The sequence below is a fragment of the Blautia pseudococcoides genome, from assembly GCF_001689125.2.
GTDB lineage: Bacteria > Bacillota > Clostridia > Lachnospirales > Lachnospiraceae > Blautia > Blautia pseudococcoides.
The window spans coordinates 3,660,172-3,717,842 of record NZ_CP015405.2 but is presented as its reverse complement, the minus strand read 5'-3'; the positions used below and the strand labels follow the sequence as shown (position 1 = coordinate 3,717,842).

The 57,671-nt window shown below is 43.4% G+C and carries 50 protein-coding genes, 3 pseudogenes and 1 CRISPR repeat array (1 of these 54 running past the window's edge); of the genes and pseudogenes, 46 read left to right on the top strand and 7 right to left on the bottom strand.

Annotated features, from left to right (window positions below):
• The first annotated feature begins 371 nt into the window (after positions 1 to 371).
• The 14 genes from A4V09_RS17565 to A4V09_RS17500 all read left to right on the top strand — a co-directional run bounded on the left by A4V09_RS17565 (position 372) and on the right by A4V09_RS17500 (position 15,820).
• On the top strand, positions 372 to 2,363 hold the full coding sequence (locus A4V09_RS17565) for a polysaccharide biosynthesis protein (RefSeq protein WP_369858259.1): 1,992 nt from the start codon (positions 372 to 374) through the stop codon (positions 2,361 to 2,363).
• A gap of 185 nt (positions 2,364 to 2,548) precedes the next feature.
• A complete protein-coding gene (locus A4V09_RS17560; RefSeq protein ID WP_065543476.1) occupies positions 2,549 to 3,862 on the top strand; it encodes a DegT/DnrJ/EryC1/StrS family aminotransferase in 1,314 nt (437 codons plus the stop codon).
• Between the two features lie 11 nt (positions 3,863 to 3,873).
• Positions 3,874 to 4,554, top strand: a complete 681-nt coding sequence (locus A4V09_RS17555) for a sugar transferase (protein WP_065543475.1) — start codon at positions 3,874 to 3,876, stop codon at positions 4,552 to 4,554.
• Positions 4,551 to 5,054, top strand: a complete 504-nt coding sequence (locus A4V09_RS17550; RefSeq protein WP_065543474.1) for a GNAT family N-acetyltransferase — start codon at positions 4,551 to 4,553, stop codon at positions 5,052 to 5,054. Before A4V09_RS17555 ends, A4V09_RS17550 begins: the two co-directional genes overlap by 4 nt.
• 18 nt (positions 5,055 to 5,072) lie before the next feature.
• On the top strand, positions 5,073 to 6,005 hold the full coding sequence (locus tag A4V09_RS17545; protein ID WP_065543473.1) for a 1-aminocyclopropane-1-carboxylate deaminase/D-cysteine desulfhydrase: 933 nt from the start codon (positions 5,073 to 5,075) through the stop codon (positions 6,003 to 6,005).
• 10 nt (positions 6,006 to 6,015) lie between these two features.
• On the top strand, positions 6,016 to 6,996 hold the full coding sequence (locus tag A4V09_RS17540) for an ATP-grasp domain-containing protein (RefSeq protein ID WP_065543472.1): 981 nt from the start codon (positions 6,016 to 6,018) through the stop codon (positions 6,994 to 6,996).
• A gap of 12 nt (positions 6,997 to 7,008) precedes the next feature.
• Positions 7,009 to 8,100, top strand: coding sequence for a sugar-transfer associated ATP-grasp domain-containing protein (locus A4V09_RS17535; RefSeq protein WP_065543471.1), 1,092 nt, complete (start codon positions 7,009 to 7,011; stop codon positions 8,098 to 8,100).
• Positions 8,087 to 9,202 carry an NAD/NADP octopine/nopaline dehydrogenase family protein gene (locus A4V09_RS17530; protein ID WP_198168552.1) on the top strand — a complete coding sequence of 372 codons (1,116 nt, stop codon included), beginning with the start codon at positions 8,087 to 8,089 and terminating at the stop codon, positions 9,200 to 9,202. The genes A4V09_RS17535 and A4V09_RS17530 overlap by 14 nt, the downstream gene beginning before the upstream one ends.
• 13 nt (positions 9,203 to 9,215) lie before the next feature.
• Positions 9,216 to 9,776 (top strand): acyltransferase, encoded by a 561-nt coding sequence (locus tag A4V09_RS17525; protein WP_198168551.1) that lies wholly within the window; start codon positions 9,216 to 9,218, stop codon positions 9,774 to 9,776.
• Positions 9,777 to 9,790: 14 nt separating this feature from the next.
• Positions 9,791 to 10,798: a sugar-transfer associated ATP-grasp domain-containing protein gene (locus tag A4V09_RS17520; RefSeq protein WP_065543470.1), complete on the top strand. Its 1,008-nt coding sequence runs from the start codon at positions 9,791 to 9,793 to the stop codon at positions 10,796 to 10,798.
• 38 nt (positions 10,799 to 10,836) lie between these two features.
• On the top strand, positions 10,837 to 11,877 hold the full coding sequence (locus tag A4V09_RS17515) for a threonine aldolase family protein (protein ID WP_065543469.1): 1,041 nt from the start codon (positions 10,837 to 10,839) through the stop codon (positions 11,875 to 11,877).
• Positions 11,870 to 13,153 (top strand): O-antigen ligase family protein, encoded by a 1,284-nt coding sequence (locus tag A4V09_RS17510; RefSeq protein ID WP_065543468.1) that lies wholly within the window; start codon positions 11,870 to 11,872, stop codon positions 13,151 to 13,153. Before A4V09_RS17515 ends, A4V09_RS17510 begins: the two co-directional genes overlap by 8 nt.
• A gap of 20 nt (positions 13,154 to 13,173) precedes the next feature.
• On the top strand, positions 13,174 to 14,604 hold the full coding sequence (locus A4V09_RS17505) for a lipopolysaccharide biosynthesis protein (protein ID WP_065543467.1): 1,431 nt from the start codon (positions 13,174 to 13,176) through the stop codon (positions 14,602 to 14,604).
• 1 nt (position 14,605) lies between these two features.
• Positions 14,606 to 15,820 (top strand): CapA family protein, encoded by a 1,215-nt coding sequence (locus tag A4V09_RS17500; protein ID WP_065543466.1) that lies wholly within the window; start codon positions 14,606 to 14,608, stop codon positions 15,818 to 15,820.
• A 296-nt stretch (positions 15,821 to 16,116) separates the two neighbouring features.
• On the opposite strand, the pseudogene A4V09_RS17495 reads toward A4V09_RS17500, so the two are convergent.
• Positions 16,117 to 16,509: pseudogene (locus A4V09_RS17495) on the bottom strand (recombinase family protein); the annotation flags it as partial.
• Between A4V09_RS17495 and A4V09_RS25525 the strand changes: the two are divergent.
• The 7 genes and pseudogenes from A4V09_RS25525 (at position 16,445) to A4V09_RS17465 (ending at position 20,475) form a co-directional block, all read left to right on the top strand.
• Positions 16,445 to 17,029, top strand: coding sequence for an IS3 family transposase (locus tag A4V09_RS25525; protein WP_162291118.1), 585 nt, complete (start codon positions 16,445 to 16,447; stop codon positions 17,027 to 17,029). The pseudogene A4V09_RS17495 and the gene A4V09_RS25525 sit on opposite strands and share 65 nt — an antisense overlap.
• Positions 17,030 to 17,352: 323 nt before the next feature.
• A complete protein-coding gene (locus A4V09_RS26885) occupies positions 17,353 to 17,547 on the top strand; it encodes a helix-turn-helix domain-containing protein (RefSeq protein WP_065543464.1) in 195 nt (64 codons plus the stop codon).
• 95 nt (positions 17,548 to 17,642) lie between these two features.
• Positions 17,643 to 18,116 (top strand): hypothetical protein, encoded by a 474-nt coding sequence (locus A4V09_RS17480; protein ID WP_084043649.1) that lies wholly within the window; start codon positions 17,643 to 17,645, stop codon positions 18,114 to 18,116.
• Entirely contained in the window at positions 18,101 to 19,045 is a 945-nt protein-coding gene (locus tag A4V09_RS17475) for a DNA-methyltransferase (RefSeq protein ID WP_065543463.1), read from the top strand. The genes A4V09_RS17480 and A4V09_RS17475 overlap by 16 nt, the downstream gene beginning before the upstream one ends.
• A 121-nt stretch (positions 19,046 to 19,166) precedes the next feature.
• Positions 19,167 to 19,607: a hypothetical protein gene (locus A4V09_RS24970; RefSeq protein ID WP_065543462.1), complete on the top strand. Its 441-nt coding sequence runs from the start codon at positions 19,167 to 19,169 to the stop codon at positions 19,605 to 19,607.
• A gap of 80 nt (positions 19,608 to 19,687) precedes the next feature.
• A pseudogene (locus tag A4V09_RS25520) lies at positions 19,688 to 19,870 on the top strand (IS256 family transposase); the annotation flags it as partial.
• Between the two features lie 77 nt (positions 19,871 to 19,947).
• Positions 19,948 to 20,475, top strand: coding sequence for a VanZ family protein (locus A4V09_RS17465; RefSeq protein WP_065543461.1), 528 nt, complete (start codon positions 19,948 to 19,950; stop codon positions 20,473 to 20,475).
• Between the two features lie 390 nt (positions 20,476 to 20,865).
• Here A4V09_RS17465 and A4V09_RS17460 read toward each other — a convergent pair whose 3' ends face one another.
• From A4V09_RS17460 to A4V09_RS17450, 3 genes are read right to left on the bottom strand one after another with little or no spacing between them, the layout of a single operon-like run.
• Positions 20,866 to 21,840 (bottom strand): extracellular solute-binding protein, encoded by a 975-nt coding sequence (locus tag A4V09_RS17460; protein WP_065543460.1) that lies wholly within the window; start codon positions 21,838 to 21,840, stop codon positions 20,866 to 20,868.
• A gap of 3 nt (positions 21,841 to 21,843) precedes the next feature.
• Positions 21,844 to 23,427, bottom strand: a complete 1,584-nt coding sequence (locus tag A4V09_RS17455) for an ABC transporter permease subunit (protein WP_065543459.1) — start codon at positions 23,425 to 23,427, stop codon at positions 21,844 to 21,846.
• A 12-nt stretch (positions 23,428 to 23,439) separates the two neighbouring features.
• Positions 23,440 to 24,201 (bottom strand): ABC transporter ATP-binding protein, encoded by a 762-nt coding sequence (locus A4V09_RS17450; RefSeq protein ID WP_065543458.1) that lies wholly within the window; start codon positions 24,199 to 24,201, stop codon positions 23,440 to 23,442.
• 716 nt (positions 24,202 to 24,917) lie between these two features.
• Here A4V09_RS17450 and A4V09_RS17445 point away from each other — a divergent pair.
• The 7 genes and pseudogenes from A4V09_RS17445 to cas2 all read left to right on the top strand — a co-directional run bounded on the left by A4V09_RS17445 (position 24,918) and on the right by cas2 (position 32,421).
• The gene (locus A4V09_RS17445; protein WP_065543457.1) at positions 24,918 to 27,056 is read left to right on the top strand and encodes a CRISPR-associated helicase/endonuclease Cas3; all 2,139 of its coding nucleotides are present in this window, start codon (positions 24,918 to 24,920) and stop codon (positions 27,054 to 27,056) included.
• Positions 27,057 to 27,099: 43 nt separating this feature from the next.
• Positions 27,100 to 27,759, top strand: coding sequence for a type I-C CRISPR-associated protein Cas5c (gene cas5c / locus A4V09_RS17440; protein WP_065543456.1), 660 nt, complete (start codon positions 27,100 to 27,102; stop codon positions 27,757 to 27,759).
• The gene (gene cas8c, locus A4V09_RS17435; RefSeq protein WP_065543455.1) at positions 27,756 to 29,552 is read left to right on the top strand and encodes a type I-C CRISPR-associated protein Cas8c/Csd1; all 1,797 of its coding nucleotides are present in this window, start codon (positions 27,756 to 27,758) and stop codon (positions 29,550 to 29,552) included. Before cas5c ends, cas8c begins: the two co-directional genes overlap by 4 nt.
• Entirely contained in the window at positions 29,536 to 30,426 is an 891-nt protein-coding gene (gene cas7c / locus A4V09_RS17430; RefSeq protein WP_065543454.1) for a type I-C CRISPR-associated protein Cas7/Csd2, read from the top strand. The genes cas8c and cas7c overlap by 17 nt, the downstream gene beginning before the upstream one ends.
• Positions 30,426 to 31,106 (top strand): CRISPR-associated protein Cas4, encoded by a 681-nt coding sequence (cas4, locus tag A4V09_RS17425; RefSeq protein WP_065543453.1) that lies wholly within the window; start codon positions 30,426 to 30,428, stop codon positions 31,104 to 31,106. Before cas7c ends, cas4 begins: the two co-directional genes overlap by 1 nt.
• Entirely contained in the window at positions 31,091 to 32,122 is a 1,032-nt protein-coding gene (cas1c, locus tag A4V09_RS17420) for a type I-C CRISPR-associated endonuclease Cas1c (protein ID WP_065543452.1), read from the top strand. Before cas4 ends, cas1c begins: the two co-directional genes overlap by 16 nt.
• Before the next feature lie 8 nt (positions 32,123 to 32,130).
• Positions 32,131 to 32,421, top strand: a pseudogene (gene cas2 / locus A4V09_RS26530) (CRISPR-associated endonuclease Cas2).
• A gap of 171 nt (positions 32,422 to 32,592) precedes the next feature.
• A CRISPR array of direct repeats spans positions 32,593 to 32,954; the repeat unit is 32 nt; unit sequence GTCACCACCTTCGCGGTGGTGTGGATTGAAAT.
• Between the two features lie 139 nt (positions 32,955 to 33,093).
• On the opposite strand, the gene A4V09_RS17410 reads toward cas2, so the two are convergent.
• Positions 33,094 to 34,455: an MATE family efflux transporter gene (locus A4V09_RS17410; RefSeq protein ID WP_065543451.1), complete on the bottom strand. Its 1,362-nt coding sequence runs from the start codon at positions 34,453 to 34,455 to the stop codon at positions 33,094 to 33,096.
• A 141-nt stretch (positions 34,456 to 34,596) separates the two neighbouring features.
• The gene (locus A4V09_RS17405) at positions 34,597 to 35,337 is read right to left on the bottom strand and encodes a lysophospholipid acyltransferase family protein (RefSeq protein ID WP_065543450.1); all 741 of its coding nucleotides are present in this window, start codon (positions 35,335 to 35,337) and stop codon (positions 34,597 to 34,599) included.
• A gap of 423 nt (positions 35,338 to 35,760) precedes the next feature.
• Between A4V09_RS17405 and A4V09_RS17400 the strand changes: the two genes are divergently transcribed.
• The 11 genes from A4V09_RS17400 to A4V09_RS17350 all read left to right on the top strand — a co-directional run bounded on the left by A4V09_RS17400 (position 35,761) and on the right by A4V09_RS17350 (position 47,607).
• On the top strand, positions 35,761 to 37,158 hold the full coding sequence (locus A4V09_RS17400; protein WP_084043648.1) for an MATE family efflux transporter: 1,398 nt from the start codon (positions 35,761 to 35,763) through the stop codon (positions 37,156 to 37,158).
• Between the two features lie 1,026 nt (positions 37,159 to 38,184).
• Positions 38,185 to 38,595 carry a protease complex subunit PrcB family protein gene (locus A4V09_RS17395; protein ID WP_065543449.1) on the top strand — a complete coding sequence of 137 codons (411 nt, stop codon included), beginning with the start codon at positions 38,185 to 38,187 and terminating at the stop codon, positions 38,593 to 38,595.
• A 15-nt stretch (positions 38,596 to 38,610) separates the two neighbouring features.
• Positions 38,611 to 40,170, top strand: coding sequence for a DUF3794 and LysM peptidoglycan-binding domain-containing protein (locus tag A4V09_RS17390; RefSeq protein WP_065543448.1), 1,560 nt, complete (start codon positions 38,611 to 38,613; stop codon positions 40,168 to 40,170).
• A 326-nt stretch (positions 40,171 to 40,496) separates the two neighbouring features.
• Positions 40,497 to 41,369 carry a 4-(cytidine 5'-diphospho)-2-C-methyl-D-erythritol kinase gene (gene ispE / locus A4V09_RS17380; protein ID WP_065543446.1) on the top strand — a complete coding sequence of 291 codons (873 nt, stop codon included), beginning with the start codon at positions 40,497 to 40,499 and terminating at the stop codon, positions 41,367 to 41,369.
• Entirely contained in the window at positions 41,366 to 42,040 is a 675-nt protein-coding gene (locus A4V09_RS17375) for a GntR family transcriptional regulator (RefSeq protein WP_065543445.1), read from the top strand. The genes ispE and A4V09_RS17375 overlap by 4 nt, the downstream gene beginning before the upstream one ends.
• Positions 42,041 to 42,284: 244 nt before the next feature.
• On the top strand, positions 42,285 to 43,793 hold the full coding sequence (locus A4V09_RS17370) for a spore germination protein (RefSeq protein ID WP_065543444.1): 1,509 nt from the start codon (positions 42,285 to 42,287) through the stop codon (positions 43,791 to 43,793).
• A complete protein-coding gene (locus tag A4V09_RS25515) occupies positions 43,783 to 44,853 on the top strand; it encodes a GerAB/ArcD/ProY family transporter (RefSeq protein ID WP_242963859.1) in 1,071 nt (356 codons plus the stop codon). Before A4V09_RS17370 ends, A4V09_RS25515 begins: the two co-directional genes overlap by 11 nt.
• Complete coding sequence (locus A4V09_RS25510) at positions 44,834 to 45,460, top strand: Ger(x)C family spore germination protein (RefSeq protein WP_242963858.1); 627 nt, start codon at positions 44,834 to 44,836, stop codon at positions 45,458 to 45,460. The genes A4V09_RS25515 and A4V09_RS25510 overlap by 20 nt, the downstream gene beginning before the upstream one ends.
• 122 nt (positions 45,461 to 45,582) lie before the next feature.
• A complete protein-coding gene (gene spoIIR, locus A4V09_RS17360) occupies positions 45,583 to 46,242 on the top strand; it encodes a stage II sporulation protein R (RefSeq protein ID WP_242963857.1) in 660 nt (219 codons plus the stop codon).
• A gap of 82 nt (positions 46,243 to 46,324) precedes the next feature.
• Positions 46,325 to 47,146 (top strand): glutamate racemase, encoded by an 822-nt coding sequence (gene murI, locus A4V09_RS17355; protein WP_065543442.1) that lies wholly within the window; start codon positions 46,325 to 46,327, stop codon positions 47,144 to 47,146.
• A 2-nt stretch (positions 47,147 to 47,148) separates the two neighbouring features.
• Positions 47,149 to 47,607 carry a YwiB family protein gene (locus tag A4V09_RS17350; RefSeq protein ID WP_065543441.1) on the top strand — a complete coding sequence of 153 codons (459 nt, stop codon included), beginning with the start codon at positions 47,149 to 47,151 and terminating at the stop codon, positions 47,605 to 47,607.
• Positions 47,608 to 47,670: 63 nt separating this feature from the next.
• Here A4V09_RS17350 and A4V09_RS17345 read toward each other — a convergent pair whose 3' ends face one another.
• Positions 47,671 to 48,162 carry a hypothetical protein gene (locus tag A4V09_RS17345; protein ID WP_065543440.1) on the bottom strand — a complete coding sequence of 164 codons (492 nt, stop codon included), beginning with the start codon at positions 48,160 to 48,162 and terminating at the stop codon, positions 47,671 to 47,673.
• Between the two features lie 165 nt (positions 48,163 to 48,327).
• Between A4V09_RS17345 and tig the strand changes: the two genes are divergently transcribed.
• The 7 genes from tig to A4V09_RS17310 form a co-directional block, all read left to right on the top strand.
• Positions 48,328 to 49,509, top strand: a complete 1,182-nt coding sequence (gene tig / locus A4V09_RS17340; protein ID WP_065543439.1) for a trigger factor — start codon at positions 48,328 to 48,330, stop codon at positions 49,507 to 49,509.
• Positions 49,510 to 49,618: 109 nt separating this feature from the next.
• Positions 49,619 to 51,679 (top strand): penicillin-binding transpeptidase domain-containing protein, encoded by a 2,061-nt coding sequence (locus A4V09_RS17335; RefSeq protein WP_065543438.1) that lies wholly within the window; start codon positions 49,619 to 49,621, stop codon positions 51,677 to 51,679.
• 6 nt (positions 51,680 to 51,685) lie between these two features.
• Positions 51,686 to 52,900, top strand: a complete 1,215-nt coding sequence (locus A4V09_RS17330; RefSeq protein ID WP_065543437.1) for a DUF6070 family protein — start codon at positions 51,686 to 51,688, stop codon at positions 52,898 to 52,900.
• 119 nt (positions 52,901 to 53,019) lie between these two features.
• Positions 53,020 to 53,406: a hypothetical protein gene (locus A4V09_RS17325; RefSeq protein WP_065543436.1), complete on the top strand. Its 387-nt coding sequence runs from the start codon at positions 53,020 to 53,022 to the stop codon at positions 53,404 to 53,406.
• A 217-nt stretch (positions 53,407 to 53,623) separates the two neighbouring features.
• Positions 53,624 to 54,856, top strand: a complete 1,233-nt coding sequence (locus A4V09_RS17320) for a class I SAM-dependent methyltransferase (protein WP_242963856.1) — start codon at positions 53,624 to 53,626, stop codon at positions 54,854 to 54,856.
• Positions 54,857 to 54,950: 94 nt separating this feature from the next.
• Positions 54,951 to 57,410, top strand: coding sequence for a hypothetical protein (locus tag A4V09_RS17315; protein WP_065543435.1), 2,460 nt, complete (start codon positions 54,951 to 54,953; stop codon positions 57,408 to 57,410).
• An 80-nt stretch (positions 57,411 to 57,490) separates the two neighbouring features.
• Positions 57,491 to 57,671, top strand: partial view of an aminopeptidase gene (locus A4V09_RS17310; RefSeq protein ID WP_330396456.1) — the 5' end (the start) only. It continues 1,004 nt past the right edge of the window; only the first 181 of its 1,185 coding nucleotides appear in the window; the start codon lies at positions 57,491 to 57,493; its stop codon lies off the right edge, out of view.

Here is a 57,671-nt window from a genome sequence, read left to right as displayed (position 1 = left end):
CGGTCGGCTCCTTAGCGGGGGCGGCGAAGAATTGCCTTTTGGGGCAGAGAATATTCAAAGTAATAATAAACAAAAAATTAAAGAGATAAAAATGATTTAGGAATACGAGGGGAGATATTATGTGGCAGATAATCATTGTGCTGCTGCTTCTGCTGGTGCTGTTCCTGTTTGTGATAGTGTTTGCTTTGGCGAAGATCAACGCCGGAGACAGGAAGAGAGAGGATAATGAGCAGGAGGCGTTTATTCGTGGTGGTATAGATGCTGGATATGACGAGAGCATGGAAAATGGCTCTGGTATGACCGGTGAGGAAGAGAGAAAATGGAAAGCGGCACAGACGAATGAGGAGAGGGACAGGGTTCAGGAAGAATTGATGCGCAAGGCGGGTAGGAAGAAAAAGGTAATGGAACATTGGCAGGCGATTGCGCTTTGGCTGATGCTTTACGATGTTGTGGCTGTGAACGCGGCGTTTATGCTGGCTTTGTGGGTTAGGTTTGACTGTCGGTATTCTTTGATTCCGGATATTTATCTCGGGTCGTTTTTGAAATTTGCGCCTTGGTATACGGTGTTTTGTATAGCGGTTTATTGGGTGTTGAGGCTGTATAAGAGTGTTTGGAGGTTTGCCAGTTTTAGTGAGTTGTTCCGGATTGGGGCGGCTAATGTTGTGACTGGGTTGTTTCAGATTATTGGTATTACTTTGTTTGTGAAGAGAATGCCAATTTCTTATTATTTGTTTGGGATTATGCTGCAGTTTGTGTTTACGGTTGCAGTTCGGTTTTCTTATCGGTTTATTTTGTTGGAGCGTAATCGGAATAAACAGAGTGAAGAGGATACGGTTCTTCATCGGGTTATGCTGATCGGGGCAGGGGCCGCGGGGCAGATTATAATCAGAGATTTGAATAGGGCCAGTGAGGTGAAGGCAAAGGTTTGCTGTATTATTGATGATAATCCGAATAAGATGGGACGTTACATAGAAGGGATTCCTATTGTTGGGAATAGGGATGATATTCTGCTGAGTGCAGAGAAATATAAGATTGACCAGATTTTGCTGGCGATCCCCAGTGCTTCGGCTGAGGTAAAGAGAGATATTCTTAATATCTGTAAAGAGACTGGGTGCGAAATGAAGATACTTCCAGGAATATATCAGCTGGTGAATGGGGAAGTCTCGATTAGTAAGATGAAGAGTGTGGCTGTGGAGGATTTGTTGGGGAGAGATCCGATCCAGGTCAATATGGAGGAAATCTTTAATGCGCTGCGGAATAAGACGATTCTTGTTACAGGTGGAGGGGGCTCTATTGGCAGCGAGTTGTGTCGGCAGATTGCGGCGCATGGTCCGAAACGGCTGATCATATTTGACATATATGAGAATAATGCTTATGAAATTGAGCAGGAGTTGAGACGGAAATATCCGAAGCTGGATTTGGTTGTTTTGATTGGATCGGTGAGGGATAGTAGAAGGGTTGACAGTGTGTTTGCAGAGTACAGACCGGATGTGGTTTATCATGCGGCTGCACATAAACATGTGCCTTTGATGGAGACGAGTCCTTGTGAGGCAATAAAGAATAATGTTTTGGGGACGTATAAGACTGCAAGCGCGGCACTGCAGAGTGGGTGCGAGAAATTTGTGCTGATCAGTACGGATAAGGCGGTTAATCCTACGAATATTATGGGGGCAAGTAAGAGGCTTTGTGAGATGGTGATTCAGACTATGGATAGGCTGAGTAAGCAGGGAAAGACAATGGATTTGCCGGACTTAAATGGGCATGAGAAAGATACAGTTTATGAAATGGTAGCGGCTACCAGAGAGTATAGGGTTGAAGAGGATGTTAAGGATAGAAAATATACAGATTTTGTTGCTGTTCGTTTCGGTAATGTTTTAGGAAGTAATGGATCTGTGATTCCTCTTTTTAAGAAGCAGATTGAAGCAGGTGGGCCAGTCACTGTTACGCATCCGGATATTATTCGATATTTTATGACAATACCTGAGGCGGTGAGTCTCGTGTTGCAGGCAGGGACGTATGCGAAGGGTGGCGAGATATTCATTTTGGATATGGGAGCACCTGTGAAAATTGATACATTGGCTCGTAATTTGATAAAACTTTCAGGGTATAAGCCGGATGTAGACATATCGGTTGTATATACTGGACTGAGACCAGGAGAAAAGCTTTATGAAGAGAAGCTGATGGCGGAGGAAGGGATGAAGACTACACCGAATAAGTTGATACATATTGGAAGTCCTATTCCGTTTGATGTAGAGAAGTTTTTGATCGATTTGGATAATTTAGCAGAATCTAGTTATTGCAATCAGGATGATATTAGGGAACTTGTAGGTAAAGTGGTTCCCACATATAGGTATAAAGTTTAACATTAAATTATCTTAATGAAGTAATGGGTAAGAAGTTGAACTAATTACGGAATTTATTCTTAGACTAATTTAAAGGTGGAGTAGTGGCGGAGTGTGTTGATGGAAATCTAACAATGTAAGTTCTGAACATATTATTAGGTATTTTAAAATCAGAAGGTAGAAAAGCGATTAAGGGAGTAAGATTAATGGACAGAGAGAAATACTTATTAGATCCGAGATTCAAGGGCATAGAGCCTTTCTCAAGTAAGGTATGGCTTTCTTCCCCCACAATGCACGGTGACGAGCAGAAGTGGGTGGATGAAGCTATTCGCACCAATTGGGTGTCAACAGTAGGACCTAATATCAATGAAGTAGAGCGTATGACGGCAGAGAAGGTGGGGCGTAAGCATGCTGTGGCATTATCCTCTGGAACCGCTGCACTTCACCTGGCAATAAAACTCTGTGGAGAAAAGCTCTATGGTCAGCCCAAAGTCAGTCATGGAACACTGGAAGGAAAGAAGGTGTTCTGCAGTGATATGACTTTTGCTGCCACTGTGAATCCGGTGGCATATGAGGGCGGCGAGGCCATTTTCATAGACACCGAATATGATACCTGGAATATGGACCCTGTGGCTCTTGAGAAGGCATTTGAAATATATCCGGATGTGAAGCTGATCGTGATTGTTCATCTCTATGGCACGCCAGCAAAGATGGATGAGATCAAAAGAATTGCAGATGATCACCATGCTTTAATTGTAGAGGATGCAGCAGAGTCTTTTTGTGCTACCTATAACGGTATCCAGACCGGGTGTTTTGGAGATGTCTCAATCCTGTCCGCAAACGGTAATAAGCTATGCACGGGAAGTTCCGGAGGACTACTTTTGACTGATGATTTGGAGTGGGCCAACAAGGTCCGCAAGTGGTCCACCCAGAGTCGGGAGGATGCTTCGTGGTATCAACATGAGGAAGTGGGGTATAACTATCGCATGAGTAATATCATTGCTGGTGTGCTGCGTGGTCAGCTTCCGTATGCAGAAGACCATAGAAGTCAAAAGAAAGCTATTTATGAAAGATATAAAAAGGGACTAAAAGATTTGCCTGTTAGTATGAATCCGGTGAGTTTGAGCGGTGTAGATATCGTACCAAACTACTGGTTGAGTTGCTTATTGATTAATAAAGAAGCAATGTGTAAACAGATGCGTGGTGAGCAGAAAGCACTTTATGTGTCTGAGCCTGGAAAGTCTTGTCCGACAGAGATATTGGAGGCGATTGCTGCCTTTAATGCAGAAGGACGACCAATCTGGAAGCCGATGCATATGCAACCAATTTACCGGATGCATGGTTTTGTAACTGCAAAGGGGAATGGACGTGGCAAAAGCAATGCTTATATGGATGAGGATATTGATTCTGATGTCGGTGCAGATATCTTCCACAGGGGATTGTGCCTAGCGAGTGATAATAAGATGAGTTATGAGCAAGTGGATAGAGTTGTTGATATTATTAGAAGGTGCTTCGAGTAAAGGGAAAGAACATGGATGAAAAAAAGAAACAAAGTAAAACTTGTAAAAAAAGTTTTTTTGAAAAATACATAAAACGGCCTATAGATGTAGTGCTTTCAGGTATTGCTTTGATTTTATTATCACCGGTGTTATTGGTTACGGCTATTCTAGTCCGTGTGAAATTGGGATCGCCTGTAATATTTAAACAAGTAAGACCTGGTCTAAAGGGGAAGAGCTTTTATCTTTATAAATTTAGATCCATGATTGATAAAAGAGATAAAGACGGGATTTTACTACCAGATGAAGTTAGACTTACTACTTTTGGGAGGAGATTACGATCTACAAGTCTTGATGAACTCCCGGAATTGTGGAATATCTTTCGGGGTGATATGAGTATTGTAGGCCCTAGACCACTTCTGGTTGAGTATCTCCCTTATTATACAGATGAAGAAATGCACCGACATGATGTTCGACCAGGATTGACTGGCTGGGCACAGGTAAATGGACGGAATGTTACGGCGTGGGATGAACGCTTACAACAGGATCTTTATTATGTGAAACATTGTACTTTTTTGATGGATGCTAGAATTATTGTTAAGACCTTTTTTAAAGTTATAAAAAAATCGGATATTTTGGTTGGAAACCAGATTCCTGCCGGAAGGCTTGATCATGCAAGAAGAGATTGGAACAGAAGAGAAATGGTGCATAAATGAAAATACAGTTGAGAAGATTTGTAAAAGAAGACATACCTAATAAAGTACGTTGGATTAATGACGAGAATAATAATCAATATTTGCACTACGATTTGCCACTGAATATCCCACAAACGGAAATCTGGTATGAGAATAATAAGTATAGAGCAGATAGGTATGATGCTGTTATTGAATGTGACGATGTGCCAGTGGGGCTGATCGGATTGCTGTCGATTTCGGGTGGTCGGGCGGAATATTACATCACACTTGGAGAGCAAGAGTTCAAGGGGAAAGGAATTGCTAAAGAAGCAACATACTTGCTGCTTCATTATGCTTTTTCTGAAATAGGCTTACAAGAAGTGTATCTCTATACAGAAATAGACAATACCAGTGCACAACGGCTATTTGAACGCTGTGGATTCATCAAGATGGGACTAGAACGCGATTCGGTTGTAAATAGGGGGAAAAGTGTAGACCGATATTATTATGTTGTCTCCTCAGATGATAAAAGCAAAGGATGATTAGAAGGTGATGTAGGAATGGTTGAAACATTGATACAAAATCTTGGAGAAATCTATAGTAACAATATATATATAAAGCGAGATGACTTGATTCCCATATCTTTTGGTGGAAATAAGGCAAGAAAAGCTATTAATTTTTTTCAAGAGATTGATGAGGGTGCTTATGACTGCGTTGTGACCTATGGAACCAGTAGTTCCAACCATTGTCGTATTGTTTCCAGTATGGCCGCCATGAGGAAAATATCTTGTTATATTATCGGTCCCAAAGAGGCATCTAAGCCTACTTTTAACAGTAAAATGATGAATTGGCTGGGTGCTGAGATAACAATCGTTCCAGTTGAGACAGTACATAACACGATAGAAAATAAGTTAGAACAATTAAGAGAACAGGGCAGAAATCCTTATTTCATTGCTGGTGGAGGTCATGGGAATTTGGGCACACAGGCATATGTGGACTGCTATGAGGAGATTAGAGTGTTTGAGAAACAAAACCGGATTCATTTTGATTATATCTTCTCTGCATCTGGTACAGGGACCACGCAGGCAGGGCTTGTTTGTGGTCAGTTAATACATGGAGATAACAGAAGAATTGTGGGAATCAGTATTGCCAGAAAAAATCCGAGAGGCAGGCAGGTGGTATTTAATAGCGTTAAGGAATATCTGATTGAGAAGAATTATACATATGATGATGAGAAAATAGAAAAGACCATTGTTTTTGATGATAAATACATTGGCAGGGGTTATGGACAGAACAATATAGAGATTGAGCAGACAATAAAGGACGTGTTGATTAATCATGGAATACCGCTGGATAGTACATATACTGGTAAAGCATACGCCGGTATGAGAGCCTATTTAAATAAACAGGGTATTAGAGGAAAGAATATTCTGTTTATTCATACAGGTGGTACTCCGCTATTTTTTGATGACTTGGAAAATATAAAGATTTGAGGAAACAGAAATGATGAATATATTGATTTTAAGTGCTGGTACAAGGAATAAGATCGTTCAGTATTTCAAAAAAGCACTGACAACTTCAAGTGGGGAACGGATTGGGCGTGTGATTGCAACAGATATGAGTAATATTGCTCCGTCAGTCTATGAGGCTGATAAGTTTTATCAGGTTCCTCAGATGGCTGCGGATGGGTATATTGAGGTGATTTTCGATATATGCAAGAAGGAAGAAATATCTGCAATTCTCAGTCTGATCGATCCAGAGCTGAGTCTTCTTGCAGTACATAGAGAAGAGTTTTCTGATCTTGGTGTGATGGTAATTGGTTCTGATTATAATCTGTGTGAGATGAGCCTTGATAAAATGAAAATGTATGAGTGGCTTACAGAGCATGGATATAAAACTCCAAAGAGTTATACTGATAAAGAATTATTCTATATAGATGTAGAAGCAGGTCTGATAAACTATCCGGTTTTTGTAAAGCCAGTTAGAGGCAGCGCTTCCGTCGCGATCAACAAGGTATATGATAAAGAGACGGTGGAGCTGCTTTTTGCACATGGTGATAATCTGATGGTTCAGGAATATATGGATGGACAGGAAATCGGTGCAGATGTTTACATTGACTTGGTCAGTGAGGAAATTGTCTCTATATTCACGAAGAAAAAGATTGCCATGAGAGCGGGGGAAACAGATAAATCAGTTTCGTTTAAGGATGAAAAACTATTTGCACTGATTGAAAAGTTAGTGGAGGAAACCGGATACAGAGGACAGATTGATATTGATATTTTTGAAATTGGCGGTGAATATTACGTGTCAGAAGTCAATCCCAGATTTGGGGGTGGCTATCCGCATGCTTATGAGTGTGGATGTGATCATATGAAACTCATTGTAGAGAATTTATATGGTAATGCTAATCAGAAGAATATAGGGGACTATGAAGAAGGTATTTTTATGATGAAGTATAACGAAATAATGATGAAAAAATTGTGAGGTATTAAGACAATGCGAAGCGGATTTAGAAAGAAATGGGATGATATTAATCTGAAAGCGGAATCCGTTTATCGGAAACTTGAATATCAGAAAAAGGCTAAACTACGTTTGAAACGTATGAACGGCGGGTTCAACTGTTCAAAAGAATACGAAGAAATAGTGGTTCCATTTTGGAAAAGATATGGTTTAAAACCATCAAAAATGTGGTATCAGATTTTTTCTGACAGGGAGAAAAAAGTAGATCCCAGATACATACCGGATGATTTATGGTATGGGGTGATAGTACCGTATTTTAGCAATACACAATTTAGGCGTTTTGGGGAAGATAAATGTATGCATGATATTTTCTTTAAAGAATTTACTAGACCGGAAACAATCATTAAGAATATTGCGGGTGTATTTTATGATTCAGATATGAATGTCATTTCAATGGAGCAAGCTGTGAAAAACTGTTTGGACTATCCGGAAGAATTTCTTATTAAGCCTTCGATAGACAGTGGTGAGGGTAGGCTGATTAGTTTTTTTGAAAAAGAAAAGAAAGATAAGGAATCAATTACAGCAGTCATGCATTCACTGAAGGCAAATTATATTGCACAGGAGGCAGTGAAACAACATCCCGTATTAAGTGAATTGAACCCTTCTTCACTTAATACAATACGCATTGTATCTTTCTTTTTTGAAGGGGAAGTACATATTTTGTCATCAATTCTCCGAATGGGAGCCAGCGGACATAAAGTGGATAATATAGGTGCAGGTGGTTTTGCCTGTCCGATACAGAAAGATGGACATTTGGCAGAAAGAGGTGTGAACCGAAAAGCTGAGTGGGTGTCAGAAAACCAGCATGGAATCCGCTTTGCTGATGTTCAAGTGCCATCTTATGAGAAGATAGTTGGGCTTGTAAAAAAACAGCATCGAAAGTTGGCACATTTCAAATTGATTGGCTGGGATTTTTCTGTGAGTGGAGAGGGAGAGCCGGTTTTTATAGAATATAATGTTTGTCCGGGATCAAATCAGATTACTTGTGGACCTACATTTGGAGATTTAACAGAACATGTTTTGGATGAAGTGTTTGTAAAGAAGACATTAAAATATGCTCAAAACTAATGAAAAAGAGGAAAATAAAATGAAAATTTCTATTTTAGGAGCTGGAAATGCAGGATGTGCTGTTGCGGCAGATTTAACTTTAAAAGGCCATGAGGTAACACTGATTAAGACTTCTCATGCCATGCATGATGATAATTTTGAGTTTCTTCAAAATAATAATGGAAAAATGACATTGAATGAATTTGGTGAAACTAAAACAGCGCAAATACATAAGGTGACTAGAGATGTTGCAGAAATAAGCAATGCAGAAATTATTGTGATTTATATTCAGACAAATTTTCATGAGCAATTGATTGAACGCATTGCTCCATATTTACAGGATAACCAGATTCTTCTTATAAATCCTGGATACTTATCTACGGCATATGTGCTAAAACACTGTGGAGAAAAGAATCTCATTATTGCGGAAGCAGAGAGTTCGTTTATAGATGGCAGAATCATGGAGCCTGGATGTTTTAGGGTTGGATTTCGCAATGTAAGAAACCCTATTGGAATATATCCGTCAGCAAGAAAAGATGAGGCAATCCAGAAACTGAATCAGATGAATGAACGGTTTGTGTATTTAGATTCCGTTGTTGAGGCGGCTATTCATAATCCTAATCTTGTAGTGCATACGGTTGGTTCTGTAATGAGTATACCGCGGATTGAAAAATCCCGTGGAGATTTCTGTATGTATCATGAGGCATATACAAGGGATAACCCTGCAACATGGAAGATTTTGGAGGCCCTTGATGCTGAGAAAATGAATGTATTAGAGAAATTGGGATTTAATAGGGTGAGCTATGTGGAAGCATGTAAATACCGTAATTCTCTTGATGATAATATGGATGCAAAAGAAGTGTTTCTGAATTATGCCGAAATGGATACCAGAGCAAAAGGACCAACTAAAGTAGATTCCAGATATATTTCGGAAGATGTTCCACAAGGGCTGGTTATGCTGGAGGCACTTGGAAAAGCATTGTCTGTTCCTACGCCAATTGTGACAGCATTAATTGAGATTGCAGGTGCGGCACTTGGTAGAAATCTTCGAGCAGAAGGCAGAACACTAGAAGGGCTTAGATTGGAAAATATAGAGAAGATTTTAGAGGATTGTAGAAAATAAGGAGGACGTGTCGGTGAATACGAGATATTTTTTAATGTTAAGAATGTTCTTTATGCGTTCCCCAATGAAACGAGCAGACTATATGAGGAAGAAAGGCGTCTTTCACAGTATGGGTGAAAAAGTCATGATAACTTCCCGTAAGATACCTTTGTATTCACGATTGATCAGTATTGGTAATAATGTATGGATGGCGTCTGGTGTGTCGTTTATTACGCATGACGTATGCCATTTTATGCTAAATGGCTGGAAGAAATGGGATGAAGCTAGATTTGAAGAGAAGATTGGATGTATAGAAATTGGAGATAACGTGTTTATTGGTTCTGATGTGCTGATTTTGTATGATGTGAAAGTTGGAAACAATGTTGTTATTGCTGCAGGATCACTGGTGAACCGGGACGTGCCCGATAATTCTATAGTGGGGGGAGTACCGGCAAGAGTTATTGGTAATTTCGAGGACTTTGCTGAAAAGCGTAGGATGTTTCACATTGAATACCCTGCTAATAATGCTAAACAATTTGTATCACAAGAATGTGAGGATTTAATGTGGGAACTATTCCATAGGGGAAGAATGTAAGGAGAGTTTAATTTATGAATGAAACTATGTTTCAAAAATGTAAACGCCTTTTTAAAGAGGTTGAGGTAAACATTGATCCGAAAGCATCTGTATTAAAAAAGATGATAATTTTAATGGATTTTGCTATTGAGTATCGGTTTCATGGAGTTTATTTGTTAGATTATATCCAATATGATTTTTATTCCAAAACAAGACGTGAGAGAAAAAAATATGTTGTTCATGGGAAATTATTAGAAATAATGCGAGTATGTAACAATCCCAAACATCGTTATATATTTGACCAAAAGCCGGAATTTGACAAGGCATTTTTCAATTATTTACACCGGGATTGGATGGATGTAAAGAATACATCATACGAAAAATTTGCCGAGTTTATTAAGACGAAAGACAGCTTTTTTGCAAAGCAGCCAGATGGAATGTTTGGTACTGGGGTTGAAAAGGTTTTTGTCAAGGATATTGAAGATTTACATAAATTGTATGAGGATTATCGAAGAAGAGAAATATTGTGCGAGGAGACATTGACGCAATGCAGTGAAATGATGGAATTTAATGATACATCTATAAATACACTGCGAGTGGTTTCGATTGTTCGAGCTGATGGAAAAGTGGAAATTATGGGTGGGCTTTTGCGTGTTGGGCGTAAAGGGCGTATAGCAGATAATTTTCATCATCAAGGAATTTGTGCATATATTGATCCAATTACAGGGATCGTATGTACATTGGGCGTTGATAAAAATAATGACCGTCACATTTTACATCCAGATTCAAAAAAGAAAATCGTTGGTTTTCAGATTCCAATCTGGAAGGAGGTTGTGGATACGGTAAAAAAGGCTGCGCTTGAATTCCCGGATATGAGGTATATTGGATGGGATATTGTAATAACAAATGATTATGAAATTGCCTTAGTAGAAGGTAATCCTGGTGCGGATCCAGATGCCGAACAAATAACCACCAAAGAAGGAAGATGGCCATATTATGAAAAATACCTTAGGGGGATTCGTAAGTTGAATAATTGCACATAAATAGCTTATCAGAGTGAGATTGTGTTGGAGGACAAGATATGATTAGTTTTGTAAATGATTACAGTGAAAACGCACATCCAGATATATTGAATGCCCTTATAGAAACTAATTTAGAAGGAAATGTTGCCTATTCTGGGGATGAGCATACAGAAAGGGCAGCTAAACTTATTCGTAAGAAGATAAAAAAGGAAGATGCAGAAATTCAGATTCTGATGGGTGGGACACAGACAAATTTAATTGCGGCTTGTGCTTTTTTAAGGCCGCACGAAGCGATTATTGCAGTTCCTACCGGACATATTTGTATTCATGAAACGGGTGCAGTTGAAAGCACAGGACATAAATGTATTGAGGTAAAAGGTTGCGCCGGGAAGGTTACACCACAAGATATAGAAGAGGCTTGTGGGCCGCAGCATTGGGATCATGCTGGGATTTTGTGTGTGAAGCCTCGTATGGTCTATATTAGTCAAACAACAGAGGTTGGCACAGTGTATACTGTGAATGAATTGCGTGAATTAAGACGGATATGTGATAAGTATAATCTTCTTTTATATTGTGATGGGGCCAGACTTGCAAGTGCATTGGATTGTTCCGATGTGACTCTTTTAGAAATGGCAGAATTATGTGATGCTTTTTATATCGGTGGAACAAAGAATGGTGCTTTATTTGGAGAGGCACTTGTTATAATAAATGATTCTCTTAAGAATGAGTTTAGATATATTGCAAAGCAACGCGGAGGAATGTTGGCAAAAGGCTGGCTTTTAGGGCTGCAGTTTGAAATACTTATGAGCAATAACCTTTACGAGCGAATAGGGAAACATCAAAATGAGATGGCTAAACATTTAAAAAAAGGACTAATAGAATTAGGGATTGATTTTACTGTAGATAGTCCGTCTAATCAATTGTTTCCAATACTAAAAAATAGCGTACTAGATAAGTTAAATGAAGAGTTTGCTTATGAGATAATCAGTATAATTGATGAGCAAAGGACTGGGATTCGATTGGTAACAAGCTGGGCCACTAAAAAGTGCGATGTAGAACTATTTTTAAAACGATTAAAAGAAGAGATTTATCATGAATAATAGAAAATTATTAAAAATTAGAGTTCGTAAATCTGATTATTATTCCAGACTGCTTTTATTGTATTTGTCTCAGCTATTCTTTCTGACTGTAGCGAGATTTACACTGAGCAGAATGGGGTTTGATACTGGCTTTTTTAGAAATTTTATATTATCGTGTATTGCATCAGTGCCGGTGATATTGTTTTTAATTAGAATGCCGAAGATTACAAGTCGAATATATATATCTTTTTTGCTTCTATATGCAGTAGTTGTTGCAACTTTTTTAATAACATTGATGTATCATCCAGAATATAAACAATATTTTACAAGAGTAGATTATGGTCTTATCCGAGTATTTAGACCTGACTGTGCAATATATGCATTTCTTTTTTTTAGTTTATTGGATAATCCGGAAGACATATTAAGAACATTGAAGAAGTTTGCATATATGGATTTTAGCTATTTAATGTTGGTGGAATTATTGCCAGCTATGTCCAGGGGATATTGGGAAGATGTGAATTCTTTGGGTCAGACGGTTCAACGTACCTATAGCCTCACATTTGGGTATGAGATGTTACTTCCGGCAATTCTTTTGTTATATTTTTATATAAGAGAAAAAAATTGGGTTACATTGATTCTGAGCATGATTGGATTTGTCACAATTTTAACAAATGGATCACGTGGTGCCTTGATAGTACCTATTATATTTGTTGCGCTGATGTTTATAAGTAATATTTTAGATAGCAAAGATGTATCTTGGAAAGCAGCTAAAATCGCAGGAATCGTTGTAATAGGAGTTGTTTTTGCCTTATTTGGAAATATGTTGTTATCTGTATTTGTTGAGGTTCTATCATCAATGGGATTGGAATCAAGAACATTACAAATGCTGTCAAGTGGAGAGATTTCAAATGATTCAGGGCGAACATTAATATGGGCAAGAGTAATTGCTGCAATACAGGATGGTGGACCATTTGGTTATGGGGTGTTTGGTGATAGACAATTTGTATATGGACTTCACTATGTTGGTTATTCTCATAATATAATTTTGGAGTTGGTCTGTAGTTTTGGAGTAGTTGGCATTGCATTATGTGTTTTTTTGATTATTCAGTCCATAAGGATGATAGGGTTTTGTAAAGATAAAGAATGGAGAGAATTATTTATTATATTTTTCTCCATATCCTGCCAATTGTTCTTATCATTGTCGGTATGGTATGTTATGGAATTCTGGGCAGCAGCTGCAATTGCCCATAAATATTTTCAATTAAAAAAATGTAGTAAGATGAATTATAGAAAATAGATGTAAGGGATGGAGATAGGATGGAAATGGAAAAGAAAGTTTCTGCAAATATAGTTGTGAAATCTGGCCTGTGGTATACAGTCAGTAATTTTGCATTCAGGTCAGTTGCCTTTATTACAACACCTATATTTGCACGTATTTTGACAAAGGCAGAGTATGGTGAATTTAATAATATAACCAGTTGGGTTTCCATCTTGTTTATTCTAACAGCATGTGATTTATATACATCAATTATTAGAGCAAAATTAGATTATGAAAATGATTTGGAGCGATATGCCTTTTCCATGCTAACATTAGAATCTATTATAACAATAGGTTTGTTTGCAGTTACAATGTTATTTCGAGATTTCTTATCTAATCTTATGGGGATTGATGGGAAATATTTTTTTATTTTGTTTATATATTTGTTTACTGCCCAAGGGTTTTATGTATTTATTACAATTGAAAGAGCACATTATAGATATAAGACATTCTCAATTTTGACAGGTATTGGTGTTGTCGGTTCATGTATACTATCGCTGTTTCTTGTGATTACAATGAGGAATAAGCTGGATGCCAGAGTCTATGGCCAGTATGTGCCGTATATTTTCATAGGAATAGTTTTGTATGTTTTGGTTGCCAAAAGAGGCAAAAAGGTTTATTTGCCATATTATAAGTATGGGTTGCTTTTAAGCCTTCCATTAGTCCCTCACCTGCTTTCTATGACGGTGCTTAGTTCGTCTGATCGAATTATGATTACAAAATTAGCTGGTGCAGAATACACTGCTATCTATAGTATTGCGCATATACTTGCTAGTATTGTTGCTATTTTGATTGATTCTATGAATAAGGCGTGGGCTCCTTGGTTTCTTGATTCTTTGAAAGCACAAAATAAAGAGGCAATAAAAAAGGCAGCAATACCATATTTCGGGCTTTTTATTACACTTATGATTGTAATCCTTTTAGCGGCACCAGAAATTGTATTGATTCTTGGTGGTAGACAATATCTGGATGGGATTTATGTGTTGCCTTCTCTGCTTGTTGGATGCGCTTTTCAGTTTGCATATACGATGTATGTGCAAGTGGAATTTTATGAAAAGAAAATGAAAATGGTGGCAATTGGAACGACGATTGCAGCAATTGTAAATATCGCATTGAATTATTTGACAATACCTGTGTTTGGATATGTTGCCGCTGGATACACAACCTTAGTTGGATATGTTGTATTATTTTTTATTCATTATCATACAATAAAAAAGTTGGGATATAAAACAATCTTTAGTCGGAAAATAATATTTGGGGGACTGGGGCTGGTCGTTTTGTGTATACCGCTTGCTTTATTGCTATACAGCTTACCAGTGCTCAGATATGGGATTTTGTTACTAATGATAATTACTTTCCTTATTACCATATACAGCAAACGTAATCTAATACAAAGATGCATGAATAGGCAGAAAAGGAAAGAGGGGTAAAATGGGTACAGAATGTATTAAAAAAATTACGTTTTTGGGTGATATAACATGTGATCGGCCTCTGTTGGAAAGTTCCCGATCAGCTGAAGGGAAATACAATTTTAAAGAAGTATTTTCAGAAGTAAAACCTTTTCTAGCTCAATCAGATTATGTGATTGCTAACCTTGAAACGGTTTGTGCCGGAAGCAGTAATGATTTTAAAAATGAATTTTTATTATATAATTCACCCGATCAGCTGATTGAGGCAATAAAAGATGGCGGCATTAATTGTGTGACAACTGCAAACAATCATTGTCTGGATCAAGGGATAACCGGTTTGAAAAGAACGTTGGCTGTTTTGGATGAAAATGGTATAGAGCATTCTGGAACTTATACCAGTCAAATTGATAGAGATAATATTAAAGTTATTTCTATGGGCAATCTAAAAATGGCAGTTCTATCATATACCTATGGAACTAACGAGGCTAATACAGGCGTTGTGTTAGACAATGATAATGATTATTTAGTTGGGATTTTAAGGCAGCAAATAGATAATACAAAGCATCAAAAAGGATTTAAGGGTTTTTTACTATCTCACCTTACAGCTAGACAAAAAAGAATAATAAACCGTTTAATCAACAGAACTAAGTTGCGTCTTGGTATTGCCTATTTTAAGCCATATATAGATAAAATACAGTATGGAGATATAGAGAACAATTATTTGGAAATGGTAAAAAGCGATATTACCAGGGCTAAAGAAAAAGCGGATGTAGTTGTAGTATGTCCACACATAGGAGGACAATTTAATGAGGTGCCAGGAGAGTATTCAGAGTTTATAGTCGATTTTTTAAGAAAAAATGGCGTTGATATAATTGTTGGAAACCATCCTCATGTAATACATAAGGCGCGTGTATTAGAAAAGTGTATTGCGGCGTATTCATTAGGAAGTTTTAATTTGTCTGTGAGTGCAGATTATATTGTTCATGATAGTTTACCAGAATATTCTATGGCATTACATGTATACATAGATGAACACAGTAAAAAAATAGTAAAGGTTACATTTTCTATTTTAAGAATTGCAGAAGACGATACTCATAAAGTTATTGTTTATCCGATTGAAAAATGGGCTAAGAACAATTATTCAATTAAACTGCAAAAAGAGATTGATAGGGTTTATAACCGGATTACAGGAATGCAGTTAGAGAACGTAGCAGTAATGCAAGAGTATCTCTTGTAAAGACAAGATTATTGTGAAGGATATGGGGTTATATTACGTTTTATTACATATTAGGAGTATTACTATGTATGAATTTGGGGTTTTGCCAATAATACTTAGATTGAACTTTAAGTGGCTATGTGGAGGGCATAGGATTGCAAGATGGGCGGTAATTTAGGGAGTGTAAAATAAAGTGTGTAAGTTGAATAGACAACTTATGCACTTTATTTCTATCAAGAGGATGTGTTAATATTTAGGAAAGTGCAGTTTACAAGGGACTACACAGGGTAACGGTCTGACGGGAGGTGTGCCGCCCGTCAGATTTTCCATGTAATGTTCAAGCTGTCGCTTGTGGCGGCTACGGTGGTAATCATCAAATCCACCACCCGCCGTTTATCGTCAAAGGATACGCTGTCCCATGTGTCGAGGTAGCCGGATATCTGATTGACCTGCTCCGGGCTGATGGCTTCCACCGTCAACTCCGCTATTTGCTTCACAAGTTCCTGCTTGTGCCAGTCCAATTCCGCTATCTTTACATGCACATAAGAGAGCAGGACATTGTTTGCGCCTGTCAGACTGTCCACTAGCTTTTTAATCTCGCTGTCCACATGGAGAAGCTCCACTTGCAGGGCGGCGATTTTCGGGTTGGCTTTTGCCGCTTTCTTTCTGCCCGTCAGCGTCTTGTGCTTTCCCAACTTCTTAACAAAACGGGCCTCCGCCCCGCAGCATACCGCGGAGAACCTGCTGGGCCGCCGCTTCCATGCGGACAAGCCAAACGAAAAATGGCTGACGGATGTCACCGAGTTCAAGTATTACGCTGGCCCGACGGTGCACAAAATTTACCTCAGCGCCATACTGGATTTGTGCGACAGAAGGGTGATTGCCTTTGTAATTCGGGATTCCAACGACAGCGCATTGGTATACGATACCTTCGATCAGGCGGTGGAGGCGAACCCGGAAGCACATCCCCTTTTTCACAGTGACCGGGGATTCCAATATACGACCCGTGTGTTCCACGACAAGCTGGCAGCGGCAGGCATGCCCCAGAGTATGTCGCGTATTGGCAAGTGCATCGACAACGGCCCCATGGAAGGTTTTTGGGGGATCCTCAAGCGTGAGCGTTACTATGGCAGACGTTTTACCAGCCGGGAGGAGCTGGCCCGGATGATTCAGGAGTACATCACCTATTACAATTCCATGCGCCTCCAGCACGGCCTGGGCATCATATGAGTTGTGCTTAGCGGCATAGTCTTGGCTTGCCAAAGCCAACCGATTGCCGTTGGAAACTAAATTATTTCATTGTCCACTTGACGGGTAGCAGTTCATTTGGTCCCGAAGTCCGGCCTTGCGGTGCTTCCCAGCCGGGGTATTCCTTTTCGGACGGTCATTCTGTTTTCAAGGTGCTGTCCATCGATGAACTACCCTAAGTCTACACGAAAAAAATGCAATCCCCGGAATTTTGCGAGAATTGCATTTTATGAAGTTTACACTTTGGAAGTTGCATTTTTGCAATCATTCTGTATAATGGATGTATGCGGAGGAGGTGCGTATCTATGGCTTTACCTGGAACACCCGGACAGCGGATTTCTGATTTATGCAACGGAAACCACATCACACAAAAGGAACTTGCGGAGAAGATAGGCGTTTCCGCTTCCCAGTTGAGCCGGATTGTCAGCGGCGAAACGAGAACAGTCAGTAGTGATATTCTCATAGGTGTGGCAAAGGAATTTAAGGTACCGGACCAATGATTGAAGCTTGGGCTGGCGAAGTGTTTTCAGGTATCAGAGATCATTAGGATAATGAATATTGTCTTATTAATGTTGAAGCACAGGAACGACTTGGTATGGCAGATATTATTTTGCAATTTAGAAAGTCCGGACGAGTTCTTACGGGTAATGTAGATGTAAAAGCAACTGCAGATGATATTCCGAATAGTGGGAAAGGTCCTAATATTACATCGTTTGCAAGAATTAGGACAGCGTTTGTAGTAGATCCGGATTTTATGTTTATTATCTTATCGATTAAACATCGAGTTTATTCTGAAAGAAATAGAACAAGTGGACTTGTTGATGGAATCATGGACATTGTAGATTATCATGCATATGATTTAAAATTTATAAGCGATACAGACATTAATTATAATCCTGCATTGGGAACGGGGCAAATTCAAATTAAGGATATTCATTATGTTACATACCAGTATCGTACCACTTGGGAAATGTGTCAACTTCTCGACCAAAAATATTTGCACAGTTCTCGGAGAAGTATTGATGATTTTTATAGAGAGGCTAAGAAGAATAAATGGATAAAAAATTAATTGCAATTTGCGGTGATGCAGTTGAGGAACTCCGAAAACTACCAGACAAAAGTATCAATCTAATTGTTACCGATCCACCGTATAACTTAAATAAAGACTATGGTACCAATCAAGATAATCTCGAATTTGATGAATATCTTGAATTTTCCAGGCAATGGCTAAAAGAGGCGCATAGGGTATTGAGTGACAACGGCTCTTTGTATGTCTTTATGGGAATGAGATACATTTCCTACATCTATTCAATTTTAGAGCACGAAATAGGTATGTATTTCAATTCTTGGATTACATGGTATTACACACAAGGCACAGGAAAGACAAAGGGGTTTTCCCCTCGGCACGATGATATTTTGTTGTTTACAAAACATCATACAAAATTTGTTTTTAATCTGGATGATATTCGTGTACCTCAAAAGTTTTATAGGTCAGTTAATAATATGCGAGGAGCAAATCCCGGAAATGTGTGGGAATTTTCTCATATGCATTACTGCAATAAAAACCGTCAAAAACACCCTACACAAAAGCCGGAAGCCCTATATGAGAGAATGATTTTAGCATCTTCTAATAAAGGAGATACTATTCTCGATCCCTTTGTAGGTAGTGGCACGCTTTTGAGAGTATGCCAGCAAACAGATAGACTTGGTATTGGAATAGATAATAATCCCGAATACATAAAGATGACAAATGAACGCTTAAATTCTCCCTTTACTGGATTTGACAGCATTGACGAGCGAATGAAAAGAGTTCCTAATGATTTAAACGATGCCCAAATTCGTATTGAATACATACAAAATCACATAAAGTGGTTCCTTGCATACCATCCTGATGCAATAAATGAATTTGTTGAAGAAGTTAAGCGAAAATACTGCAATAAGCTAATTGAGTCAGGGCAATATGCATTAGTAGATCAATTAAGTAAAGGAAGGAGTTAATATGATTTTTGAGGAACAATTAGATTCTCTTTTAGAACCAACAAAAAATATAAAATCGCCAATTAATGCTGCACCAATAGGTACTAATATTGCAGAATACAATAAGCCGAGTGAAATTTAGATGAATGATGTTCAAATTTTTTACGACAATTATTTGAAAGAACATGCATTGGGTAATAGAATAAAAACTCACTTGTTTCATCGTGGATTACATGCATATGATGAACTTATTGCTTGTTTAACAAGTATCAAAAATGATAAAAACTTTGTAGATAAAATGAATGGCATTGACAAAGTAGAAGTACCAAAATACCAAGCACGGCAATTACCGGAATATGATGTATTTATATCCCCCCAGCGGCAACGGCATTTTCACGGCAACGCCGACAGAGCGTATAACACACTACACTACGCAAGCAAAGTCGTGTGCCAAGGGGCAAGCCCCTTTGGAAACCCCGGACAACAAAACGGGCTGAACATCTGGCACTTTCCTGTGTTTGATGTTCAGCCCGTTTTGTTGTCAGCAGCCCCCGTTTCGTGGTCTGCGTGTAGTTCCTTGTAGACTGACATAAGGAAAATACTAAATGACAGTAAGGATGAACACATCAACTGTGGCTAGGAAAAAGAAAGATCTGAAATCCAATGGAAAACTGGCAGGAACCCATTTTGGGGCAGTACCAGCCTAAATCTGTAGAGGATATGCAGAGTACCCTAAAAGATATATTTGGACCTATGTTTGAAGCCATGCTTTAAGGAGAAATGATTGGCCATTTTGGCTATCAAAATAATGAGCGCGGATCAAAAGGATCAGAAAACAGGCGGAATTACTTGCCTGCATATAATTTAAGTGGTAACCTGATAATAAGAAATAATAAATCAATGAAAGAGAGCAAAATACCACATTGGACTTATATCAAATTTTCATCACCCACAACAGAGTATGGACAGTCCGTGAAGTTATCGGTTTTTCTATACTATATACCATCGCATTACTGACAGCACTATATTTACTGTACAACAAAAAAATAAAACTATCGCAGGCCATATCAGGCATGATCCTTCTTCTTTTCCTCGGCATCGTATTCGGTTCCACAGTATTCACCCGTATGCCAATGGAACGGAAATACAATCTGGAACTATTCTGGTCCTGGAAAGCAGTCTTCCTGAACCACAGTCTGGAACTGATGAAAGAAAACCTGCTAAACTGTATACTACTATTCCCCATGGGCCTATTGCTTCCGGTAACATTTAACCGCAGGCTAAGCTGGTGGAAGGGACTGCTGGCCGGCGTTCTTGTTTCAGGTATGATCGAAACTTTCCAATTAATATTCTGCAGGGGATTATTTGAATGGGATGATATAGTCCATAACAGTCTTGGCTGTATGGCTGGATGCATAATAATGAGTATGGTTCTAAAACGAAAAAAATAGACTGTCGGCTCAATTACTGCATTAAATTAAAATAGCAGCAAATGATTGAATTAAGGAGCTGCCAAACCAATAAGCCATCAAACCAATAAGCCATCAAACCAACAAGCTTCCAACCAATAAGCCATTAAACCAATAAGCTGCAAACCAATAATCCACTAAACCAATAACCCACCAAATCAATACAGTACACTATCATACAAGGAGATGTTATAAGGGCTGAAGGCACTAAAACATAGCCTATTGCTTGTAGCAGTGAATGTTGTAGGAAAGTATTGAATGGTTAAATAGTTATGGATTCTGCAAAAAGGGGTGAGAGGCACACGTGCTTTTACACCATTATGTACGCACGTGCAGGCCCCCCAAGGCAGCCCGGGCTGCACCCAATATCCCTTAATATTTCCATTTCCCAAGAAGTTCATCCCGAAGTTCAAGATCATCAATCCCCGTCATATCCGCATACTTAATATTCTCGGGATAATTCTTCATTCTGCTCTTTTGTCCTTCCAATATCCTCCCGGGATTATAATGGTCCTTATCATAAACAAGATAGTCATTCACCAGATAAGCGAACACATCTTTAACATCCTGCTTGTCATCCTTCCCCTTCACAATACTGACTCCATCTAACGAATATGGTGACCCCGATTCCGGATAGATCATCTTTAAGGGATTCCCATTATTGATCTCTGTAACTACCTGATATGTGAGGGCAGTACCCACAGCACACTCCCCCTGAATCAATAATTTCACCGGACCGGACCCCGACTCAGAGTATTGTTTTACATTCTCATTGAGTTTGTCAAAATAATCTAACGCTTTTTCCTCCCCCCACACATTCCTCAGATTCAGATAAAAATTATATCCTGTAGAACTAGATTTGGGATTCTGGATGGAGATTCTATTCTTAAACTCCGGTTTCAGCAAATCTTCATACGTCTTCGGCTCATCAATCCCATACTTATCTAGGATTTCCGTATTCACCGCAAAACCTCCGCCATAGCTTTCCCATATTAGATACTTCCCATGCTCCGGCAGCATACCGTCTATATAATCCAAACGCGAATATTCCACAACATCAGCCAAAGCATCCTTCATTTTTTCCATATATCCGGTCTCGATCCCCAGCACAATATCTGCATCAGAGCTTTCTTTTTCCGTCTGCACCTTAGCAGCCACCTTAGCTGTAGGCATGTACATGATCTGCACATTTAACCCCGGAAATTCATCTGCCAGATGAGCCTTCAGATCATCATTTCTATACTGTTCCAGTGCGGAATAGATCACCAGTGTATTACTGTCCTGTTTATTTATGACCAAATACAATGCGGCAATAACAACCAATAATCCTGCCAATATCTTCTTCATCTTCTAATTCTCCTTCCTTACAAAATACAATTTCAGGAAATAGATCACACCCTTTGCCGCAACATTGATCAGCAGGATCAAGATAGAAATAAATGCAATGGGTTCAATCATTGACTGAGAATCAAACTGGGGGATCAGAAGGGCCAGAGGCATATTCCTGAAATTTGCCAGGAAGGAAATAGCCGAGATCGTCACCATACAGTTCACAAATATATAGCTGAACATTTCTAAAACCGTCCCTCTCGTGCAGGGCATGTACACATCCATCAGCATCCTCATTTTAGAAATTCCCAGAGAGTATGCAACATCCTCCAGATTACCGTTGAATTTGGATAGTGAATTATAAGCCAGTAAATAAGGTGACGCAAAAAAGTGAGTGATATTCACAGTGATCAATATGACAATTGTCCCATAAACAAAGCTCCCCTGGAAAAACAGCACATAAGACAAGCCCAAAACAATACCCGGAAACGATAAGGACACCAAGGAAATCAAATGGATAGCCATGGAAGAAAATTTCTTCCCTGAACGCGCAGTAACGTACGCCGCATAATATGTAACTAATGTACCTGCTAAAGCCGTTGTCAGCCCCATAAACAGGGAATTCAGCAGATACCCTCCAATCCCCAGATCCATGGACTCCGTTATATTATCAAGCGTAAAACTGAAATCAATCGGATACTGCTTTACAAAACTCAAAATAATAAACGTTACAATAGGCAGGCTGATCAAGACAAGTGTCACTGCACATACAATTCTGGCAAAAATGTCGCGTTTCTTGTTTTTCCTGATCACATAGGGCTTGGTAATAGTACTGCTTGTGCCTGTGCCCTTGTTCATCAAGTCAATGATAAATGCAATGACTGCAGGAATCAACAGAATGACGCCGATAATTCCCCCCTTTGAATAATCAAGCAGCCCAATGACTTCCCGGTACATATATACAGGAAGCGTCATCATTTTGCCGCCCACGATCAACGGCACACCATAATCCGTAAATACCACGGTAAACACAGCAAAGAAAGCAGAGATCAGCGGTTTTTTTAGATTGGATAGGGTAATGGCCTGTAACTGCTGTTTTTTTGATAATCCCAGCACATCCGCGATCTCATATACAGTGAAATCTTCATACTGAAAGATATCTGTCAGCATCAGAAATGCCATGGGGCAGGAATACAGCGTTGCCCCGATCACGATACCTGTCAATCCATACAGGTGAATGTTTATCCCTGTTAAATTAGTGAAAAAACCATTGTCCCCGAACAACAATGTCAATCCCATACCATGAGAAATAGAGGGGATCAGCATAGGCAGTGTAAAAATAACCGACCACACACCTTTATGCCGGATCCTTGTCCTGTTGACACACCAAGCCAGCAATAATGCCAGACATACAGATACAATAGTTGTCACGAGAGATGAAATAAAAGAATTCCACAACATTGGCCCAAACTGCGCACTGGATATAACCTCGCTGATATCTCCAATTGAAATATGGGCTGCCAGAGCAATGATAGGGCATATAACATGTAATATTAAAAATATGGCCACAACAAGTTTCAGGCCGTGAAAGGTTTTGTTTTTCATACTTCCTCCGTCCTATAATCTGCCGATACATTTTGACAGTGACTCGTATTTTTGGTTTAAATGGCTTACCACAAAGCTTTGAATGTATTCATTGGCGGGATTATTGTATATTTCCAGAGGGGTAGCCAATTGTTCAATGGTTCCGGTGCTCATCACCATGATCCTGTCAGACAGAAAAAATGCTTCCTCCTGGTCATGGGTAATATATATCATGGTAGAATGGAATTTTTTCTGGATATCCTTCAGTTCCCGCTTCATAATCTCTTTATTTTCAACATCCAGCGCACTGATGGGTTCATCGAGCAGAACAATAGATGGGTTTAAGGCCAGAGTGCGGGCAATCGCCACCCTTTGCTGCTGGCCTCCGGAGAGATGATGCGGCCTTTTTTTTAACTGGTCACTCATGCCTATCATATCCAGTGTCCGCTTGGCGCGCTGTGTGGCGTCTGTTTTTGTTTCAGGCCTGATCTTAAGGGCATATTCCACATTTTCCAATACGGTCATATTGGGGAATAAAGCATAATTTTGAAAGATGATGCCCATCCCTCTTTGGGAGGCAGGAAGTTTACTTATATCTTTTCCGTCCAGCAGTATTTTCCCTCCTGTCTGCGATTCCAGACCAATGAGTATTCTTAATAATGTTGTCTTACCGCACCCACTGGGGCCCAGAACACTAAGAAATTCTCCTTCTTTCACTACAAATGATAGGGATTTTAAGACTTGTTCTCCCTCATATTCTTTTACCAGATTTTTTACTATCAATTTTTCAGCCATATGGTTTTCTCCTTGGTATAATAAGACGTAAATTTTTGACTATGATTTGTTGTGATCCATTTTCGTGGGGATAGGGTAGAGTTCCTTACATGACTTATATGAGCTGCCATGATCACATATCCTTTTATTTTTTGTTTCAGTATACCATTTAATACTGTTACATGCTACTGTTATTACGAATTAGCAAAGGAAAGCGTACCGGGAATAGACGGATCACCGTGTGCAGACTATGCTGGAACGTGATTTGTTTTCTTGAAAAGTTGACAGCGTGATGTTCAGACTTAAAAATAAAATAGATTTTCTAAATATCAACCTGGTTTAAAATCTATATAAGCGGGCTAAAAGCAAAAAGCCGGATGAAACGGCAGCTTCAGGCATATTCCTCAAATCTTTTTCAATCTGGACAGAGTTCTCCTTTCGTATGGTGATTTCCCCGGCAGTAGATTTTTATTATCTGGCTTATGCTTTCTTTTTTTATTTCTCTGCGGGCTTCCGAAATCATTTAGAATATCAATCTGCCACTTCTTATCGTTTTACCATCCCAATAGCAACGATAGGCTGTCTCATATTTAACCCTGAGATCGTATTAGGTAAATATAGTAAAAATGATGTGATATATATATAACTCACAATAAATGTTGTGCAATATGTATATATCGTGTATAATGGGAATGTATCCCAGTGATAAAAACCGAGGGAAAAAATCGAGGAAAAAAATGTATTTAGCCCATATAAGTGAAGATAAATTAAGAGAACAATCCATCATAGAACATGCGAAAGAAGTTGCAAAGCTGGGCGGTATGTTCGCTGCTTGTTTTGACTGTGGGGAATGGGGAGATGGCTGTGGATCAGTGCATGATATCGGAAAATATTCTATGGAATTCCAGCAGCGTCTGCACGGAGGTCCTAAAGTAGATCATGCAACTGCAGGGGCACAGGAATTATTCCGCAATGGTAATGTCATGCAGGCATATTGTGTGGCAGGACATCATTCAGGTCTGCCTGACGGAGGTTCACCTGCAGAACCCGCAACATTTTATGGAAGAATGAAAAAGGAACTGAAAGATTATCAGGACTTTAAGGCAGAGATTGAGATACCGGCATTTCCGGATGCACCGTTGAAGCCGATAGGAAAAGGTGGGTTTAGTGCGGCCTTTTTTATCCGCATGCTCTTTTCCTGCCTGGTAGATGCAGACTATCTGGATACCGAGCGATTCATGAAGCAGGGGAAGATTTCCAGAGGGAATTACGATTCTATAGAACAACTGTTTGACAGGCTATATAAGCATATAGCCTCCTGGCTGATAAATTATGATAAGGATACAGTAAACGGAAGACGCTCTGCCATACTGCGTGCATGTTTGGAAAAGGGAATAGAGCAACAGGGACTTTATCAGCTCACCATGCCTACAGGTGGAGGAAAGACCGTCTCGAGTTTGACCTTTGCCCTGCAGCATGCCAAAGAACATCATTTAGAACGTATCATTTATGTGATTCCGTTTACGTCCATAATCGAGCAGAACGCACAGGTATTTAAGGATATTCTGGGGAAAAATAATGTGCTGGAAAATCATTGTAATGTAGTCTGTGACAATGATGAGGAACTTGAAGATATGCAGCTTGCAGCGGAAAACTGGGACAAACCGGTTATTGTAACCACGAATGTCCAGTTTTTTGAGTCCTTGTTTGCCAATAAGACATCCAAATGCCGTAAAATACACAATATTTCCAAGAGTGTGATAATCTTTGATGAAGCACAGATGCTGCCGGTGAATTATCTCAGGCCGTGTATCCAAGCTATCAGTGAATTGATATATAACTATCATTGTTCCGTAGTCTTATGTACCGCGACACAGCCTGCGCTGAAACCGTTTTTTCCGGAATTCATAAAGGCGGAAGAGATATGTCCGGATGTGAAGGGGCAATATGATTTTTTTAAAAGGACGAAAGTGAAGAATATTGGTGAGATTTCGGAGGAAACCCTGATTTCTGAACTGGAAGGAAAGCAGCAGGTACTCTGTATATTAAACAGCAGGAAACGAGTCCAGAGAGTGTATGAATCCTTAAAGGGAGAAAAAATATATCACCTGTCAACTTACATGTATCCAAAGCACCGAAGATATATTTTAGACAGGATAACAAGGAATCTTAAACATGGCAGGCCATGTAAACTGATCGCGACAAGTTTGGTGGAAGCAGGCGTTGATTTTGATTTTGCATCTGTGTTTCGGGAGTTGGCTGGAATTGATTCTGTCATTCAGGCAGCAGGACGGTGTAATCGGGAAGGGAATCGGGAGAAAGATGAGAGTGAGACTATAATTTTTAGTTTGGAGCAGAGCGAAGATATTCACATTCCGAGACAATTGAAGCTGCCTATATCTGTTGCAAAACAAATCACAAAAAAATATGAGGATATCACGTCGCCAGAGGCGGTCCACGAATATTTTCAAAGGCTTTATCACTTTCGGGGAGAAAGTCTGGATATAAAGAATATTGTAGAGAGTTTTGAGAAGGGGATTCCTTCTTTTAACTTCCCTTTTGCAGCCACAGCAAAAGAATTTCACATAATTGAGTCACAGACAAAAACAATCCTTGTTGATAAAGAACCGGAGGCAATGGAGCTTGTGGAACGCCTGAGAAGGGGAGAGCATTCCAGAGAGCTGTTCAGGACTGCGGGACAGTATTGTGTAAGTATATATGAAAATGATTTTAAAAATCTGGACGGGGCAGGTATGCTGGATGCCCTGTGTACAAATATAGATACAGATTTTTATGTACTGCGTGACAAAGAACTTTATACCGATGACAGAGGCCTGACGGTCAGGGCAGAGAGGGGAGATGCATTATTGTGGTAAGTGTTTTTACATGGAAGGCAGCAAAAGCGGGAGGAGGAGAAGAATGAGCCATGGTGTACGCGTAAGGGTTTGGGGGGACAGAGCACTGTTTTCACGGCCTGAGATGAAAGTGGAGCGCTGCAGCTATGATGTGATCCCGCCGTCGGCAGCACGGGGGATTTTGGAAGCGATCTACTGGCACCCGGGATTACGCTGGGTAGTTGATAGGATTTATATCAGGAAGCCGATACAGTTTACCAGTATCAGGCGCAATGAGGTCAAAAGTAAATTACAGGCAGGAAATGCATTAAGCATTATAAATGGAGGGAATAAGCCGCTGTATCTGAGTGCCAGAGAGGAAATTGTGCAGAGGGCCGCTATCTTGCTGCGGGATGTTGAGTATGTGATAGAGGCACATTTTGAGATGACAGAACAGGCAAACCGGACGGATAACTGCGGTAAATTTAAGGATATTATTGTGAGACGGCTGCGCAGAGGCCAGTGTTTTCATATGCCGTATTTTGGATGCAGGGAATTTCCTGCTAATTTTGAAATGTATGAGCAGGAGGAGGTAGTGACTGCCTATCCGGATTGTGTAAAGGATTTGGGATATATGTTGTATGATTTTGATTATTCCGATCCGGAAAATATCACACCCATGTTTTTCCGGGCAGTCATGAAAAATGGGGTACTGGATGTACGGGATTGTGAGGTGGTCAGATGATCCTGCAGTCATTGGTGGAATATTATGAGGCTTTGGAGAAGAAAGGAAAGATAACCAGGCCCGGCTGGTGTAAAGCAAAAATATCTTTCGCACTGGATATCTCTGAGACAGGTGATCTCTTAGACGTGATCCCTCTGAAGATTGAAAAACAAAGAGGAAAGAAAACAGTTATGGAGCCCCGGCAGATGGAAGTCCCGGAAATGGTGACCCGCTCCTCCGGTGTATCAGCAAATTTCTTGTGTGATAACTCGGGGTATTTCCTGGGGATTGATAATAAAGGAAAACCTAAGCGTTCAAAAGAATGCTTTGCTGCAGCTAAAAACAAACATCTGGAAATTCTGGAAGGTATAGAAGGAACCACCGCCAGGGCGGTGCGCAGTTTCTTTGGATCCTGGAATCCGGACAGTGCTGCGGAGCATGCTGCCATAAAAGATAGTCTGGATGAAATAATTTCCGGAGGAAATCTGATTTTCTGTGTGAACGGTGACTGGGCCCAGGATGAACATGAGATAAGAGAAGCCTGGGAAAACTGCAGAGGTAATGCGGAATGGGAAAACGAAGGTATATGCCTTGTCACAGGGCAAAAAACAGAAATATCCAGAATCCATGGACTGATCAAGGGAGTGCCCGGTGCACAGTCAAGCGGGGCGGCTCTCGTGTCTTTTAATGCACCGGCATTTGAATCATACGGAAAAGAACAAAGCTATAATGCACCGGTAGGAACTTATGCGGCATATGCCTATACTACAGCTCTGAATCATCTGCTGGCAGACAGGTCACATACCAGCCAGATTGGTGATACGACAGTTGTATATTGGGCAGAGGATGGGAATGAGAAATATCAGAATTTATTTGGCGGTGCTGTGGAACCGTCTGTAGATAATCAGGATATCATTGACGGCGTGTTTAGAAGCCTGGAGGCAGGGAAGCCGACCGCAGTTGACGAGGTGGAAGAAAGCCTGTCTTTGGAACAGAAATTCTACATATTGGGATTGGCACCTAACGCCGCCAGGATTGCGGTGCGCTTTTTCTATCAGGACAGTTTTGGAAATGTTCTCAGGCATTTAAAGGAACATTATGACAGAATGGGGATCGTGAGACCGGCTGCTGATGAAATGCGGTATATGGGAATCTGGCGTATGCTTCAGGAAACGGTGAATAAAAAGTCCAGGGACAAAAAGCCGGTATCGAATATGGCGGGGAGCGTATACCGGGCAGTTATTTCCGGAGGACAGTATCCGGCATCTCTTTTTCTGGGAGTGATGGGGAGGATCAGAGCGGAGCAGGATGATAAAGACAGCCATATCCGGAAAATAACAAAGGGAAGAGCAGCGATCATCAAAGCGTATCTGATTCGCAACGGCTATGATAAAAAGGAGGAGATAACAGTGAGTCTGAATGAGGACAGCAGAAATGTAGCATACACTTTGGGACGGGAATTTGCAGTGCTGGAAGCCATCCAGGAGGAGGCAAATCCGGGAATTAATACAACAATAAAGGACAAATACTTTAATTCAGCCTGTGCCACCCCCGCAGCCATTTTTCCGGTGCTGTTTAAGTTGAAGAACAGTCATATCCGTAAAATTTCAAACCGAGGCAAAGTGGTTTATTTTGAAAAGCTTTTAGGTGAACTTCAGGACAGAATACCGGTAACGGAAGGGCAGATGGTTCCCTGTCCAAGAAGACTTTCACTGGAAGAACAGGGGATGTTCATACTGGGGTATTATCACCAGAACCAAAAACGATACGAGAAAAAGGTTAAGGAGGAAGAGCAGGATGTCAGAGGTAATTAAAAACAGGTATGAGTTTGTGATTTTATTTGATGTAGAAAATGGGAATCCAAACGGAGATCCCGATGCTGGAAATCTGCCCCGTATAGATCCGGAAAGCGGATACGGGATTGTCACAGACGTATGTATTAAAAGAAAAATAAGAAATTATGTGGAAGCAGTAAAAGAGGATGAAGAGGGTTACAAAATCTATATAAAAGAAGATGTGCCTCTGAACCGGAGCGATAATACAGCATATGAATATTTGAAAACCAACGAAAAGGAAATTAAAGAGTTAAAGAAAAAAGATCCGGACGTGGATCGGAAGATTCGTGATTTTATGTGCGGAAACTTTTTTGATATCCGAACATTCGGAGCTGTTATGACTACGTTTGTGAAAGCTGCCCTTAACTGCGGACAGGTCAGAGGCCCTGTTCAGCTGGGATTTGCCAGAAGTATTGATCCGGTGGTGAGCCAGGAAGTGACAATAACCCGTGTTGCCATTACCACAGAGAAGGATGCGGAAAATAAAAGTACAGAGATGGGAAGAAAGAACATTATTCCATATGCACTTTATAGAATGGAAGGATATATATCGGCAAATCTGGCAAGGAAAGTGACTGGATTTACAGAGGACGATTTGGATCTTTTATGGGAGGCCATTATCAATATGTTTGAGATTGACCATTCTGCTGCCAGGGGAAAAATGGCTGTCAGAGAGTTGGTTGTTTTCAAACACAGCAAAGAATTTGGCGATTGTCCGGCCTATAAATTGTTTGATGCGGTTAAGGTAAAGAAACTTGAAGATGTGATCTATCCCAGGAAATATCAGGATTATCAGGTCGAGATCCATTCGGATATGATTCCGGAAACCGTGGAGATTTCAAGGAAAATATGATGGAATATAAGGAAGAGGATTTTCTGATGCTTTCAGGCATCCAGCATTTTGCCTTTTGCAGAAGACAGTGGGCCTTGATACATATTGAGCAGCAATGGCAGGAAAACGTGCGTACTGTGGAAGGGGAACTGCTTCATAAGAAGGCACATGACACATATTCTTCGGAGAAAAGAGATGATGTGATAATCAGCAGAGGAATGCCTGTGCATTCAAGGGAGATGGGAGTCAGCGGTGTATGTGATATTGTGGAGTTCAGGAGAGCAGAAGATGGGATCTCCCTGCATGGGCACCGTGGGACTTTTCAGGTTTATCCTGTTGAGTACAAGAGAGGCAGGCCGAAAGATACCCAAATTGATATTCTGCAATTGACAGCTCAGGCTATGTGCCTGGAAGAGATGTTATCATGTACGATTGGGGAGGGAGCTATTTTTTACGGAGAGGTGAAGAGGCGGGAACGTGTTGGATTTTCGGAAGATTTAAAGACACAGGTGAAGGATATATTTGCAGAAATGCATCAGCTTTTCAATAAAAAATATACTCCTCGTGTTAAATGGTCAAAGGGATGTAATGCATGTTCTCTCAAGGATATATGTCTGCCGAAACTGGGAAAGGCATCTTCAGTTAGGGAATATATTCATGATGCAATTGGAGAGGAGGACAGTAAATCAAGAAACTATTGAACACCTTATATGTCACCTCCCCAGATGGTTATTTATCTCTGGATGGTGAAAATGTAGTGGTGCTGGATAAGGACAAGGAATTAGGAAGGGTACCGCTGCATAATTTAGAAGCGATTGTTTCCTTTGGATACAGAGGGGTGAGTCCGGCATTGATGGGAGCCTGCGCGGAGCGGGATATTTCGTTGTGCTTTATGACGCCCCAGGGCAGGTTTCTGGCAAGAGTGACAGGGAATGTGCGTGGAAATGTTATTTTAAGGAAGAAGCAGTATAGGGTATCCGGGGAGGATGAAACAAGCCTTATGATCGCACGCAACTGTATACTGGGGAAAATTTATAATTCCCGGTGGGTTCTTGAGAGGGCTGTGAGGGACCATGGTCTTCAGATTGATACGGAGGAGCTAAAGCGTGCATCAGGATATTTGCAGCAGTCTTTAAAACAGGTTAAAGGCTGCACAAATATGGAGCAGCTGCGAGGATATGAGGGGGAAGCGGCAAGTGTTTATTTCCGTGTATTTGACCAGCTTATCCTGCAGCAGAAAAAAGATTTTAAATTTGACGGAAGAAACAGAAGACCGCCGTTAGATAATGTAAATGCCATGCTCTCGTTTTTTTATACCTTGCTTACAAATATGTATGCCTCAGCATTAGAAAGCGTAGGACTGGACCCATATGTAGGGTTTATGCATACAGACAGGCCCGGCAGAGTTTCATTGGCACTTGACATGATGGAAGAGCTGCGGCCTGTCTTGGTGGATCGGTTTGTTCTGACAATGATCAATAAAAAAATGGTCAGCAAAAAGGATTTTTCTGTTAAAGAGGACGGGGCAGTATTGATCAGTGACAAATGCAGGAAGCAGCTGCTGACAGAGTGGCAGAATAAAAAGAAAGATGTCATCACCCATCCATATTTAGGAGAGAAAGTGGAGTGGGGAACCATACCATTTGCGCAGGCAATGCTTCTGGCTCGTTATTTAAGAGGCGATTTGGATGAATACCCACCATTTTTTTGGAAGTAGGTGAAGTGATGTTAGTATTGATTACCTATGATGTGAATACAGAGACAGACGCCGGGAAAAGACGCCTTAGAAAAGTTGCCAAACAGTGTGTGAATTACGGAAGGCGGGTACAAAACTCTGTTTTTGAATGCATCCTTGACAATACCTAGTGTGTTTCATTGAAAGCTGTGTTGGAAGATATTATTGATAAAGAAGTTGACAGCCTGAGATTTTATTATCTGGGAAATAATTATAAAACAAAAGTTGAGCATATGGGGGTCGATAAAGGAACGGCAGCTGATTCAACTTTGATTTTCTAGTGCGAATATGAAGTGAACAGAAAAACCCTGGGGGATTCGCACCGGGTTTTAGAGATAGGATGGGTGGATATGGGGATGGTATATGGGGCTAATTGGGATTGGATGATAAAATATGATTGAAATTTGAGGAAGTTGCACAAATATGTAGTGCTAGATTTGGTGGTTTTTGGTGTCACCACCTTCGCGGTGGTGTGGATTGAAATCTCTTGTGTTGCTCCAGCCGTTGCCGCTGTTGACGGTCACCACCTTCGCGGTGGTGTGGATTGAAATAATTCCGCCGGGTTTAAGAACTCTGCTGATTTCGTCACCACCTTCGCGGTGGTGTGGATTGAAATCAAAGCAAACAATGGCCAATATAAAAGAAGGAAAGTCACCACCTTCGCGGTGGTGTGGATTGAAATCGCAACGCAACATCCCTGGTTTGTCTCTGTCCGTGTCACCACCTTCGCGGTGGTGTGGATTGAAATCCACCAGAACATTATTCAAGCGCTTGGAGGCCCCGTCACCACCTTCGCGGTGGTGTGGATTGAAATTGTCTAAATAGACGGAGCATATCATATAAGCCGTGTCACCACTTCGCGGTGGTGTGGAAGGACGGTAAATAAAATAATTATTTACCTCCTACCCGATTCCTAGTTGCCTTGAAAGGGTAAATTGACCATGATATTTCATTTAATCTATATTAGTAACCTTTTCCCATTTCCATTTCCACCTTCCCGTCAAATACCACCCAAACGATATCACATAATTAGCCGCCCACCCCATAGGCACAGCCATCCACGCAACCTGAATCCCATACACCGGCGCGAACACATTAGTCACGATCACCCGAATAGACAGATTCACCAGATTAGCCACTGTAAATGCTTTCACATCTCCGGCCCCCCGCAGCAGCCCGTCCGTGGAGGCTTTCAGTCCAATCAAAGCGTAAAAGAACGAAAGGAATTTCACATAATCAAGCCCTGTCTGAAAAGCGGCACTTCCATTTCCGGCATCTAAAAATGCTGAGACAAACACATTCCCAAACAACTGATAAAGAACACATATAAACGCCCCGGCGCTCAGAACCGCCGCATAGCACATCCGATATCCCTTCTTCACCCGTTCCAATTGTCCTGCACCGACATTTTGGGCCGTAAATGTGGACATGGCGTTTCCCATTGCCAGCATAGGCACAATACTGATGGATTCAATCCGCATTCCCGCAGAATAACCCGCCAGCACGGAAGCCCCGAAGCTGTTTACTACGGACTGGACCAGCAGGATTCCAATCTGCACGATGGACTGCTGTATAATGGAAGGAACTGCGATCCGCACCATGGAAACCATCAGCCCCGCGTCGTACAGCCGACAAGGCTCATCTGTTTCATACTTCTTCAATTTTCTCAGAAGCAGCCCAAACGATATAACAGCGGAAACTCCCTGGGCAATCAGCGTTCCCACTGCAACCCCTCCCACCCCTAGCTGAAACTGGATGACAAATAGCATATCTAAAAAAATATTCAAAAGAGAGGAAAATATCAGCAGATAAAGCGGCGTCCTGGAATCCCCCAGTGCATTGAAAATAGATGCCTCCACATTATACATAAACAAAAACGGCAGCCCGGCAAAATAAATAGCCAGATAAAGCGCCGCATCTGAAAACACCTCTAGGGGCGTATTTACCCACCCCAGAATCCTATGATTCAGGAAAAGCCCCAGAGCCCCCAGACAAATACTCACCACAAAAAAGTTGATCAATGTGGTGAAAACAGCTGTTTTCATTTTACCTTTCTGCCCTGCGCCAAGGCATTGGGAAATGATCACAGAACTTCCGATTCCTCCGCCGATGGCAATGGCAATAAATACATTCGTGATCGCATAAGAAGCCCCAACAGCGGCAAGCGCCTGTTCCCCTACGAAATTACCTACGATCACAGAATCCGCAATATTATAAAACTGCTGAAAAAGATTCCCGAAAATCATAGGAAGAGCAAAAAGCAGCAGTGAACGCCCTGGCGGATCTGTCAGCATATTGTATGATTTTTTCTTCATAATTCCTTTGTCCCTCTCTTTTACGGTATTTTCCTTCTGTTAAAATTCAGAAACGCCGCCCCGGTATTCCTTCTATAATAATAGAATAACCGAAACAGCGTTTTTTACGATAAACGGCAGCATAAACTATAAAATTTAATTTCAGAAGTTTTCTCTGTGTTCCTTCAGCATATGCAAAATAGTTTCCTGTGTATATACTCCCAGACGTTTCCTATCTTCCTTTGACAGCTGGTCCGGATAAATCGGTTTTCCGTATTCCACAATTACTTTAGCCGGTTTGATCTTTGGAAAATGTGCCTCAAAAATCTCAGCCGAATTGGTGATCGCAATGGGAATAATAGGACAGCCCGATTTTGTAGCAATCTTAAAGCTCCCTTCATGGAAGGGCAGCATCTCCAGTTCACTTTCATTTTTATTTCTGGTTCCCTCAGGGAAAATACAGATGGAAATACCATTTTTCGCTTTGTCAATAGCGGTCAGAATGGTTTTCATACCGGCTTTGATATCCTTTCTGTCCAAAAACAGACAATGCAGATATTTCATCCAGTTTGACAGCAGAGGGATTGGCTCCATTTCTTTTTTGGCAACATATCCGGTCAAATCCGGGCACATGACATAAGTCAAAAGAATATCAAAAAAACTTCTGTGATTTCCTATGTAAAGCACAGCTGTGTCATTGGGAACATTTTCATGGCCTATGAACTGAATATCAGAACCCGTAATTTTAAGGACACATCTAAAAACAGCCTGGACAATACGAAGGGAACTGATATCTTTTGCCCTCTTGTTACATTTGCCGATCACCCACTCTGCCAGCAGAATGGGGATGGATAAAATGAGAAATCCTACAACTATAATACATACAAGAATAAAGCGGAACATAACACTCACCTTTCTATACCGTTTGGTATATGTTATTGGATAAGAAACCAGATATGCTATACACATACCTGGCCGGTAATTTTATATATTATGCGGCATACTTGCTATACCGAAAGGTATGGAATGCCATTCGCAGCATTTTATGATGTGCCGTGTGGCTGCAACGCTTCCAATACCTGTAACTCTTTATATTATACGGAAAACACGAAGGGGATGCAAGCCATATTTACTTATATAACACGAAAAATATACCGGCATACCGCGAAAAGGTACACCATTTTCCTTTGAGGCAGACATTCTTGTTATTCTAACGAAAAACCCTGCAAAAAATCGTCAATATATTCCATATTATTTTCTTTACAAAGAAGATTTCCTGTAGTAAGTTATGTATTATATCGCTGATTTTAGGGGGCTTAGAGAAAAATGCAAAAGACCGGAGTGATGAAAAAATTCATCGGTAATAAAAACTTTTATAAGATGATCCTTGCAATAGCTGTTCCTATTATGATACAGAACGGTATCACCAATTTCGTGAGCCTTCTGGATAACATCATGGTAGGAAGAATTGGCACAGAGCAGATGTCAGGCGCTGCCATTGTAAACCAGCTCATCTTTGTTTATAACCTCTGTATCTTCGGAGGTGTGTCAGGGGCGGGGATTTTTACCGCGCAGTATTTCGGGCAGAAGGACAATGAAGGTATCCGCAATACATTTCGCTATAAAATATGGATGGCAGTGATCCTTACAGTAGGAACTGTTATGGTTTTCCTCATTGGAGGTGAGCAGCTCATCAGCATGTACCTTCACGGTGAGGGCAGTGCAGAGAATCTGGCAGCTACACTTACCTACGGAAAACAATACCTTTACATTATGCTCTTAGGCCTTCCGCCGTTTATGATGGTTCAGGTATACGCAAGTACCCTGCGTGAATGTGGGGAGACAGTCGTGCCTATGAAGGCCGGAATCACAGCCGTTATCATTAACCTGGTGTTTAACTACATATTAATATACGGAAAATTCGGTTTTCCGGCGCTGGGTGTCCAGGGTGCAGCCATAGCAACCGTACTGTCCAGATATGTGGAGGCAGCCATTGTCATCCATTGGACCCATAAACACAAAGAAATAAACCAATACATTGAAGGTCTGTACAGAACCTTGAAGGTTCCTGCGCTGCTGACTAAAAAGATTCTGATCAAGGGAACCCCCCTTCTTCTGAACGAGGCCCTCTGGGCTGCCGGAATGGCCATGCTGACACAATGTTATTCCATCCGGGGACTTAATGTAGTTGCGGCCCTGAACATTGCCAACACCATCAACAATGTATTCAACATTGTATTTATAGCTCTTGGAGATTCCGTGGCCATTGTAGTGGGCCAGCTTCTGGGAGCCGGCAAAATGAAAGAAGCCCGGGACACAGATACAAAGATGATCGCATTTTCCGTATTCTGCTGTACCGGTGTTGCGCTGCTCATGCTGCTCCTTGCACCCCTGTTCCCCATGCTCTACAATACCAACCAGGAAGCCAGGGAGCTTGCAAAATACTTTATCATGGCAACCGCAGTCTTCATGCCCCAAAACGCCTTCCTCCACGCCGCCTACTTCACCCTGCGGTCCGGCGGAAAAACCATTGTTACCTTCCTGTTTGACAGTGTGTTCATCTGGTGCGTAAGCGTAACCATAGCCTTCACCCTAAGCCACCACACACTACTCCCAGTAGTTGCCATCTACATTCTGGTACAAATGGGTGACATGGTGAAATGCCTTATAGGCTTCATACTAGTAAAAAAAGGCGTATGGCTGCAAAATATAGTAGCCAATTAATCCCCGCCCAACAACACCCTTAAACATCCATTCCCAGAGCTGCCACACGAAGCAAGACTCATATAGCGACCCGTGCAACACATTCCAATTGCACCCAGCTATAAACACCTTCGACGGCAGCTCTATTTCCCTAAATTCACAATTTTCCATTAACTGTTTCATCCCTTAACATCCACAACCAAGATCAAAGAGCACTACCATATAGCATAGAATCTTACCTTCTACTCGACAATCCCATCAAGCAGACTTTTTCACAGCAACATAATCAACACACAAACGAATAAATTATCTGCCACATATTCCACAACCCAAAACAATAAAGTATTCATCACCAAGCAGAGTTTTCCAAAATGTATTCCTAAAGCTGTACTCACAAGCAGAGTTTTCCAAAATATATTCCTAAAGCTGTACCCACAAGCAGAGTTTTCCAAAATGTATTCCTAAAGCTGTACTCACAAGCAGAGTTTTCCAAAATGTATTCCTAAAGCTGTACTCACAAGCAGAGTTTTCCAAAATGTATTCCTAAAGCTATACTCACAAGCTGAATTTCCCAAATCGTATTCCTAAAGCTTTATTCACAAGCTGAATTTCCAAAATCGTACCCCTAAAGCTGCACACACAAGAAGAATCCCCAAATCCGTATCCCTAAAATAATTATATTTCAAAAGCTTTATTCTCAACGCCACATCCCCAAATCTGCATTACTAAATCCGCATCCTAAAAGCCAGGTCCAAAAGCTACATCCAAGCCCATCCAACGCAACACATCAGGACAAAAACATGGAGCTTTCATCAAAACCAGGGGGAACAGGGCAGGGCGGGCATAAGTCCCAGGAGTGATGTTTCAGAGGAGCGGACAGGAGATCCACCTGCCCCAGACACTTAGCGAGGAACCCACTGGTGACCAGCTTAGTGACTGGGAGCAGGTTCTATCCCCCCATTTCAAAAAAATTCCCTGTCATATTACATCCCCGCCCCACATACACTATTGCTAAGAGCACCAAAAACCAAAGGCGGCACCCCAACATTGAAAAAATTAATCCTAACACTATGTTTCATCTGCCTCCTGACCCTCCCCCTGGCCTCCTGCAGCATAGAAAAAGTCAAAGCCCAGGACGGAGTCAAGCCAGAGTACACAGTGATGAAGGAAGAGGATTTCCCTGATAAAGTCAAGGAACTGATAGAAGAAAACAAAGAATCAGAATTCCAGCTTACATATCAGGACGGTTCCTACCTATACCTTCTCAAAGGCTATGGCAAACAAGAGACAGGAGGATACAGTATCCAAATTGAGGACTTGTCCCTGTGGGACAATGCGATCCATCTACAGACCACCCTAATAGGGCCGGAGGAGGACAAAGACCTAAAAGACGAGCCATCCTATCCATATCTGGTGGTAAAAATGAAATACCGGGAAGAGCCGGTAATTTTTGAATAGAAAAGAGGGCTTATTGTGGAATTAATAACAAAACAGATGCGTATGATGCATACAAAATGTGAAGCTGTCAGCCAGATTACCTTTGACGAAGATTTAAATGTGCCGGATATCAAACCCGACGTAGGCCGCATGATCCAGAAAAAAGGGGAAATCCACATAGATGACGTACAGATATCAGAGGGCCACGCTTTTCTCACCGGCGCTTTGATGGTCTATCTCCTCTATGTAAGCGACAGCGAGGAGCGCAGGATCCAAAGTCTTCTCGGCACCCTTCCCATAGGGGAGACCATGCACCTGGAGGGCCTGGAAAACGGTGACAAAGTGCGGGTAAAATGGGACATTGAAGACCTGAGTGTCCAGCTTATCAACTCCAGAAAGCTGAACATCAAAGCCCTGGTAACCTTCACCGCGTCCGTGGAGGAAATGCAGGAGACCAATCTTCCTGCAGGTGTGGACGCTGAAGGCATTTCCCAGAAAAAAAAGGATATCTCCGTCATGGGGATCGCGGTCCATAAAAAAGATACCATGCGGGTAAAAGAGGACATTGCCCTTGCTTCCAACAAGCCAAATATCCACGAACTTCTGTGGAACACCGTGGAAGTCCGCGGCATGGACATCCGGGCGGAAAACGATAAGATAGGCGTAAAAGGTGAACTTTTCATATTTGCCCTGTACCGCGGGGATGATGACAACAATTCCCTCCAGTGGCTGGAGCATTCCGTCCCCTTCTACCAGGAACTGGAATGCGTGGGCTGCACCGTGGATATGGTGCCGAACATAGATGTGACCATGCCCCAGAGCAAACTGGAGGTGAAAACAGACAGCGACGGGGAGGAGCGCCTGATCGGTGTGGATGCCGTCCTGGAATTAGAAATGAAAATCTATGAGGAGGAGGAAATGTCCCTGCTTTTGGACGTATACACTCCTGTAAAAGAATGCGTCCCCATCCGCGAAAATAAAAAACTGGAAAGCCTCCTGGTGAAAAACAATTCCAAATGCCGTGTGGGGGACCGCATCAAAATGGAACAGAACCAGGGGAAAATCCTTCAAATATGCCACAGCGACGGAAATGTGAAAGTAGACGACACCCATCCTGTGGAAAACGGCATAGAAGTGGAAGGCATCGTCCAGGTGAGAATCCTCTATATTATAGGGGACGATGATATGCCCTTCTATTCCATGGATGCCATGATCCCCTTCACCCATGTGGTGGAAGCTCCGGGAATAGGGAAAAACTGTACCTATCATCTGCGGACAGATTTGGAACAACTGTCCACCACAATGATAGACAGTGATGAGATAGAAGTGAAAATAGTCATGAACCTGAATGCCCTTGTGCTGAAGCAGACGGACACAGGCATCATCCGGGAGATAGAAGAGCGGGAGCTGGACCGGGAAAAACTCCAGAGTATGCCTGGAATTGTGGGATACCAGGTACAGCCCCAGGATACACTTTGGGACATTGCCAAGAAGTTTTATACTACAATTGAAACCATTGTGCAGCTCAATAATCTGGAAAGTGACGAGGTTAAACCATATGATACCCTGATATTGACGAAGAAAGTAGAATCATAATGTTTTTGGTGTTGAAAAAAGGAGGTATATCGTATAGAATAAAGTGTATAAAAACGAATACAATATACAATAAACATTTGTAGCTGTCCGGTATCTTCTCAGCCACAAGCAGAAATCCATGCAGAACCGCCTGGGAGGATGGGATTTTTGCCAGGCTGTTGAAAGCTTTCCCTTCACGGGGACATTCTTACAGTCAGCCCAGTTGTGCGCAGACCTGCTGAACAGTTACAAAAACTTAACGATTCACCCGGTAGCATGTCTGCATCTGGCAGAAAGGAATACCAACCATGCTTTCAGGTGCAGAATTGGGAACACAGGAGATAAAAATGAGATTAAGGGCACTGGCGAAAATTAATCTGGGATTGGATGTAGTCAGAAAACGTGAGGACGGTTATCATGAGGTTCGCATGATCATGCAGACCATTAACATGTATGACCAGTTAGAAATTGATATCAAAGAGGAACCGGGGATTTCCATTACTACAAATCTGCCGTTTATCCCTACCAACGAGAACAATCTGGTCTATAAAGCAGCGCAGCTTTTGATGGATGAGTTCAAAGTGAAGAAAGGGATAACAGTGGATCTGCAGAAATTCATACCGGTCGCTGCCGGCATGGCAGGCGGGAGCTCGGATGCCGCCGCCGCCATGATCGGAGTGAACCGATTGTTCGGACTGGGGCTTACCGTGCGGGAGCTTATGGAGCGGAGCGTGAAAGTCGGTGCGGATGTTCCGTACTGCCTGCTTCGTGGCACTGCACTTGCAGAGGGAATCGGAGAGAAGCTGCGTGCTCTGCCCCCCTGTCCGGACTGCTACGTGCTCATTGGAAAGCCGCCTGTCAGCGTGTCCACGAAATTTGTCTATGAGAAACTGGATGCATCGGAGATCGCAGAACATCCGGAGATAGACAGAATGCTGGAGGGGCTCCAATGGCATAATTTGAACAGGATTGCCGAACATATGGGAAATGTTCTTGAGAGCGTGACAATTCCGGCATACCCTGTGATTGAGGAGATCAAACAACATATGAAGGACCACGGCGCAGTCAATGCCATGATGAGCGGCAGCGGTCCTACGGTCTTCGGACTCTTTGATGATAAGGCGGCAGCGGAGCAGGCCTGTGAGGCACTGCGCGAGACTAAGATCGCCAGAACCGTTTTTTTGACTACAGTATTCAATAATGGAGGAAGACACAGATGACAACGGATTTGGAAATGCATATGGATGAATACCTTCCGCTGCGGGATGTGGTTTTCAATACACTGCGGAGGGCTATCCTTAAAGGAGATTTAAAACCGGGCGAGCGGCTTATGGAGATTGCCCTGGCCGAGAAACTGGGTGTGAGCAGAACCCCCATCCGCGAGGCGATCCGGAAGCTGGAACTGGAAGGGCTGGTAGTCATGGCGCCCAGAAAAGGGGCAAAAGTGGCATCCATCACAGAGCGTGACTTAAATGATGTGCTGGAGGTCAGAAAAGGCATGGAGGAACTGGCCATCCGTCTGGCCTGTGAGCGGATCACTCCGGAGGAGTTGGACGAGCTGGACAAGGTGGAGCATAGATTTTTAAGCCTGACTGAGAACGGGGATTTGACGGAGCTTGCTGAGATGGACGTGGCATTTCACGATATCATTTATAATGCCACCAATAATAACCGCCTGGTGCAGCTCTTGAGCAATTTAAGGGAACAGATGTACCGTTACCGTATTGAGTATCTGAAGGATATCGCTGTGCGCCGTACACTTGCCCAGGAGCACAGAGCGATCTGCGAAGCTCTGCGGAAAAAGGACAAGGAGTCTGCGCTGAAGTATGTCTATGTCCATGTGGATAATCAGCAGAAGGCTATCATCCGTAGCCTGAACGAGCCGGATTAATGTTACTGCTAACAGTAACACGTTTTGCCATGCATAGTTCTGCCCTTTGGAGTAGGAAATGCAATTTATTGCATTTTGCGCTGCGTGAATGGGGATAGTGACGGAATAACGCATTGTATAATAATAGAAGAAATGGATATTCTAAGAGAGATGTAAAAAAATACGTCTCTCTTTTTTTGTGCGGCAGATCCATCCTGTTTTCAGGTACACTATAGCGGCAGGAGAGCGGAAAGGGGCCTTCCAAATGAAAAACAACGACGAAATATCCATCCATATACAGGAAAATGAAGACTACATCCGAAAGACACTGAAAGACTGCGCTGACGTTATTATCCGTCCCATGATTCTGGGACAGGAACAGAAAATACGCTGCCTGGTAGTCTATATTGAGGTGGCAGTCAGCAACATGATGCTGGAGGACTCTGTCATTGGCAAGCTGGTAAACCATATGTGGGAAATGCCAAAGGATGAGATCCTGGAATTTGTGGATGAAAACGGTCTGGGAATCTCGGATGTTAAAACCCTGGATACTATGTCAGAAGCTCTGGCAGCCATGTTTGCGGGGAATGCCATTTTCTTCTTTGACGGCTACCCACACTCTATTAAGGTATCCAGCAAGGGTTATCCCAGCATGGGTGTGCAGGAGGCATCCAGGGAAAAGGTGCTGCGGGGCTCAAAAGAAGGATTTTCAGATGTGGTCAAAACCAACTCCGCTCTTGTGCGGAAAAGGATCCGGAATGCCAAGTTAAAAGTCAAAGAAAAAACTCTGGGTGTCAGAAGCCAGACATTGGTGCAGATTCTTTACATGGAGGAACTGGTGCGCCCGGAACTGTTGGAAGAGCTGGACCGGCGATTGGAGAGCTTTGAGATTGACGGTGTCATGGACAGCGGCATTGTGGAACATCTGGCTGAGGAAAACTGGCTGTCCCCATTTCCCCAGTTCCAGACATCTGAGCGCCCGGACAAGTGCGCCATGGAGATCCTCAACGGCAGAGTCCTGGTGCTTGTTGACAATTCCCCTATGGGAATCCTGCTTCCGGCTGCGTTCAACGACTTTCTGCAGGTGAGCGAGGATGAATACAACCATTTTGAGCTGGCATCCTTTTTAAGGATCATCCGCTATATAGCGGCAGCATTTGCCATGCTCTTTTCTGGAACCTATCTGGCAGTGACGAATTTCCATACCCAGGTACTTCCCACCAACCTGATCCTCTCCTTTGCGGAGGCCAGAAAAGGTGTGCCCTTTCCGGGGATTCTGGAGGTCTTTTTTATGGAGGTGGCATTTGAGAGTATCCGGGAAGCCGGGGTTCGGGCGCCAGGGCCTCTTGGCGGCACCATCGGTATTGTGGGCGGTCTGATCATCGGCCAGGCGGCTGTGGAGGCCAACCTGGTAAGCCCCATTGTGGTGGTCGTGGTGGCTGTGACCGCATTGGCCACATTGGCTATCCCAAATGAGGAATTTACGGCGCCCTTCAGGCTTTTGAAATTCGGTTTCATCCTTCTTGGAGGTACCATGGGTGTCTTTGGTATGCTCTTAGGGCTTTATCTTGTTATCAGCCATCTGGCAGGCCTCAAAAGCTTTGGCATCCCCTATCTGACACCGTTTGCCGCGCAGAGAGATGCAGGATACAGAGGTGAATCAGACGGCGTTGTCCTGGCACCGCTCAGATTTATGACAAGAAGGCCTCTCTATGCCAGAAGAGATCAGCAGGTGCGCCTCAAAACAAAAGGAGGAAAGAAGCATGTACGCTGACAATCAAAGGATATCCCACAGACAGCTTTTTCGGCAGTTGGTCCTGGGACAGTTGGGCATCTATTTAGTCACCGTTCCCGTCACCTCATATCTGGAGGGACGGCAGGGGGTGCTCTCCCTGCTTTTAATGGGATTTTTGTTCCTGGCAGCCAGCATATTCTTTATCCGTATGAAATCCTGCTATTTAATGCCTGAGCGGTATATGGGAAAATACGCGGGGAAAATTTTCTGTCTTCTGCATCTGTCATACCTTTTTATCACAGGGGTCTTCCTGCTTCTTGTGACCAGCAGGATCACGGGCCGTTTCTTCATTGAGAGCAGCAAACCTTTTGTGATCATCACGATCACTGCTGTGGTGTGCTATCTGGGAAGCCATCAGGGACTGGAGCGAAGGGGACGTATGGCGGAGATCTGTTTTCCGGTCATTTTATTTGTGCTGGCCATCATGTTTCTGCTGTCTGTCACCAGAGTCAATGGTGCCTATCTGGAAGTGACGGGATATACGTCACTGAAAGGCGTGATCCAGGGATGTTACAGGGTGTTCTGTACCTTCCTCCCGGTATTCTTCCTGCCCTTTACCCTGGGAAATGTGGACCGTCCGGGCAATGCGGGAAAAGCGCTGAACAGCTCCGTGTTTCTTCTTCTGGGGATTTTGTCCGCAGCCCTGATCCTGTTACAGGGGGCATTCGGAGCAGGGGGCTATGTGCAGAAGTCCTACCCACTTTTTGACATGATGGCAGGCGTGGATCTGCCGGGGGATTTTCTGGAACGTGTGGATATCTTTTTCATTGCTGCTGTCATGTTCTGCATCTTTTTTGCTGTGGGCAGTATTTTTTTCTACAACCACGAGCTGTTAAAGCGGGGGCATATGGAAAAAGGGGCGCCCTACCTGGCAGGAGGGATTCTGGTATGCGCACTGGGATGTGAGAAAGCAGGCATTTCCCTGGAATGGTACCGCGAGGTTCTGCAGAACATTTATGCGCCGCTGTTCCTGCTGCTGGCGCTGTGGGCAGGGATTGCGTACGGAAGGGGGAAACATCATGATAAGGAAGAAAAGTAAAGCGGTGCTCCTGGCTGCCATTCTGGCATTAAGTCTTTCCGCCTGCGGGGTGGCTCTGGAGAACCGCAGTTTTCCCCTCTCCATGGGTGTGGATTATCAGGACGGGGAATATCAGGTTTATTACGGCCTTCCCGACTTGTCAGGGGTGACAGGGCAGAATAAGGACAGTGAGAACCAGAAAGCCGGAGAAAAAGCAGATTTTTACCAGGGTAAAACCATGGAGGATGCGGAAAAAGATTTTCAGAACAGCCAGGAGGACTACCTGGATACCGGACATCTCAAAGTCCTCCTTCTGGGGAACGGTCTGCTTGACGACCAGGAAGCCTATAAAAATCTGCTTCACTATCTGGAAGACAAGCCCTCAGTAGCAGGAAATATCTACGTGTTCTCCTGCAGCCAGCTTGGGGATGTGATGAGCATGGATGGGCAGGAGATGGATTCCCTGGGGGATTATCTGACAGGTATCGTGGAGAACCGGCCTGACAGTCAGGCAAAAGAGCAGACAGACCTGCAGGACTTATATAATGCCTGGCACAATGGGGAGGACCGCCCCGGCCTTTTGGAGGTAAGCGCTCTGGAGGATAAAATTATGCTGAATCAGGAATAGGCCTGCGAAGATACGGCAATACTCTGTCTATAATAAAAAATGAGAAATAAAAAATCCGGCAGGAGGTGCGGTAATACGGACATTTCCGCACCATCACACCGGGTAAGACGGAGGGATTTGCTGTGAGACGAAGAATGCAGAGAAATATATGGATCGCCGCTACGATCATTGGACTTCTTGCCACTGTACTGATCGGGGCTGTCCGCATACATACACTGAAGAAGGAAAAAGAGGAGACACAGGTGCGTCTGGAACGGGAAGTGCAGCAGGGGATCGCAAAAGAAATCTTCCGCCTGCATGTGGTTGCCAACAGTGATACAGAGGAAGACCAGAACCTGAAGCTTCAGGTTAAAACAGGCATTGTGGATTATCTGGAGGAAGTCCTTGGTGAGGACAGGTCCCTGGATGCTACGAAAGAGGGGGTTTTGACCCATTTAGATGAGATCGAGAAGACCGCCAGACAGGTGATGGCGGAAGAGGGATATGATTATGCGGTCACAGCTGCCGTGGAAAAGACGTATTTTCCGGACAAGACTTATGGGGACTGTACGTTTCCGGCAGGAGAATATGAAGCGCTGAATGTGAAAATCGGGGAGGCCAAGGGACACAACTGGTGGTGTGTCCTCTATCCAAGCCTTTGCTTTATTGATGAGTCCCACGGTGTGGTTTCGGAGGACAAAAAAGAGGACTTAAAGGAAGTTCTGACAGAGGAAGAATTTCTGGCTGTTTTAAACGATCCGGAGAAAAGAGATAAGGTGAAAATAGGATTTAAGTGGTTTTAATGGTTGCTGCTTGCATTCTGGGCCTAATGAGGGTAAAATGGAAACACGGTTAAAATAGAAAAAATTTTAAGAGGGTTTTCATATGAACCAGAATAAACAGGCACCAATCGGTGTTTTCGATTCCGGCGTGGGCGGACTTACCGTTGCCAGAGAGATCATGCGTAACCTGCCCAGTGAGCGGATTGTATACTTTGGGGATACTGCAAGGGTGCCCTATGGAAGCAAGTCAAAAGAAATTGTGCTGAAATATTCCCGTCAGATCGTGCGTTTTCTGCAGACCCAGAATGTAAAGGCCATTGTGGTAGCGTGCAACACAGCCAGTGCCATGGCCCTGGAAACCATACGGGAGGAGATAGATATTCCTATCATAGGTGTGGTGAAGCCGGGAGCAAAAGTGGCTGCACAGACCACCAGGAATAAAAAAATCGGTTTGATAGGTACAAGAGGCACAGTGAAATCTGAACTGTATCCTGCCATCATACATGAATATGATCCCCAGATACAGGTCATAGGCCAGGCCTGCCCTCTGCTGGTGCCCCTGGTGGAGGAAGGCTGGCTGAAGGATGAAGTTACAGTTGAAGTGGCAAAACGATACCTGAACCCCCTTCTGGAACAGGGCGTGGACACCCTCATCCTGGGCTGCACCCATTATCCGCTGCTGCGCTCCCTGATGCGTCAGGTGGCAGGTGACGGCGTGACACTGGTGAATCCTGCCTATGAGACTGCCCAGGCTCTGCGGGAGCTTTTGAAGGAACATGGGATAGAGAATGACGGGCATGAGGAGGAGGAGTTTCCTTACCGCTTCTATGTCAGCGATGCGGAGGAGCGCTTCCAGGAGTTTGCAGGATCTATCCTGCCTTATGATGTGAGGATGACCAAGCAGATTAATATTGAGGAGTATTGAAAATGACGAAAGATGTACTGATCACAGTTAAAGGGATGCAGGCAATGGATGCCAACGACGAGCCGGAAGCAGTGGAAGTGGTGGCAAAGGGAGATTATTATTACAGGAACGGCCATCATTTTATCTGCTACGAGGAAGTTCAGGAGGGATATGACAAAATCACAAAGAACATGATCAAAGTCATGCAGGGTTCCGTGGAAGTCCAGAAAAAGGGACTTACCAACACACACATGATTTTCGAGGAGACCAAGAAGAACCTGACCTATTATGCCACGCCCTTTGGGGATATGCAGATGGGGATATCCGCTACAAAGATTGATGTGAAGGAGCAGGAGGAGAATATTGACATCCTCATTGACTACGCACTGGAGATCAATGAAGTACATACAGCGGACTGTCAGATATGTGTGAATGTGAAGCCCCAGGGTGCAGGGAATTTCCACCTGGCATCTTCCCATTGAAAAACAGAGCAGCAGATATAAAAAATGCCGTCCGGGATTTGGTCCATTCCGGGCGGCTGTTTTTTACTTTTTCTTTTTCGTATCCTTACTTGCCGTTTGTTTTCCCTTTGCAAGGTTCTCTGCTTTGAGACGCATTCTTTTGAAGAAGCCTTTCTTCTTCTGAGGAGCTTCCAAAGCACCGCGCAGCCCGCGGACACCGGTAATATAAATACCGCTGACTTCAGCCTTGACTTCCTTCTTTACGGGGATGATCTCAAAGACCTGCTCGTCCGCCACCAGGGTAACAATCTTGGGGCCGATCTTTGCTTTTACGATCGGGAGTTTGGAACGTCTCATAAGCTTCGGTGTCTGGTCAATTACCATCTGAGGAAGACCGGACTGTTTAATGGGAAGCCTCTTTTTATCGATAACCAGCATGGAGACGGACTGTTTTGCAGCTTCGATCTGTTCCTGCTGTGCTTCCTGCTTTTTCTGTGCCCTCTTGCCAAGGAAATATAAAACGGCAAGAACGACTACTAAAATGATTAAAATAATCAGTAGAACTTTCCACACCATTTGTGTTAGACCTCCTAAAATCTGGACTGATAACGCAACTATTATTCTAGCATTGTTTCTGTGAAAAGGCAATAAAAATGTGAAAGAAAGGGTTCCTTTTTCAGGTCATGTGTGGTATAACTTCCTTATGTGGAAACCAGAGACCATAGACGAAAGGAATTATATATGAAGAAAAAATTGATCATGGTGCTATTGACACTTAGCATTGCAGTGATGGCAGCAGGATGCGGCGGCAAGAAGAGTGACAACAGCAAAGACGATGATAAAAAGACGGAAGCGTCCAAAGAGGATACAACAGTAGATACCAACAGCAAAGGCAATGTGGTAGCCGTGGATGTGGATGATATCAGCAAATATGTCAAACTGGGTGAATATAAAAATCTGGAAGTGACAGAGACGAAGACTGAGATCACAGACGCTGATGTGGAGGATTATATCAGCCAGCAGCTCACCTACAAGGCAGAGGAGATCACAGAGGACAGGCCGGTACAGGAAAATGACACCGTCAACATTGATTATACCGGATATATGGACGGAGCGGAATTTGAGGGCGGTTCAGCTACAGATTCGGATTTGCTGATTGGCTCTAATTCATTTATTGAAGGATTTGAGAGCGGCCTGATCGGCAAAAAGAAAGGGGAGGAAGTTACCCTTGATCTGAATTTCCCGGACCCCTACAGCAATAATCCTGACCTGTCAGGCAAGGCTGTGCAGTTCAAAGTGAAGATCAACACCATCAAAGCAGCTCCGGAGCTGACAGATGAGTGGGTTAAGAACAACACAGACTACAAGACAGTAGATGAGTATAAAGAAGAAATCAGGAAATCCCTGGTGGAGAACGCGGATCTGAACTATATGAGCCAGCTCAAATCTGATCTGTTCCAGAAGGTAGTGGAGAATACAGAGATCACGGAGTATCCGGAAAAACCCATGTCTGAGACCATGGAATATGTCAAGAATAAGATTCAGGAGCAGTATGCCAGTCCAAGCGGCATGACCCTGGATGAGTATTGGGAGTCACAGAGCATTTCTGCGGAACAGGCAGAGGAGACCATGACACAGATGGCACAGAATATCCTGCAGCAGTCCCTGATCGTGCAGGCTATCTTTGATGCGGAAAAAGTTGAGATCTCTGTAAAGGATTATGAGGCAGAGCTTGAAAAATTTGCAAAGGATTACGGATTCAAAGATACAGCAGCTTTAGAGAGCGCCTACAGTGACGAAGTCATGGTAAAGGCCAATGTACTCTGGAGCAGGTCTTGTGAAATCCTGCAGGAGACCGCCAAAGTCACCGATGTGGCAGCAGATGCGCAGAGCACTGGTGACGGGGAAGAAAAAAACGAATAAAAAAATGCTTGACAATAAGTCCTACAAATGTAATATATTAGGTGAAACTATATCTTACGTTTGTAGGATTTTTGTATAGGGAGTGTATCGTACATAAGGAGGTTATTTTATGAAGCGAAAGAAAGTAGCTGCAGTGATAGGGACCGTGGCGGCAATTGCCGCGTGCGCGGCAGGCATATTTCTGTACAAGGTAAAATTCGAGAAGAAGCGCCAGGATGTATTGGAGGAGTACATGGGTTATATCGAGAAGGGAAGATATGACAAGATGTACGCTCTGCTGGATGAGGCCAGCAGGAACACCGTGAGCGCAGAGGATTTTGTGGTCAGGAACAAGAAGATTTATGAGGGCATAGAAGCTGACAATATCCGTCTGGACGTTTCGGAGAAGCAGGAGAAGAGCCAGCCCATATCCTATAAAGTCACCATGGATACCGTGGCAGGGGAGATTTCCTATGACAATGATGCTTTATTTGAAAAAGAGAGCGGAAAATGGCGCATTAAGTGGAACGATTCCATGATATTTCCCAACCTGAAGGCAGCCGATAAGGTGAGTGTCGTCAGCATAGAGGCAAAGCGGGGAGAGATTTATGACAGAAACGGTGCACTTCTGGCAGGCCAGGGAACTGTGGCCAATGTAGGGCTTGTCCCAGGCAAGATGGCGGTCCAGCCCCAGGAGGAGCTGGAGGCCATGGCAGCGCTTCTGGGAACCACGGCCAGCAGTATTTCCGATAAACTGGATGCATCCTGGGTGAAGGATGATTCCTTTGTGCCGGTGAAAAAGATGACCAACAGCGCGCTGGAAACGCCTGCAGGGGAAGAGGAGGCTTCACTTAAAGATAAGCTTCTGGAGCTGCCGGGCGTTATGATCTCTGATGCGGAGAGCAGGGTTTATCCTTACGGGGACTGTACCTCCCATCTTCTGGGGTATGTGCAGGAGATAAACGCGGAGGAACTGGAGGAGTTAAAGGGCAAGGGATATGACGAACAGAGCATTCTGGGAAAAAGCGGACTGGAGAAATTATATGAAGACAGGCTGAAAGCCCAAAAAGGCTATAAAATCTCCATTGTGGACGCAGAGGGCAATGAGAAAGAGGCTCTTGCCTCCGTTTCCGCAAAGGATGGGGAGAACATCACCCTGACCATTGACGGACATCTTCAGCAGAGCGTGTATGAGCAGTATAAGAATGACAAGAGCAGTTCTATTGTTATGAACCCCAAGACCGGTGAGGTGCTGGCAATGGTCTCAACGCCAACCTTTAACAGCATGGATTTTGTGCTGGGAATGTCCCAGGAAAAATGGGATTCCCTGAATAATGATGAGGATAAACCCCTGTTTAACAGGACAAGGGAAAGCTGGGTGCCGGGTTCTTCTTTCAAACCCGTCATCGGTGCAGTGGGCCTTACGACAGGAACCCTGTCCGCAGATGAAAATCTGGGAGCCAGCGGCCTTTCCTGGCAGAAGGATGAGAGCTGGGGCGATTACCAGATCACCACGCTCCACGAATATGGGGAGGAAGCGGTTCTGCGGAATGCACTGATCTACTCCGACAATATTTATTTTGCCAAAGCAGCACTGAAGATTGGTGCGGATACACTGACAGAACAGTTGAAAAAGCTGGGATTTGGTGAGGATATTCCCTTTGAGATTGGTATGAGCAAATCCCAGTATACCAACGAGGACCATATCTCCTCTGAGATCCAGCTTGCTGACAGCGGCTATGGACAGGGGCAGATACTGGTGAATCCCCTCCATCTGGCATGTATCTACTCCGCCTTTGTCAACGAGGGGAATATGATAAAGCCGTATCTGGAGATAAAAGACGCAAGGGGGCCTGAATACTGGAAGGCAGGCGTTTTTTCAAAGGAGGCTGCCGCGGTGATACAGGAGGACCTGACAGAGGTCATTGCAGATGAAAATGGAACCGGGCGTGGAGCTTACACAGAAGGCGCAGACCTGGCAGGCAAAACAGGGACAGCGGAAATTAAGGCATCCCAGGATGATGAAAACGGAACAGAGCTGGGATGGTTTGCCGTATTTAATACGGATGGGGACAAGAAAAGCAGCTTTCTGATGCTCAACATGGTAGAAGACGTGAAGGACCGCGGAGGAAGCGGTTACGTGGTGGATTTAGATAAAGGACTGTTGGATGAAATGCTGACAAAGGAGTGACGTGGTGTGAGATTAAAAGGGGTTATGATGTGTGTGACGGCAGTAAGCCTGATCCTGGGCGGCTGCGGAGACAAGGCAAAGCAGGAAAGTGATGTGGCAGTCAAAGCGGATGTGGCTGAAGCAGAGGACCAGGAAGCTGTCAAAGATGAGAACAATTATTACGAGATGGAAATACCTGCTGATGAGGCGGAGACCCTCACAGAAGCCGCTGTCCAGGCTGCAAAAAGCTGTCAGGACCTGTTTATACAGGCCAGGAAGAACAGCAGCAAGGAGGATGTGCTCTCCATGGAAAACGTGGCAGCCCTGGTAAAAAAGATGGGCAGCCAGGGATATGCGGCCCTGGATAATAGGAACCGGGAGAATATGGAGAACTACCAGTTAGTGGAAAAATTTTTGGTAAGTCAGGAAAAAAAGGAAGAGGCAGCCATCTCCGTGTACCGGATCCACCAGGACGGGGGAATGGATAAGACCGATTTCGCCTCAGACGATACAGGGGCGGTGACGGTCACCAACACAATTATAGACTGGAATAAAAAGCAGGAGCCTTACGTGGTGGATATGGTCCGCTATCAGGCATGGAAGTGGGAGTACACAAAAAAAGGCTATCTTTTCTATGAGAGGTACATACCGGATGGAATGGAGGCAGACGGGACCGTTGGCATAAGAGTCCTTCCCCTGGATGAAGAACTGCGTAAACTTTGCGAGGACTATATAGAGCCTATTGGATATGAGGCTAATAATCTGTTTCTTGTGGAGTGGGATGAGGAGAATTTTCAGCAGGTAAACTTCAATGATCTGTATGATATCCTTTACCGGATCGACCAGGGAAGTCTGCCGGACAGCACCCAATATCCAAACGGGATCGGCAGAAGCGAGTTTGAGGACCTGATAGGCAAATATTTCAGCATACCTGCGGAGCAGTTAAGGGAACAGGCAGGCTATAACAGCCAGACCGGCACATACCCCTGGACACAGATCGCTGGCAGCAACGCTGCTGTATTGGTGGAGAGAGACCCTGAAGTGGTGGACTACGGGGACAATGGGGATGGCACCATAACCATGACAGTGGATGTTGTCTGCCCTCAGCTTAAAAAGGATAAGCTCTTCTCTCATCAGGTGACTGTACGGAAAGCAGATGATGATTTTTTGTATGTGAGCAACACCATTGAACAGGGGGGAGAGGTTCCGCCCTACACACCCCGGACCGCGGCCGGACAGTAACACGGGATGTTTGCTGCCGCCATGTATCCATACAGCCAGCCCAGTGAACCCGCATACCTGTTGAACTGTTATTTCTTTTCTGCATATACTGACTATGAGAAGAATCAGTGAGGTTTTTTATGGCAGTTAAGAAAGTGGACCCCAGGGAAGAAATGCTGGGGCAGGAGCGGGTGCTGCAGCAGGATATGCGGCGCCTGCGGGCTAACTATCCGGAAAACGCGGCCTATATCCAGTGCTTTGTGGAGGATGCCTGTGACCGTATGGATTATGAGGGCAGCAGGATGTATGATGAACATCCGGACAAATACATGATGCGCAAAGTCTGTGATTCCATCCACAGTCAGATACGCAGAGAGAGCGAAAGGATAGGTGTGGAATCCGGTTTCTGCAGAAAATGTGGAAACCTTCCGGACGAAGCCCTGCGGGATTTGATCGAAGTCCTGTTTTTCAATGAAGTATACAGGCGCAGATGCCAGAGAAGGCGATGCAGAAGACTGTACCGCTGACGATGCTATTCACAGCCACTAGCCCGCCAGGTGTTTCTATGCGCTTGCGCATGAAAATCCCGAGGCAGCCAGCGCAGTCATAAGAAAACTGCACTTGGGGCTTGCGGTTTTGTCATAAAACTTTTACAATAGTAATGATACCGCAGCGGTTCAGCAGGTCGGCCCGTTTCAGCGCTGACTGTATGAGAGACTGCGTATACTGTTTAGGAGAGAAAATATGACAGAACTGGAAAGATTTCTGGATTTATATATAAATGAAGATTTAATAAGACTAATTATCAGCGGCCCCCGGCAAAAAGAGGGGCCGTCTAAAATACAGATACGTCCCTTATTACTGAAAGGACAGGTTATGTATCAGATAACAAGAACAGTGGGACAGAAAGAACTTCACGAAAACCATCAGAGGGCTGAAGTCCTCTGTCTCATCAGTAATTGGATGCAGCAGGATTTCCGTCAGCTTCAGCTTGAGGCAAAGGGGATCCGGGGAACGGTTCTTGCCAGTAAAAAGGGTAAGTTTACCGTCAAAACAAAGAAAACACAGGGCAGGGAGGCATTTGTTCCCATGCTGACACACAACAGGCAGAAGGAATATCTGCTGCAGGAAGGTGTGCCGGTGCCCTATTTGATAGATTTAGGAATTATGAATGAAGCGGGCAGGGTGAAGAAAGCCCGTTATGATAAATTTAAGCAGCTCAACCGCTTTCTGGAGTTTATTGAGGACATTCTCCCCAGGCTTCCGAAAGACAGGGAAGTGAATATTATTGATTTTGGGTGCGGTAAATCGTACCTTACATTTGCCATGTACCACTATCTGCATGAACTGAAGGGTTATGATATACGGGTGATAGGCCTGGACCTGAAAGCCGACGTGATTGAAACATGCAGCCGTCTGGCGGAAAAATATCATTACGAAAAACTGCATTTTTATCAGGGAGATATCGCATCCTATGAAGGGTGCAGCCATGTGGATATGGTTGTGACTCTGCACGCCTGCGATACGGCTACGGATCATGCCCTGGCAAAAGCCGTGAAGTGGGGTGCCTCAGTGATCCTGTCTGTGCCTTGCTGCCAGCATGAACTGAACCGACAGATTGAGAATGACATTTTGGCGCCCGTACTGGGATACGGTATATTGAAGGAGCGCTTTGCCACCATTCTCACAGACGGACTTCGGGCGCAGATACTGGAAAGTGCAGGGTATGACACGCAGATTCTGGAATTTATTGATGTGGAGCACACACCTAAGAATCTGCTTATTCGTGCAGTAAAAAATGAAAACAAAACAGTCAGCAGACAGCAGAGACAGGCATGGGAAAAATGCGCGGAAGAATTTCAGGCAAAGCCCACGCTTGCATCCCTGTTGTTCTTAGAAGGTTACTATCCACAGCCCTGCAAAATGCGCAGTTCTGTGAACAGTAACACGATTCGCGATGCACACAAAATGCAATGAATTGCATTTTAGCGCTGGCCAACTCGGGATTTTGCTTCGCGAAACACCTCCCGGAACAGTGACTGTGAATAGTAACCTTAGAAGGGAACGATAGATGAAAAAAGTATTGACAAAGCTGGGAGTCCTGCTGCTCATATTTATCCTGGGTGTTATGGGATTCTCCAGTTTTATGAATAAGGAGACAACAGACAACAAGATGGACATGGAGGAAGCCACCCTTCCCGTACTCTCCATGATGTACAAAGACCAGGAGATGAACCGCATGTACGGTTATGCACAGGAGATGCAGGTGGACTTTATGAGGGACAGCCTGACCCCTGTGGGAACAGACAAGAAAATGACGGTCAGCATCCTGCCATATGGCCATAAGATAAAAAGTCTTGTATATGAGGTCAGAACCTCGGACGGAAGCAAAGTGGTGGAGAATGCCAAGATCAAGAATTTTGAGGAGAACGGCAGTGCACAGACTGCCACGTTTGAACTGGAAAATTCCATTTTGATGAATCAGGAGTATTCCCTGGTCTTTACCCTCAATACGGACAAAGGTTCCTGGCATTACTATACAAGAGTGATCCAGCGTACAGGCCTCAATGCTGACAAATACCTGGAGTTTGTACAGAGTTTTTCATCCAAGACCTTCAGCAAAGACAATAACGGGGAGCTGAGGACCTATCTGGAGTCAGATGACACTGCGGTGAACAACAGCTTTACCAATGTGGACATTCATTCCAGCGTGGATATGGTCACATGGGGAAGCCTGGCACCGACTATCAGCAGAAAAGGCGTTCCTACGATCAAGGACATTAATGAGACGACAGGAAGCCTGACCCTGACTTACTATATCACAGCCAAGGATGAGGAAGGGTATGAGGAGTTTTATCAGGTAGATGAGTTCTATCGTATGCGGTATGGGGACACCAGAGTTATGCTTCTGGACTTTAACCGGTCTGCAAAGCAGATCTTTACAGGCAATGAGGTGTCGGTATTTTCAGGAAAGATCAACCTGGGTGTTACCTCAAAGTCTGTCCAGTTTGCGGCCAGCCAGGCTGGAAGTGTTCTGGCTTTTGTACAGCAGGGGGATCTGTGGTCATACAATACCAGCACCAACAAGTTGACGCAGGTTTTCAGTTTCCGGGAAGGGCAGGATGCGGATGACAGATATGACTACCCTATGCATGATTTTAAGATTGTGCGTGTGGAGGAGAACGGGGACATGGATTTTGTTTTCTACGGATACATGAACCGCGGAGAACATGAGGGATATACCGGCACATGCGTATATCACTATTACAGCGAACAGAATGTGCTGGAGGAAAAATTTTTCCTGCCCACCACCAAATCCTATGAATTTATGAAGCGGGATGTGGAAATCCTTTCTTATGTAAGCACGGATGATCTGCTGTATCTTATGCTGGACGGCAGCCTGTACAAGATGAACATGTCAGATAAAACCTACGAAGTTGTCAAGGAAGGAATTGCAGAGGACTGTTTTGCAGCGTCCGGTACCAACCGGCATGTGGCGTGGATGGAGGAGATGGATCCGCTTCAGACTACCCATATAACTTTTATGGATTTGGAGACCGGGAAGCAGCAGAGCATTACTGCGGACCAGGGGACAAAGATAAGGGCCTTTGGATTTATCAATGAGGATTTGGTCTATGGCGTGGCCAGGGACGGGGATATTGTGGTGGATGCCACAGGAGGCCTTCGATATGCCATGCATAATATAAGGATCCAGAAATTCTCCGGGGAACTGGTGAAGGATTACCAGCAGGATGGAGTCTATATTATGGATGTGGATATCCAGCAGGGGCTTCTGGAGCTGAAACAGGCCCAGTGGAATGTGGACCAGTACACAGAGATCCCCAGTGAGCATATTATGAACAATGTGAAGAACGCAGAGGATGAAGTGATCTCCGTTGCAACCGCCACAACTGTGCGGCAGGCAAATATCACAAGGCTGATATTTTCCGAGGACAGCAGGAATAAAAATCCGCTCAGGATGGAATCAAAGCTTATGGTAAATAAGAATGATACGGTACTGAACATGGATTTGAAAGAGTCAGTCAGGGATGGATACTATGTCTACGCAAAGGGCAGTCTGGTGGATCTTTACAGCAGCCCGGCTCAGGCAGTGCAGGTGGCTGACGAGATGACAGGTGTTGTGCTGAACCGTTCCCAGCAGTATGTGTGGGAGAGAGGAAACCAGAAGACTAAAGTGACGTTGAACCTGGATGATATTCCGGAAGGCTTTAAGACAGCCAGCCTTGACACCGCAGCCCTACAGGAGAGTCTGGGGAATGGGGGGACCGTGCTGAACCTGACAGGATGCACTCTGGAACAGGTACTTTACCAGGTCAGTGCCCAGAGACCGGTCATTGTGTCACTGGGAGAGAATGACAGCCGTGTCATTGTTGGGTATGACGGTTATAATACCCTACTTTATAATCCGGCGGACGGAAAGACAGAGTATAAAGGTTTAGGTGACAGTACCAGGGACTTCGGGGCAGCCGGGAATGTATTCATCAGTTATATAGAAAACCTGCCGGAGTAAAACCGGCAGAAAGGAAAAGAAAAACGTTACGGTTCAGCACTCTTTCGTGTGTCTGAGATTGCTTTTGGAAAGCATCAGATATGCGCAAGCCGCTGCCGAAAGGCAGTGACGCAGATGCTGATAAAGTACGGGAAAGCAGGATGACAGTTATGGATGAGAGAATTAAGAAACTTGCGTACGGACTAGTAAATCACTCCTGCCATGTGCAGAAGGGTGAAAAGGTCTATATCCATTATACGGGCTATTCTACCACTGAGCTTG

Bases quoted from the DNA above. Each gene is read 5' to 3' on its own strand.
- A4V09_RS17565 (WP_369858259.1), top strand. From the start codon at position 372: ATGCGCAAGGCGGGTAGGAAGAAAAAGGTAATGGAACATTGGCAGGCG.
- A4V09_RS17560 (WP_065543476.1), top strand. From the start codon at position 2,549: ATGGACAGAGAGAAATACTTATTAGATCCGAGATTCAAGGGCATAGAG.
- A4V09_RS17555 (WP_065543475.1), top strand. From the start codon at position 3,874: ATGGATGAAAAAAAGAAACAAAGTAAAACTTGTAAAAAAAGTTTTTTT.
- A4V09_RS17550 (WP_065543474.1), top strand. From the start codon at position 4,551: ATGAAAATACAGTTGAGAAGATTTGTAAAAGAAGACATACCTAATAAA.
- A4V09_RS17545 (WP_065543473.1), top strand. From the start codon at position 5,073: ATGGTTGAAACATTGATACAAAATCTTGGAGAAATCTATAGTAACAAT.
- A4V09_RS17540 (WP_065543472.1), top strand. From the start codon at position 6,016: ATGATGAATATATTGATTTTAAGTGCTGGTACAAGGAATAAGATCGTT.
- A4V09_RS17535 (WP_065543471.1), top strand. From the start codon at position 7,009: ATGCGAAGCGGATTTAGAAAGAAATGGGATGATATTAATCTGAAAGCG.
- A4V09_RS17530 (WP_198168552.1), top strand. From the start codon at position 8,087: ATGCTCAAAACTAATGAAAAAGAGGAAAATAAAATGAAAATTTCTATT.
- A4V09_RS17520 (WP_065543470.1), top strand. From the start codon at position 9,791: ATGAATGAAACTATGTTTCAAAAATGTAAACGCCTTTTTAAAGAGGTT.
- A4V09_RS17515 (WP_065543469.1), top strand. From the start codon at position 10,837: ATGATTAGTTTTGTAAATGATTACAGTGAAAACGCACATCCAGATATA.
- A4V09_RS17510 (WP_065543468.1), top strand. From the start codon at position 11,870: ATGAATAATAGAAAATTATTAAAAATTAGAGTTCGTAAATCTGATTAT.
- A4V09_RS17505 (WP_065543467.1), top strand. From the start codon at position 13,174: ATGGAAATGGAAAAGAAAGTTTCTGCAAATATAGTTGTGAAATCTGGC.
- A4V09_RS17500 (WP_065543466.1), top strand. From the start codon at position 14,606: ATGGGTACAGAATGTATTAAAAAAATTACGTTTTTGGGTGATATAACA.
- A4V09_RS26885 (WP_065543464.1), top strand. From the start codon at position 17,353: ATGGCTTTACCTGGAACACCCGGACAGCGGATTTCTGATTTATGCAAC.
- A4V09_RS17480 (WP_084043649.1), top strand. From the start codon at position 17,643: ATGGCAGATATTATTTTGCAATTTAGAAAGTCCGGACGAGTTCTTACG.
- A4V09_RS17475 (WP_065543463.1), top strand. From the start codon at position 18,101: ATGGATAAAAAATTAATTGCAATTTGCGGTGATGCAGTTGAGGAACTC.
- A4V09_RS24970 (WP_065543462.1), top strand. From the start codon at position 19,167: ATGAATGATGTTCAAATTTTTTACGACAATTATTTGAAAGAACATGCA.
- A4V09_RS17460 (WP_065543460.1), bottom strand. From the start codon at position 21,840: ATGAAGAAGATATTGGCAGGATTATTGGTTGTTATTGCCGCATTGTAT.
- A4V09_RS17455 (WP_065543459.1), bottom strand. From the start codon at position 23,427: ATGAAAAACAAAACCTTTCACGGCCTGAAACTTGTTGTGGCCATATTT.
- A4V09_RS17450 (WP_065543458.1), bottom strand. From the start codon at position 24,201: ATGGCTGAAAAATTGATAGTAAAAAATCTGGTAAAAGAATATGAGGGA.
- A4V09_RS17445 (WP_065543457.1), top strand. From the start codon at position 24,918: ATGTATTTAGCCCATATAAGTGAAGATAAATTAAGAGAACAATCCATC.
- cas5c (WP_065543456.1), top strand. From the start codon at position 27,100: ATGAGCCATGGTGTACGCGTAAGGGTTTGGGGGGACAGAGCACTGTTT.
- cas8c (WP_065543455.1), top strand. From the start codon at position 27,756: ATGATCCTGCAGTCATTGGTGGAATATTATGAGGCTTTGGAGAAGAAA.
- cas7c (WP_065543454.1), top strand. From the start codon at position 29,536: ATGTCAGAGGTAATTAAAAACAGGTATGAGTTTGTGATTTTATTTGAT.
- cas4 (WP_065543453.1), top strand. From the start codon at position 30,426: ATGGAATATAAGGAAGAGGATTTTCTGATGCTTTCAGGCATCCAGCAT.
- A4V09_RS17410 (WP_065543451.1), bottom strand. From the start codon at position 34,455: ATGAAGAAAAAATCATACAATATGCTGACAGATCCGCCAGGGCGTTCA.
- A4V09_RS17405 (WP_065543450.1), bottom strand. From the start codon at position 35,337: ATGTTCCGCTTTATTCTTGTATGTATTATAGTTGTAGGATTTCTCATT.
- A4V09_RS17400 (WP_084043648.1), top strand. From the start codon at position 35,761: ATGCAAAAGACCGGAGTGATGAAAAAATTCATCGGTAATAAAAACTTT.
- ispE (WP_065543446.1), top strand. From the start codon at position 40,497: ATGAGATTAAGGGCACTGGCGAAAATTAATCTGGGATTGGATGTAGTC.
- A4V09_RS17375 (WP_065543445.1), top strand. From the start codon at position 41,366: ATGACAACGGATTTGGAAATGCATATGGATGAATACCTTCCGCTGCGG.
- A4V09_RS17370 (WP_065543444.1), top strand. From the start codon at position 42,285: ATGAAAAACAACGACGAAATATCCATCCATATACAGGAAAATGAAGAC.
- A4V09_RS25515 (WP_242963859.1), top strand. From the start codon at position 43,783: ATGTACGCTGACAATCAAAGGATATCCCACAGACAGCTTTTTCGGCAG.
- A4V09_RS25510 (WP_242963858.1), top strand. From the start codon at position 44,834: ATGATAAGGAAGAAAAGTAAAGCGGTGCTCCTGGCTGCCATTCTGGCA.
- murI (WP_065543442.1), top strand. From the start codon at position 46,325: ATGAACCAGAATAAACAGGCACCAATCGGTGTTTTCGATTCCGGCGTG.
- A4V09_RS17350 (WP_065543441.1), top strand. From the start codon at position 47,149: ATGACGAAAGATGTACTGATCACAGTTAAAGGGATGCAGGCAATGGAT.
- A4V09_RS17345 (WP_065543440.1), bottom strand. From the start codon at position 48,162: ATGGTGTGGAAAGTTCTACTGATTATTTTAATCATTTTAGTAGTCGTT.
- tig (WP_065543439.1), top strand. From the start codon at position 48,328: ATGAAGAAAAAATTGATCATGGTGCTATTGACACTTAGCATTGCAGTG.
- A4V09_RS17335 (WP_065543438.1), top strand. From the start codon at position 49,619: ATGAAGCGAAAGAAAGTAGCTGCAGTGATAGGGACCGTGGCGGCAATT.
- A4V09_RS17325 (WP_065543436.1), top strand. From the start codon at position 53,020: ATGGCAGTTAAGAAAGTGGACCCCAGGGAAGAAATGCTGGGGCAGGAG.
- A4V09_RS17320 (WP_242963856.1), top strand. From the start codon at position 53,624: ATGACAGAACTGGAAAGATTTCTGGATTTATATATAAATGAAGATTTA.
- A4V09_RS17315 (WP_065543435.1), top strand. From the start codon at position 54,951: ATGAAAAAAGTATTGACAAAGCTGGGAGTCCTGCTGCTCATATTTATC.